Source organism: Streptomyces dysideae (assembly GCF_001514305.1).
Lineage (GTDB): Bacteria > Actinomycetota > Actinomycetes > Streptomycetales > Streptomycetaceae > Streptomyces > Streptomyces dysideae.
In genome coordinates this window covers 1-44,987 of the sequence record NZ_KQ949131.1, presented here as the reverse complement: position 1 = coordinate 44,987, position 44,987 = coordinate 1, and the positions used below count along the sequence as shown (strand labels likewise).

At 70.8% G+C, this 44,987-nt stretch carries 41 protein-coding genes and 6 pseudogenes; 24 read left to right on the top strand and 23 right to left on the bottom strand.

The window, feature by feature from the left end; translation table 11 throughout:
- Positions 1-251 precede the first annotated feature (251 nt).
- From AQJ91_RS45640 to AQJ91_RS45630, 3 genes are all read right to left on the bottom strand, one after another.
- Positions 252-1,943, bottom strand: a complete 1,692-nt coding sequence (locus tag AQJ91_RS45640; RefSeq protein WP_234383425.1) for a dolichyl-phosphate-mannose--protein mannosyltransferase — start codon at positions 1,941-1,943, stop codon at positions 252-254.
- Between the two features lie 456 nt (positions 1,944-2,399).
- A complete protein-coding gene (locus AQJ91_RS45635) occupies positions 2,400-2,906 on the bottom strand; it encodes a SigE family RNA polymerase sigma factor (RefSeq protein WP_067035379.1) in 507 nt (168 codons plus the stop codon).
- Positions 2,907-3,283: 377 nt separating this feature from the next.
- A complete protein-coding gene (locus AQJ91_RS45630) occupies positions 3,284-4,780 on the bottom strand; it encodes a vanadium-dependent haloperoxidase (protein ID WP_067035377.1) in 1,497 nt (498 codons plus the stop codon).
- Between the two features lie 325 nt (positions 4,781-5,105).
- Between AQJ91_RS45630 and AQJ91_RS45625 the strand changes: the two genes are divergently transcribed.
- The 3 genes from AQJ91_RS45625 to AQJ91_RS58625 all read left to right on the top strand — a co-directional run bounded on the left by AQJ91_RS45625 (position 5,106) and on the right by AQJ91_RS58625 (position 6,554).
- Entirely contained in the window at positions 5,106-5,660 is a 555-nt protein-coding gene (locus tag AQJ91_RS45625) for a transglutaminase domain-containing protein (RefSeq protein WP_234383424.1), read from the top strand.
- Positions 5,661-5,791: 131 nt separating this feature from the next.
- Positions 5,792-5,941 (top strand): hypothetical protein, encoded by a 150-nt coding sequence (locus AQJ91_RS56995; protein WP_234383423.1) that lies wholly within the window; start codon positions 5,792-5,794, stop codon positions 5,939-5,941.
- Positions 5,942-6,149: 208 nt separating this feature from the next.
- Positions 6,150-6,554: an alpha/beta hydrolase gene (locus AQJ91_RS58625; RefSeq protein WP_407697053.1), complete on the top strand. Its 405-nt coding sequence runs from the start codon at positions 6,150-6,152 to the stop codon at positions 6,552-6,554.
- On the opposite strand, the pseudogene AQJ91_RS45620 reads toward AQJ91_RS58625, so the two are convergent.
- Positions 6,455-6,877: pseudogene (locus AQJ91_RS45620) on the bottom strand (amidohydrolase family protein); the annotation flags it as partial. The gene AQJ91_RS58625 and the pseudogene AQJ91_RS45620 sit on opposite strands and share 100 nt — an antisense overlap.
- Between AQJ91_RS45620 and AQJ91_RS45615 the strand changes: the two are divergent.
- Positions 6,860-7,188, top strand: a pseudogene (locus AQJ91_RS45615) (TetR/AcrR family transcriptional regulator); the annotation flags it as partial. The pseudogenes AQJ91_RS45620 and AQJ91_RS45615 overlap by 18 nt on opposite strands.
- 37 nt (positions 7,189-7,225) lie before the next feature.
- On the opposite strand, the gene AQJ91_RS45610 reads toward AQJ91_RS45615, so the two are convergent.
- Both AQJ91_RS45610 and AQJ91_RS45605 read right to left on the bottom strand, forming a co-directional pair.
- Positions 7,226-7,888: a response regulator gene (locus AQJ91_RS45610; RefSeq protein ID WP_067035372.1), complete on the bottom strand. Its 663-nt coding sequence runs from the start codon at positions 7,886-7,888 to the stop codon at positions 7,226-7,228.
- A complete protein-coding gene (locus tag AQJ91_RS45605) occupies positions 7,885-9,009 on the bottom strand; it encodes a sensor histidine kinase (RefSeq protein WP_067035369.1) in 1,125 nt (374 codons plus the stop codon). Before AQJ91_RS45605 ends, AQJ91_RS45610 begins: the two co-directional genes overlap by 4 nt.
- Positions 9,010-9,250: 241 nt before the next feature.
- On the opposite strand from AQJ91_RS45605, the gene AQJ91_RS45600 reads away from it, so the two are divergent.
- Together AQJ91_RS45600 and AQJ91_RS45595 are read left to right on the top strand one after the other, a co-directional pair.
- Positions 9,251-9,661, top strand: coding sequence for a DUF6223 family protein (locus AQJ91_RS45600; RefSeq protein ID WP_067035367.1), 411 nt, complete (start codon positions 9,251-9,253; stop codon positions 9,659-9,661).
- Between the two features lie 215 nt (positions 9,662-9,876).
- Positions 9,877-10,212 (top strand): winged helix-turn-helix transcriptional regulator, encoded by a 336-nt coding sequence (locus tag AQJ91_RS45595; RefSeq protein WP_067035364.1) that lies wholly within the window; start codon positions 9,877-9,879, stop codon positions 10,210-10,212.
- Positions 10,213-10,275: 63 nt separating this feature from the next.
- Here AQJ91_RS45595 and AQJ91_RS45590 read toward each other — a convergent pair whose 3' ends face one another.
- Both AQJ91_RS45590 and AQJ91_RS45585 read right to left on the bottom strand, forming a co-directional pair.
- Complete coding sequence (locus tag AQJ91_RS45590) at positions 10,276-11,166, bottom strand: LLM class flavin-dependent oxidoreductase (protein WP_067035361.1); 891 nt, start codon at positions 11,164-11,166, stop codon at positions 10,276-10,278.
- A gap of 107 nt (positions 11,167-11,273) precedes the next feature.
- The gene (locus AQJ91_RS45585; RefSeq protein ID WP_067035359.1) at positions 11,274-12,293 is read right to left on the bottom strand and encodes an aldo/keto reductase; all 1,020 of its coding nucleotides are present in this window, start codon (positions 12,291-12,293) and stop codon (positions 11,274-11,276) included.
- A 153-nt stretch (positions 12,294-12,446) separates the two neighbouring features.
- On the opposite strand from AQJ91_RS45585, the gene AQJ91_RS45580 reads away from it, so the two are divergent.
- Positions 12,447-13,037 carry a TetR/AcrR family transcriptional regulator gene (locus tag AQJ91_RS45580; protein WP_067035355.1) on the top strand — a complete coding sequence of 197 codons (591 nt, stop codon included), beginning with the start codon at positions 12,447-12,449 and terminating at the stop codon, positions 13,035-13,037.
- A 41-nt stretch (positions 13,038-13,078) separates the two neighbouring features.
- On the opposite strand, the gene AQJ91_RS45575 is transcribed toward AQJ91_RS45580, so the two are convergent.
- The 5 genes from AQJ91_RS45575 to AQJ91_RS45555 all read right to left on the bottom strand — a co-directional run bounded on the left by AQJ91_RS45575 (position 13,079) and on the right by AQJ91_RS45555 (position 16,316).
- On the bottom strand, positions 13,079-13,297 hold the full coding sequence (locus AQJ91_RS45575; protein ID WP_067035352.1) for a hypothetical protein: 219 nt from the start codon (positions 13,295-13,297) through the stop codon (positions 13,079-13,081).
- A gap of 132 nt (positions 13,298-13,429) precedes the next feature.
- Positions 13,430-14,287: a peptidoglycan-binding domain-containing protein gene (locus AQJ91_RS45570; RefSeq protein ID WP_324618059.1), complete on the bottom strand. Its 858-nt coding sequence runs from the start codon at positions 14,285-14,287 to the stop codon at positions 13,430-13,432.
- 516 nt (positions 14,288-14,803) lie between these two features.
- Positions 14,804-15,478, bottom strand: coding sequence for an expansin EXLX1 family cellulose-binding protein (locus AQJ91_RS45565; RefSeq protein ID WP_079085695.1), 675 nt, complete (start codon positions 15,476-15,478; stop codon positions 14,804-14,806).
- 158 nt (positions 15,479-15,636) lie between these two features.
- Positions 15,637-15,849, bottom strand: a complete 213-nt coding sequence (locus AQJ91_RS45560) for a hypothetical protein (RefSeq protein WP_067035343.1) — start codon at positions 15,847-15,849, stop codon at positions 15,637-15,639.
- Between the two features lie 8 nt (positions 15,850-15,857).
- Positions 15,858-16,316: a hypothetical protein gene (locus tag AQJ91_RS45555; protein ID WP_067035340.1), complete on the bottom strand. Its 459-nt coding sequence runs from the start codon at positions 16,314-16,316 to the stop codon at positions 15,858-15,860.
- Positions 16,317-16,428: 112 nt separating this feature from the next.
- On the opposite strand from AQJ91_RS45555, the gene AQJ91_RS45550 reads away from it, so the two are divergent.
- Complete coding sequence (locus AQJ91_RS45550; RefSeq protein WP_067035336.1) at positions 16,429-17,091, top strand: lipoprotein; 663 nt, start codon at positions 16,429-16,431, stop codon at positions 17,089-17,091.
- A gap of 944 nt (positions 17,092-18,035) precedes the next feature.
- On the opposite strand, the gene AQJ91_RS45545 is transcribed toward AQJ91_RS45550, so the two are convergent.
- Both AQJ91_RS45545 and AQJ91_RS45540 read right to left on the bottom strand, forming a co-directional pair.
- Positions 18,036-18,818 (bottom strand): alpha/beta fold hydrolase, encoded by a 783-nt coding sequence (locus AQJ91_RS45545; RefSeq protein ID WP_067035333.1) that lies wholly within the window; start codon positions 18,816-18,818, stop codon positions 18,036-18,038.
- A 108-nt stretch (positions 18,819-18,926) separates the two neighbouring features.
- Complete coding sequence (locus AQJ91_RS45540; protein ID WP_067035330.1) at positions 18,927-20,312, bottom strand: cytochrome P450; 1,386 nt, start codon at positions 20,310-20,312, stop codon at positions 18,927-18,929.
- Positions 20,313-20,624: 312 nt separating this feature from the next.
- Between AQJ91_RS45540 and AQJ91_RS45535 the strand changes: the two genes are divergently transcribed.
- The 8 genes from AQJ91_RS45535 (at position 20,625) to tgmB (ending at position 31,329) form a co-directional block, all read left to right on the top strand.
- Positions 20,625-23,090, top strand: a complete 2,466-nt coding sequence (locus tag AQJ91_RS45535; RefSeq protein ID WP_067035327.1) for a SpoIIE family protein phosphatase — start codon at positions 20,625-20,627, stop codon at positions 23,088-23,090.
- 101 nt (positions 23,091-23,191) lie between these two features.
- Positions 23,192-25,897 (top strand): SpoIIE family protein phosphatase, encoded by a 2,706-nt coding sequence (locus tag AQJ91_RS45530; protein WP_079085693.1) that lies wholly within the window; start codon positions 23,192-23,194, stop codon positions 25,895-25,897.
- A gap of 157 nt (positions 25,898-26,054) precedes the next feature.
- Entirely contained in the window at positions 26,055-27,419 is a 1,365-nt protein-coding gene (locus AQJ91_RS45525; protein WP_067035324.1) for an FAD-dependent oxidoreductase, read from the top strand.
- Positions 27,420-27,763: 344 nt separating this feature from the next.
- Positions 27,764-28,258 (top strand): lamin tail domain-containing protein, encoded by a 495-nt coding sequence (locus AQJ91_RS45520; protein ID WP_067035321.1) that lies wholly within the window; start codon positions 27,764-27,766, stop codon positions 28,256-28,258.
- 210 nt (positions 28,259-28,468) lie between these two features.
- Positions 28,469-29,626: a hypothetical protein gene (locus tag AQJ91_RS45515; RefSeq protein WP_067035318.1), complete on the top strand. Its 1,158-nt coding sequence runs from the start codon at positions 28,469-28,471 to the stop codon at positions 29,624-29,626.
- 103 nt (positions 29,627-29,729) lie between these two features.
- Complete coding sequence (locus AQJ91_RS45510; RefSeq protein WP_067035315.1) at positions 29,730-30,014, top strand: YkvA family protein; 285 nt, start codon at positions 29,730-29,732, stop codon at positions 30,012-30,014.
- Positions 30,015-30,146: 132 nt separating this feature from the next.
- Positions 30,147-30,338 carry a putative ATP-grasp-modified RiPP gene (gene tgmA / locus AQJ91_RS45505; RefSeq protein ID WP_067035312.1) on the top strand — a complete coding sequence of 64 codons (192 nt, stop codon included), beginning with the start codon at positions 30,147-30,149 and terminating at the stop codon, positions 30,336-30,338.
- Between the two features lie 16 nt (positions 30,339-30,354).
- Entirely contained in the window at positions 30,355-31,329 is a 975-nt protein-coding gene (tgmB, locus tag AQJ91_RS45500; protein ID WP_067035310.1) for an ATP-grasp ribosomal peptide maturase, read from the top strand.
- 10 nt (positions 31,330-31,339) lie between these two features.
- Here tgmB and AQJ91_RS56990 read toward each other — a convergent pair whose 3' ends face one another.
- Both AQJ91_RS56990 and AQJ91_RS56985 read right to left on the bottom strand, forming a co-directional pair.
- On the bottom strand, positions 31,340-31,567 hold the full coding sequence (locus tag AQJ91_RS56990) for a hypothetical protein (RefSeq protein WP_079085691.1): 228 nt from the start codon (positions 31,565-31,567) through the stop codon (positions 31,340-31,342).
- A gap of 153 nt (positions 31,568-31,720) precedes the next feature.
- Positions 31,721-31,950: pseudogene (locus AQJ91_RS56985) on the bottom strand (hypothetical protein); the annotation flags it as partial.
- A gap of 118 nt (positions 31,951-32,068) precedes the next feature.
- On the opposite strand from AQJ91_RS56985, the pseudogene AQJ91_RS51375 reads away from it, so the two are divergent.
- Positions 32,069-32,765 (top strand): annotated as a pseudogene (locus AQJ91_RS51375) (GlxA family transcriptional regulator); the annotation flags it as partial.
- Positions 32,766-32,770: 5 nt separating this feature from the next.
- Here AQJ91_RS51375 and AQJ91_RS45485 read toward each other — a convergent pair.
- Positions 32,771-34,537 carry an ABC transporter ATP-binding protein gene (locus tag AQJ91_RS45485; RefSeq protein ID WP_067035305.1) on the bottom strand — a complete coding sequence of 589 codons (1,767 nt, stop codon included), beginning with the start codon at positions 34,535-34,537 and terminating at the stop codon, positions 32,771-32,773.
- An 86-nt stretch (positions 34,538-34,623) separates the two neighbouring features.
- Positions 34,624-35,481: an aldo/keto reductase gene (locus AQJ91_RS45480; RefSeq protein WP_067035302.1), complete on the bottom strand. Its 858-nt coding sequence runs from the start codon at positions 35,479-35,481 to the stop codon at positions 34,624-34,626.
- 249 nt (positions 35,482-35,730) lie between these two features.
- On the opposite strand from AQJ91_RS45480, the gene AQJ91_RS45475 reads away from it, so the two are divergent.
- Positions 35,731-36,618, top strand: coding sequence for a Gfo/Idh/MocA family protein (locus AQJ91_RS45475; RefSeq protein ID WP_067035299.1), 888 nt, complete (start codon positions 35,731-35,733; stop codon positions 36,616-36,618).
- Between the two features lie 49 nt (positions 36,619-36,667).
- The gene (locus AQJ91_RS45470) at positions 36,668-37,030 is read left to right on the top strand and encodes a hypothetical protein (RefSeq protein WP_199848199.1); all 363 of its coding nucleotides are present in this window, start codon (positions 36,668-36,670) and stop codon (positions 37,028-37,030) included.
- Positions 37,031-37,053: 23 nt separating this feature from the next.
- Here AQJ91_RS45470 and AQJ91_RS56980 read toward each other — a convergent pair.
- A pseudogene (locus tag AQJ91_RS56980) lies at positions 37,054-37,299 on the bottom strand (hypothetical protein); the annotation flags it as partial.
- On the opposite strand from AQJ91_RS56980, the gene AQJ91_RS54185 reads away from it, so the two are divergent.
- Entirely contained in the window at positions 37,183-37,464 is a 282-nt protein-coding gene (locus AQJ91_RS54185; RefSeq protein ID WP_159054809.1) for a hypothetical protein, read from the top strand. The pseudogene AQJ91_RS56980 and the gene AQJ91_RS54185 overlap by 117 nt on opposite strands.
- On the opposite strand, the gene AQJ91_RS45460 is transcribed toward AQJ91_RS54185, so the two are convergent.
- On the bottom strand, positions 37,461-38,366 hold the full coding sequence (locus AQJ91_RS45460) for a GNAT family N-acetyltransferase (protein WP_067035293.1): 906 nt from the start codon (positions 38,364-38,366) through the stop codon (positions 37,461-37,463). The genes AQJ91_RS54185 and AQJ91_RS45460 overlap by 4 nt on opposite strands.
- Before the next feature lie 473 nt (positions 38,367-38,839).
- On the opposite strand from AQJ91_RS45460, the gene AQJ91_RS45455 reads away from it, so the two are divergent.
- A complete protein-coding gene (locus tag AQJ91_RS45455) occupies positions 38,840-40,033 on the top strand; it encodes a glycoside hydrolase family 64 protein (protein ID WP_067035290.1) in 1,194 nt (397 codons plus the stop codon).
- A gap of 78 nt (positions 40,034-40,111) precedes the next feature.
- On the opposite strand, the pseudogene AQJ91_RS45450 reads toward AQJ91_RS45455, so the two are convergent.
- Positions 40,112-42,301, bottom strand: a pseudogene (locus AQJ91_RS45450) (MMPL family transporter).
- Positions 42,302-42,597: 296 nt separating this feature from the next.
- Between AQJ91_RS45450 and AQJ91_RS45445 the strand changes: the two are divergent.
- A complete protein-coding gene (locus AQJ91_RS45445; protein ID WP_067035287.1) occupies positions 42,598-42,804 on the top strand; it encodes a hypothetical protein in 207 nt (68 codons plus the stop codon).
- A gap of 162 nt (positions 42,805-42,966) precedes the next feature.
- Here AQJ91_RS45445 and AQJ91_RS45440 read toward each other — a convergent pair whose 3' ends face one another.
- Positions 42,967-44,097 carry a sulfite oxidase gene (locus AQJ91_RS45440; protein ID WP_067035284.1) on the bottom strand — a complete coding sequence of 377 codons (1,131 nt, stop codon included), beginning with the start codon at positions 44,095-44,097 and terminating at the stop codon, positions 42,967-42,969.
- 45 nt (positions 44,098-44,142) lie between these two features.
- On the opposite strand from AQJ91_RS45440, the gene AQJ91_RS45435 reads away from it, so the two are divergent.
- Together AQJ91_RS45435 and AQJ91_RS45430 are read left to right on the top strand one after the other, a co-directional pair.
- Positions 44,143-44,466, top strand: coding sequence for an ArsR/SmtB family transcription factor (locus tag AQJ91_RS45435; protein ID WP_067035281.1), 324 nt, complete (start codon positions 44,143-44,145; stop codon positions 44,464-44,466).
- A gap of 13 nt (positions 44,467-44,479) precedes the next feature.
- Positions 44,480-44,974: a hypothetical protein gene (locus AQJ91_RS45430; protein WP_067035279.1), complete on the top strand. Its 495-nt coding sequence runs from the start codon at positions 44,480-44,482 to the stop codon at positions 44,972-44,974.
- Positions 44,975-44,987 lie beyond the last annotated feature (13 nt).

Here is a 44,987-nt window from a genome sequence, read left to right as displayed (position 1 = left end):
CTAAGGGGCTTTTCAGAAGTTCTTCGGGAACCGGTCGGGAACCCTGGGCTGGTCCAGGGCGCGTCGGTGGTTGGCTCGACGAGCCCTGGACACACAGATCGACGGAGCCGACCTGCCGTGTCACGGCTGGAGTCCCGAGGAACTCAAGGCGGCTTGGCTCAGACGATGCGGGAAGGGCGGCCACGGCCCTGGCCCGTCGCATCCGGGTGAGCCACGGTGCGGCACGACGTCGGAGACCGTGAGGACGCAGTTCAGATCCAGGTGTCGAGCCACATGCGCGTGTGCCAGCTGGGATAAGGAATCGTCAGGCCCGTGTAGATCGGGAAGAAGTAGATGAAGTTCCAGGCGATGAGCAGCACCAGCGCGCCCGCAGCCACCGCACCGCGTTTGCGGCGCTTGTCATTCATGCCCGGCGGACCCAGCAGCGCGCCCAGCATCATCGTCACGGCCAGGCACAGGTACGGCACGAAGACGACGGCGTAGAAGGAGAAGATCGTTCGGTCCTGGTACAGGAACCACGGAAGGTAGCCGGCACCGACCGCGCACAGGACGGCGCCCGCGCGCCAGTCGCGGCGCAGCGCCCAGCGATAGAGCAGATACACCAGTGCGCAGCATGCCGACCACCACAGCAACGGCGTGCCCAGGGCGAGGATCGCCTGCGAGCAGTCGGAGGTCGTCTGGCAGCCGTCCTTGCCGGGTTTCGGCGACTGGTAGTGGAACAGCACAGGGCGGCCGAGGGCCGGCCAGCTCCACGGGTTCGACTCGTACTTGTGCGGAGTGTGCAGTCCCACATTGAACCGGTAGACCCCGTACTCGTAGTGCCACAGGCTGCGGAGCGGGGCCGGGATCCACGACCAGGTGCCGCCGCGGCCGTCCGCCCAGTGCCGCCCGTGACCGTCGTCGGACAGGAACCAGCCGGTCCACGTCGCCAGATACGTCACCACGGCAACCGGAAGGAGGGAGAACACCGACCGGCCGAGGTCCCTGCGCAGCACCGCCCGGTACGGGTGGCGGGCTCCCGCGACGCGGCGGGAGCCGACGTCCCACAGCACGGTCAGGATCATGAAAAAGACCAGGAAATACAGGCCGTTCCATTTGGTCGAGGCCGCCAGTCCCAGGAAGAAGCCGGCTGCGAGCCGCCATGGACGCGCTCCGGTCCCGGCGCGGTCGCCGGTGTCCTGGTCCGGGCGTGCGCGGCCGTCCTCAGCCACTGGTAAGGCTGCCGCGAGCCGGGCCCGCGCGCTGTCCCGGTCGATGAGCAGGCATCCGAACGCCGCCAGGACGAAGAACATGACGACGAGGTCGAGCAGAGCGGTGCGGCTCATCACGTAGTGCAGACCGTCCACCGCCAGCAGTGCGCCGGCCAGGCAGCCCAGCACCGTCGACCGGAACAGGCGGCGGCCTATGCGGCACAGCATCAGCACCGACAGCGTGCCCAGGACCGCCGTCATGAAGCGCCAGCCGAACGGGTTGAGGCCGAACATCCACTCGCCGAGGGCAATCACCCACTTCCCGGCCGGCGGGTGCGCGACAAAGGTTCCGGTGTCGGAGAGCGTGATCACCTGGGGGTCGGCCAGGATCTGCGGGTCGGAGACCTTTCGGTCCGGCCAGGTGCCCTCGTAGCCGAGCCGCAGCAAGGACCAGGCGTCCTTGGCGTAGTACGTCTCGTCGAACACGACCGCTCGCGGACTGCCCAGACGCCAAAAGCGCGGCAGCCCGGCAAGCAGCGCCACCAGCAGCGGCCCGCCCCGCCCCGACCAGCGCGCCAGCCGGTCCGCCGCCACCGGGGACAGCCCGAGCGTGCGCCACAGCCGTGACGGAGGCTCGGGAAACGGCACCACCAGGCGGTCGCGCACGGACGTACGCGGCCGCTCTGCATACCCGAAGAGGCGCAGCCGCCGTTCCCAGGAGGTCGACCGGCGATTCGCCGCCTTCCGCGGCACGTCGACGGACGCGGTCGCGTTCTCACGGATCACGTGGTCAGCTTTCCCCTCGGGACCGCTTGAACCTGGCCAAGGCGCTACCTCGCAGTTGAGGTCCGCGTCGGCATCGGCACCGGCCTGGTAGGTGACGTGTCGGTCGGCATCGGCGCCCCCTTGGCAGTGGAGGCGGGGCGGGCCGTCGACGGCTTCGGGACCGACTCGGCAGAGGTGACGGGGCCAGGCTGAGGGCCAGTAGGCCCCCCCTGAGCGAAAGAGCTCGGCAGGACCATCAGTCCGACTCCAAGTCCGGCAATGGTCAGCACGGATCCGGTGGCCAACCAAGCCCTCCGGGCGCGCCGTCGGGCGCGAACGCCGGCTTGCAGTCGATATCGGTGCCGGTCCTCGTAGGGCGTGTCCTCCTGGCTGTCACGCATCATCCGTGCCAGCTCCTGCTCGAAGTGATCCATGGCTCCTTCTTCACTCCACCGGCTTGACGGTGTCAGCCAGAAGCTGCCGCAACCGTCCGACGCCGCGTGCCGTGAGCGAACGGGCGGTACCCACCGGACACCCCAGCACTTCCGCGACGTGTCGCTCGGGCAGGTCCTGGTAGTAGCGCAGCACCACCGCAGCCCGCTGCCGCGCCGGCAGCAACGCCAGCATGGCTTCCAACCGGGTCCGTTCGTCCACGGCGGCGGTCTCGTCTCCCAGCTCGGGCGGGTCGGGCAGCTGGTCCACGGGGTGCTCGCCCCACCAGCGACGCCGTGCCGAGCGCGCTGCGGCACGGGCCAGGACCCTGCGCACGTATGCCTCGGGCGCCTGCTCGGCCACCTTCGGCCAGGCAAACCACAGCTTGACGAGCGCTTCCTGCAGCAGATCCTCGGCCCGGTGCCGGTCTCCGCCGGTGAGCAGCCGCGCCAGGTGAAGCAACGCCGACCACCGAGCCGCCACGAACCGGTCGAACTCATCGGCCCGCAACTGCCCCATCAGCGTCGTCCCTTACCTCAACTCACCCCTACACCTTCCATAAAGACACTGGCCCCTCCCCCGCTATGCACCCCCGACATGTGGTGTGGCTCACACAGGTCCAACCCGACGGTGCCCTCGACGCGACGTGCCTGCCCGCTCTCCCCCTGTGCCGCAACCCATCTGACGTTCTTCCAGGCCGACCCATCACTCCAACGGCACTCATCCGCCTCCGACATGCCCGCGGAACCCGCCTGTCCCCCGGCACGGACACCGATGCCCGGACGACGCCCCGCCACACGCCCTGAGACGCTCGGCGACAGGCACGCCCGGGCGGCAATCGATGCTCCGCGGACCGGGTGGTGGGCGCGTGCACGATCGACAGGTCGGCCGTGAGGTCAGACGGCGAGGGTGGTGCCGTCGAAGCGAGTGAGGGTGAAGACCGCGTCCTCCAGAGTCGACTCCTTGACCTCGCGCAGCACGCCGATGGCGACCTCCTCACCCAGCCGCACAGCCTCGGTGTAGTCGGTACGCCAGTGCACGCCCGCCATGTTGCGCCCGGTGGCGACGTTGGCGGCGACCTTGTTGAGCTCACCGCCGACGGTCAGCCGGTCGGCGTCCGCACCGGCGTACGGCTCCAAGGCCGTACCGTCGGTGGTGGGCACGACCGGGTCGGGCAGGATGTGCGACTCGTTGAACCACGCCTTGAGGATGGTCACGCACGCCCCCGCCACGGTGGCGTGTCCGGAGCCGTAGGAGGGGTGGGTCGGGCTCCCCTCGGGGAACGCCTGGGGCAGCAGGTAGCTGCCGTACTTCTCGAAGACCCGCTTGACGGCGACGGAGTCCAGCACCCCGGAGTCGATGGGATACTCTCGCTGTCCGCGCAGCTGCTGGTGGACCCGGCCGCCGAACTCCTCCGGCCGCAGTCGCCGGTGGACGTACCACTTCTGGAACCACACCGCCTTCAGGGCACGGGTGGCCACCTCGGTGACGAGCGAGAGGATGTGGGGGCCGCCGTACGTCCCGAATCCGATCTGATTGCGGGAGAAGTTGTACGGATTGCCCGGATCCACCGGCGCTTCCATGCCCAGCAGGATGAGGGCGGCGTTCAGGTACGCCTCGTACAGCGCGTCGAAGTGCACGTAGTGCGCCAGGTCCCGCGGCGTCTGGATGTACCGCCGCCGCGCGAAGTCCCGCTCGTCCGGCTCGGGTTCGGAACCGTTCTGCACCTCCAGCCAGTCGCCCCAGGTGGTCAGGTGGTCGACCGGGCGGACCAGGGTGTCCTGCCGCTGCGGGATCAGCAGCGTGCCGTACGGGATGTCCTTGAGCAGGAACTGCGAGAGATACGGCCCGGCCAGGTCGCCCCGGGTGTCCCCGCGGAAGATGGTCTGCGGAGTGACCAGGCCGTTCTGCTTGGGCGCCCGGAAGTCCTCCAGCCCGCTCAGTTCGGTGGCCGCCTCGGCGACCAGCTCGCTGTCGCCGAACCGCGTGAACAACACGTCACGGCACAGCGCCATCCAGTACAGCTCGACCGCCTCGGCCGAGTTCTGCGCGCTGTCGATGCGCGGCGCAGGCGGCATGGACAGCGCCTGAGGGTCCGGGCCCTGTCCGTCGAAGGCCAGCCCGGCCTGCGGGTTGACCAGTTTGCGGGTGTCTGCGAGCGGGATCCGCTCGAAGTCCTCGTAGCTGCCGGTGGCCAGCGCCCGCAGCAGCAGGTGGTAGGCGGCCGGGTCGACCTCTCCGTACTTGTTGTGCGGCAGCGCCTTGGAGTAGGTGCAGACGAACGGGTGGTCCGTCTCCTCCCCGTTGCCGGCGTGGACCGGTACGTGGCGCTGGAACTCGGCCTCGGCGGCCCGAATACGCGCGTCGCGCGCAGCAAAACGACGATCACTCATACCAATTCCCCGTATCCCCCGTGAGCAGTACTGAGCTGTACTGAAGTGGCGCGTGGAGTCGCACCCCTTACCCATGAGACTCCCGGCCGCGTACGACCGTTGCATGGAAAACGGGCCATCGCGCATATCTGCACAAATGCAGTACAGGACTCCGAATGAGACCGGACGCAGGCGATGACACCCGAACAGGCGCCCAGGGTTCAGCCGCGCGCGGCGCTGCTACGACCGTGCAGGTCGCGCGCGCGTCGATGTCTCGCAGAGGCGTCAGAGGTCGGCGGCGCTGAGCCGGCCCGGATGTCAGACCGGGCCCTTACCATGCCCGGTTATGACCGATGACGTGCTCAACTACTCACAGCCTGGCCCCTTCACGACGTTGGACGCGACGCAACTCCCGCTCATCGAGGGGCTGCCAGACGACCCCGTCGGCATCTGCGCCGCCGTTCAGAGCCTCGTCATCCAGCCCACGGACGCCTCCGCGTCAGGGATTCCTGAGGAGCGGATCGCGGAGAAGAACATTCGGCCCGCCAACGAACTCATTGCCGTGCTGACCGCCCTGGATCCGGCTCCACTGCACCAGCCTCGAACGCCCGAAACGCGGGTGATCGGAACCTGCCGTCACTTCGCCACGATCGCCTGCGCGATCCTGCGGGCGCGCGGCGTCGCCTCCCGCGCCCGGTGTGGTTTCGGCACCTACTTCCAGGAGGGGTTCGGCTTCGACCACTGGATCACCGAGTACTGGGAAGACTCCCAGCACCGATGGGTGCGCGTCGACACCGAACATCTCGGCAGGAACTTCGTCGCCCGCCCGGACGACCTCGCTCCTGGCGAGTTCCTCACGGGCGGCGAGGCGAGGCATGGGGCCAATACCGACGCGGCCTGATCGATCCACACACGTTCGGCACGGCCGGCACCGACCATGCCTGGGGACCACATGAGATCAGCGGCAACGTCGTCCGCGATCTCGCCGCGCTCTGCAAGCAGGAGACACTGAACTGGGACGAGTGGGGCCTCATGACCGCGGCTTACGAGGGCAGGACCGGACCCGACTACGACCAGCTGATCGACGCGGTCGCCGATGCCTGCTCCAAGGACGATCTGCCGGCCTTGACCCGCCTGTTCGCCAACCCGGATCTGGCAGTCCCCAAGCACGTCTTCGGTTGAGTCGGGTCGGCGATGCCGGACGCCCGATCTCAAGAACCGGGGCACACCCGAGTAGGTCTGAGGGGCAGCCGTGCAGCTCGGCAGGCGTCCTGAACCCCCTGTACATCAGGGGTGCCCGCCGGTGAGACCATCGAGTTCGCCTGGGACGACAGCGCGATCTACCCCGGCACGTCACCGAAATTCTGGGTGCATGTGCCCGCGCGCACGCATGGTGGTACCTGGATCCCGAGGGGGAGTCCGCGGCGCGATCGTCCTGGACAACCTCGTCCACAGCGGTGACATCCCGGTCACCATCGGCGTGTTCGTCGACCCCGGTGTCTTCCCCGACGCCGAGGATCCGAAGAACCGCAACACCGAGTACGACGCATTCGACGACCGGTGGGGCATCTGCGGTGGCAGCAGCGCCGGCAACTGCGCCTTCACCGCAGCGTGGCTGCGCCCGGACAGGTTCCGCCGAGTCATCGGGTGCCTGTCCGGCTTCACCCAGATGCCAGACGGCAGCCCCTACCCGGTGGCGCCCGCGTCGCGCAGATGCCGTAGCCGCCAGGCGTGGGCGGCTCGGTCGGCGCCCAGGCGGCGGGACCATCCGTCGGTGCCGTCGGCGCGGGTGTAGGCGGTGTGCGGGGGTTGCATGGACGCCGTTACGCCGAGTTGCTCGAACCTGGGCAGCAGGTCGTCCGGCGCGGTCTCGATGTGTTCGATGCGGTGTGCCCCGTGGCCGGACGGTCCCAGTGCGGCCACCACGTCCAGGACGTGCCGGACCGCCGCGTCGCCGATGGCGTGGGTGGCCGTGCGAACCCCGGCCGTGTGCAGGTGCCGTACGGCGGCGGCGTACGCCTCGGGGTCGGGCCAGAAGGCGTGCGTGCCCTGCCCGTGGCAGTCGGGGTGGTCGAACCAGGCCGTGCCGCCCTCGACGGTGCCGTCCATGACTCCGCCGCAGCACTCCTGACCGTCCGGGCTCCCCGGTGCTGGAACAGTACGAGCGGGCGGTGACGCTGCTGCTGAACGCCGGATTCGCCGCCGGTGAGGTCATGCCGCTGCTCATCGCCCTGGAGAACCTGGTGCTGGGCTCGGCGCTCGACCTCGCGGCACCGGAGAAGATGTGGGAGCTGACGGACGGCACCCCCACGCCTCGGCTGGCCGAGGCGCCGGCGGCGGTGGGCGAGGGGCGAGCGGACCGGGCGTTCGAAGTGGGGCTGACCGGTTTCCTGTCCCTCGCGCGGGCCACGCGGGTCGCCCGGACCTGACGCGCGGCCTCCTGCCCGAGCGGCGGGCCCGTCGAGGTCAGCGGTTGCGCGGGGCGACCAGGCCGGATTCGTAGGCGAACACCACGAGTTGGGCACGGTCGCGGGCGTGCAGCTTGGTCATGGCCCGGTTGATGTGGGTCTTCGCGGTCATCGGGCTGATCACCATGCGGTCGGCGATCTGGTCGTTGGACAGGCCCTGCGCGACCAGGGCGACGGCCTCGCGTTCGCGGTTGGTCAGCTCCTTCAGCTCCGGGCCCACATGGGTGGGCAACGGCTGGGTGACGTACCGGTTGATCAGCCTGCGGGTGATCGACGGTGCGAGCAGGGCGTCACCGCGCGCGGCGACCCGTACGGCATGAAGGAGATCCTCCGGCACGATGTCCTTGACGAGGAATCCTGCCGCACCGGCACGCAGCGCTTCGAAGACGTACTCGTCGAAGCCGTAGTTGGTGAGGATGACGACGTGCACCCCCGCCAGGGCCGGGTCCGCGGCGATCTGCCGGGTCGCCTCGATGCCGTCGACGACGGGCATCCGGATGTCGATGAGCACGATGTCGGGCAGCAGTTCCCTGGCGAGGGCCAGGCCCTCCCTCCCGTCGCCGGCCTCGGCCACCACCTCGATGTCGTCCTCGAGGTCGAGGAGCGCACGGAATCCGCTGCGCAGAAGCGGCTGGTCGTCGACCAGCAGGACACGGATCACGACGCCCGGTCCACGGGGAGTTCGGCCTGGACGGTGAAGCCGCCCTCGCCGCGCGGCTCCGCCCGCAGCCGACCGCCGAGTGCGGTGACTCGTTCGCCCATACCGAGCAGGCCGACGCCGGGCACCGGGGCGGTGTCCGGTGTGGCCTTGCCGTCGTCGTCGACGCGTATCGCGAGGGCGTCCGGACGGCAGTCGATCCGGACCGACGCCGTGACGGCGCCCGCGTGCCGGACGATGTTGGTGAGCGATTCCTGAACGATCCGGTAAGCGGTACGTTCCACCGCGGCCGGCACGTCGTGTCGTTGCCCTTCGATCGTCAGCGTCGCGTCCAGGCCGATGGTGCGGGCCCGTTCCACCAGTTCCGGGACGTGGTCGAGCCCTCGCGGCGGGGCCGTGTCGTCGTCGCGCAGCGCCTCCAGGGTGGCGCGCAGCTCCCGGGTCGCCTCACGTCCGGCCTCCTGGATCGCCAGGAGGGCCGCCGGTACCTGTTCGCCGCGCTTGCGGGCCACATGGACGGCGACTTCGGCCTGCACCTTGATGATCGAGATCTGGTGGGTGAGCGAATCGTGCAGTTCCCGCGCGATGTGCAGCCGCTCCTCGTCAGCGCGGCGCCGTGCGGTCTCCTCCCGGGTGCGCTCGGCCTCGTCCGCCCGCCGCTCGGCCTGCCGCAGCGCCTCCCCCGCGGCGCCGGCCGCGATCAGCCAGGCAATCTCGAGAGCGCCTCGGGCCTGCGTGAACGCCTCGCCCGCGTCGTGCAGGGAGGCCAGGGCCGCCAGAGGGAGGACGGCCAGCATGGTCACGCTCGCCGCGATCGTGAGGGTGCGGTGTCCCTCCCGTACAGCCGCGTACACCGCGAACAGGTACGCAACGGCAGGCACGTCGAAGCCGACAGCCTGGTAACTCACCGCGCACAGCCCGGTGACGGCCAGGACGGGAACCGGCGCTCGGCGGCGCGCGACCAGCGCCAGCCCGCCGACCGCCAGGAGCACGTAGCCGAGCAGGTCGAGGTTCGTGGCGGAGTGCTGCCCGGACAGCCCGGTGACCAGCAGCGTCACCGCCACACCGACGGCGATCGCCCAGTCTCTTACACCGTCCGGGATTCCGGGCCCTCCTGTGGTCATGCGCGCACCCTAGCCGGATGCCGCCACGGGCGAGTCCGGCTCGGGGACGAGCGGCCGGCTACCGCGCACGCAGTACCTTCGCGGCGTCTGCGGCATCCGCGGCATCCGGGTGCGCCATCGGCGGCAGCGCGAAGTGCATGCGTCCGCGGGACGACCGGCGGTGCGCCCGACGACATGATCGGACGGCATCCACACCTCGGAAACGACACCACGACAGACACGCACGAAAGAGGAGAGGGACATGAGCTCATCGGGAGCCTTGATGTCGGTCCACCTTGCGTTTGCCGCGCCGGCGGCCGCGCACGCCTCGCTCCAGCCGGCCGCCGCGAGTGTGTTCTCCCTGAGCGCCGGCCGGCTCGGGGCCAGCTTGGCCGCCGTGCTGGGGCTGATCGGCGTGGTCGTCGGTGTGCTGGCTCTGGTGCGGCCCGCCGGTCGTTTCGGCACCGGCTCCGGCTCCGGGCGACTCGGCACCATCGTGCCCTTGGCGGCGGGGCCGATCGCCATGGGCCTCGGAGGGCTGGTCGTCGCCACCTCCGACGGTGGTATCGGCACCGGCAACGGGCTGGGCGGGGCCATCGTGGCCCTGGTGGTGGGGCTGATCGCCCTGGCCCTCGGGGGGCTGGCCCTGGCCCGCTCCCGTCGCGCCGGGTGACCTGCGGCGCCGGTCGTGGACGGTGGGCCTGCCGTCGGCGGGAGGCGTCACGGAACAGCGTCGCTGAAACGCCGTAGCGCAACGCCTCGCGCATCCCGGCGACGACGGGGCCACCCTGGGCGCCGGTGGCGCCGTGAATCACATAGGTTAGGGAAGCCATTAGTGCACACGATGCATCAGTTACATCAACTGCACTAATGGACTACGCTCAAAAAATGACCAACCCCTGCCTTCCTGAGTGCGGTGTCGCCCGCTTCCTCACCCTGCTCAACGGCCCCTGGGCCACCCTCATCGTGCGCGAACTCCTGCACGGCCCCCACCGCTTCACCGAGCTCCGCGCCGCCCTGCCCGGCATCAGCCCGCACACCCTGACCAGCCGGCTGCGCCAGTTCGAAGCTCACGGCATCGTCACCCGCACCACCTACGCCGAGATCCCCCCACGCGTCGAATACCGTCTCACCCCCCTCGGCCAGGGACTGCGCGACGTCCTCGACGCCATGGGTACCTGGGCCATGTCGGTCCCCGATCCCCAGCCGGACAGCGCCTCGTGAGGCAGAGTTGGAAGCGGCCTTCGGGTCAAGGCGGCGCACAGGGCGCACGCTGCTGACCCGGGCTCAGAAACCGGCACTTCGGGCCGACGCGCTGATCAGCTCGTCGGTGACCCACCGGGCGACGTCGGCGGGGTAGGGCGCCGGCAGTCCGAGGACGATGTGCCGGAAGCCGGCGTCGAGCGCTTCGCCGATCGCGTGCCGGGTGGCGCTGGGCCGGTCGTAGACGACGGGCAGATGGATCGAGCGGGTGACCGAGGCGGGGTCCCGGCCGATCTCGGCGCAGTAGCGGTCCAGGAGTGCGCTGCGGCGGACGGCGTCGTCGATGGCGCCGCCCGGGATGTTCCACAGGTCGGCGTGCTCGGCGGCCACGCGCAGCGTCGCGGACGAGCGTCCGCCGATGAGGATCGGCGGGTGGGGGCGCTGGACGGGTTTGGGATTGCCGAACGCGCCGGTGAGGTGGTGGTGGATGCCGTGATGGTCGAACGGTTTCTCCTCGGTCCACAACCGCCGGATCACCGTGCAGGCTTCGGCGAGGCTCCCCACGGCGTGCGCGGTGTCGTGGAAGGGCAGGCCGTGTGCTGCGTACTCACGCCTGGCAAGGGGAGGGCTGGGGCGTGAGCCGACGCCGATGCCGAAGTCGAGCCGTCCGCCGGAGACGATGTCGACGGTCGTGGCGATCTTGGCCAGCATCGCGGGCGGCCGGAACCTGTTACTGGTCACCAGCACGCCGAGTCGCAGTCGTCGGGTGTGGGCGGCGAGGGCCGAGAGCAGCGTCCAGCCCTCGAAGGTCGGCCCGTCCGGGTCGCCACCGATCGGCATGAGGTGATCGAACAACCATGCGTGCTCGATCTCCGGGATCGCGTCCGCCTCGCGCCAGACCCGCAGGACGTCGTGGTAGTCGACCTGCATGGGGGCGGTCATGATTCCGAAACGGGGCCGGGGTGTGTGGGGCATGGAGCTGTTGGTCCTTTCCAGGAGGAGCACCTTCTCGCCGGACGCCTGCGCGGTTCCCTCGGACTCGGGAACCGCGGGACAGGATGTGGACGCCGCGCCTCGGGCGATCAGCGGCGCCGCAGTGACGGGTCGAGCAGCGCGGGCGGAGTGTCGTACTTCTCGTGCGCGGCGAGGTCGGTGCCGGGGGCGACGATCGCGTCGATCGCGTCAAGTACGTCGTCGGAGAGCACGGTGTCGGCGGCGGCGAGTTGCGCGTGCAGGTGGTCCGGCGTGCGGGGTCCCATGAGCGCGCTGGTGACGGCGGGGTGCGCGGTCACGAAGCCGAGCGCGAGCTGGATCATGGTCAGGCCCGACTGGTCGGCGACCTCGGCCAGCTGCTCGACGGCGTCGAGCCTGGCCCGGTTGGAGGGGATGGTGGTGTCGAAGCGTTCCGGCATGAACGTCGAGCGGCTGGTGGTGATGTCCCGGCCCTCGCGGATCGCGCCCGACAGCCAGCCCGAGGCCAGCGGGCTCCACACCAGCACACCGAGCCCGTGCTGCTCGGTCACGGGCAGTACGTGGGCCTCGATCCCGCGCTGCAGGATCGAGTAGCTGGGCTGTTCGGTGACGTAACGGCTCAGGTGATACTCGCGGGCGGCCCACTGGGCGTGCACGATGCGGTAGGCCGGGAAGGTCGAGGAGCCGAAGTAGCGGATCTTTCCCGCGCGCTGCAGGTCGGTCAACGCCGACAGGGTCTCCTCGTCGCTGGTGCTCGGGTCCCACCGGTGGATCTGGTAGAGATCGACGTGGTCGACACCAAGGCGGCGCAGACTGTTGTCCAGCGCGGTGGCCAACCAGCGGCGGGAACTGCCCTGATGGTTGCGCTCGTCGCCCATGGGCATGGTCGCCTTTGTGGCCAGCACGATGTCGTCGCGACGGCCGGCGATGGCCTTGCCGACCATTTCTTCCGACTCGCCGTCGCTGTACATGTCGGCGGTGTCGATGAGGTTGATCCCGGCCTCGAGGGCGGCGTCGACGATGGCGGTGGCCTCGTCCTGGGTGGTGCGTCCGATCGCACCGAAGTTCATCGCGCCGAGCGCGAGGGAGCTGACCTGCACACCGGTGCGGCCCAAGGTGCGGTACTGCATGACCGTGTTCCTCCATTGCGGATGAAGCGTGGTGGCAATGTGTGGCTTGGTTGTCGGCCCTCTGCTCTGACATCATGAGCAAACGGAACCTCGTTCCGGAACGATACGGAACACCGTTCCGTTTAGCAAGGTCGGTAGCGGAGGAGCGGCGCGGTGAACGACGGCGACGAGGGCGCAGGGCGTGCAGTCCGGTCCAAACGGGCGGACGCCCGGCGCAACAAGGAGACTCTGCTCGACGCGGCCGCCGCGGTCTTCGTCAGGTCAGGCGTGGAAGCGCCGGTACGCGACATCGCAGCCGAGGCCGGCGTCGGACTGGGCACGATCTACCGCCACTTCCCGACGCGAGCGGACCTCATCATCGCCGTCTACCGGCACCAGGTCGACGCCTGCGCCGAGGCCGGGCCGACCCTGCTGGCGACCAACGCGACTCCGCACGCCGCACTCGGGCAGTGGATCAACCTCTTCGTCGATTTCCTGGTCACCAAACACGGACTCGCCGCCGTGCTGCACTCCGACGACGCCGGCTTCGACACGCTGCACGCCTACTTCCTCGACCGGCTCGTGCCCGTGTGCGACCAACTGCTCGACGCCGCAGCCGATTCTGGCGAGATTCGATCCGATCTGGAGGCCTACGAGCTCATGCGCGGCGTCGGGAACCTCTGCATCGGCGCGGACAGCGACCCCCGCTACGACGCACGTCGACTGGTCGAACTCCTCATCGCAGGACTACGCCGGCCGCACTGACCTTCGCCGGCCCAGCCCGGTTCAGGGGTAAGGAACCGCAGTCAGGCACCCAGGCCAAGAAGAGCCACTTCAAGCGGCATGGCGGGCTGAGCGGGGAGAGCCGGAGGTTCCTCGCCGCGGCCCGTGTGCGTGGGCGCGACCGTACGCAGGCCCTTGATGCCGTCAGCCGCCCACGCCGCGTCCGTCGCCGGGAGGGACAGTGTCATGCGTCGGCCGTCGGGCAGGGTGGTCTCCAGTTTGGTCGGGTCACTCGCCTGCATGGCAGCCCTCTTCCCGCGTGAACAGGACACGCACACTATGAACATCCGTCCTCACCGTGGAGGACGATCAGGCGAGCAAAGAGGTTCCAGCCGAAAAGGCCGGGGCCCGCCCGGCCAAGGCCTCGAACGACGTCATGGCTCCGAGGTTTCGGACTCGAGGGAGGTCCGGGTCTCTTTGCCGTAGACACCCGACTCGTCCCGCAGGATGACGCGGGTGAGCTGGTATCCGCTTACCGCGTTCTCGACCTGACGGTCGTAGTTGCCGTTGATGTCACCGTTGTAGAAGCCGATCTGCCGTAGGCGGAGCTGGAGTTCGGTGACCTCAGGTCCCGAGTCGCCGAAGCGGAGGACGGGGGCCACTCCGTCCGACGTACTCGGTGCTGGTGCGGCCGTGGCGGTGACGTCGGCGCTCGGTTTCGACTCGGTCGGCGTGGTGGAGCCGGTTGGAGTGGCCGGGCTCGCGGCCGGGGAGGACGGTGAGGTCTCGGACGGTTCCGGCGCGGACACCGTCGAGGACGGAGACACGGACGACGTATCGCTCCCGGACGATTTCTCCGGCACGCTCGCCCGCATGCCGTCGGGCTGTGAGCCGTCGCGCACGGGGCCCGTGTACGAGAAGAGTCCGCCGACGAATCCCCCCGTCACCAGGACGGCCGCGGCGGCTCCCGCGCCGGTTGCCAGCACGGCTCGGCGCCGCCGTCGTCGACGGTCCTGGGTGCTGTCGGCCGAGGGGTGCTCGTCGCGCGGCGCGGGGGTGTGGTTCGGCCCGTCTTCAAGCGGGCTCGTGGGTGCGCTGCCCAAGTCCTGCAAGAGAGTTGGCTGTTGCGTGGCTCCGGACTTCCTGGCGGCGTCCACCTGTTCGTCCGTGCCGGTGCTTTCGGCTTCGGACGAGGTCGTAGAAGCGTCCGGGGGCGCGGAGTTGTCTCCGACTTCCACGAACGGGCGTATACGCAGCGGATCGAAGTCCTCCGCGGCGGCCGCCTCCGCCATACGCGTCTCGCGGTGAGCGTCGGACGCGCGGCGACCGCAGGTGCAGGCCGGTGTGCCATCCGCTGCCCGGGACGTGCCGCATTCCGGGCAGACGGGGCCTGTCGGTTCGCTCACCCATGACCTCTCTTCGAACAGGCTTCAGATTTTAAGCACATCTTCTCCACACGCTCCCCAGAGGTCACTCAGAACCGGAGTTCAGGCGTCTGGAGGGTCGAAAAGAAGCCAACACGCGGAGGACACGCCGACCTGCACCACGGCCGGAAATCGCCGGGTGACCGGAAATGTCCCGAACCGACTCCTCCACCACGACGCCCGGCGGCTTCACCGGCTGCAGCCTCGCCACGGCCACTGGGCAGCGGCCGGTGCGGCGGCATCCTCGACGAGGACACCGCCGAAGGCGTCGAAGCGATCGAGGAGCCGTGCACCGGCGCGGGCCGATCAGCGATTCGTCGTACGGGCGGGCTGACCACGACCGCGGTCCTGCGGGACTGGGCCTGCCCGCAGGACCACGCGAGGTCATCGTTTGTCGAACTGGGCCCGGCCGGGCTGGTCGACGTTCGGGGTGATGGTGATGCCGGTGTCGGTGAGGGTCTGGCCGTGGATGTCCGTGATCCGGATGTCGGAGCCGCAGCCGGTGCCGTTCTCCGAGACGAAGTAGTTGTATTCGTAGCGCGGCAACTGTCGCCACGTGGAGCCGGTGCGGACTTCCAGAGTGGCGACGGGATTGCGGTGGTTGCGTACCTGGATGCCGCACCACCACTGCGAGGAGCCCTCCTTGTAGCGGTAGGCGACGGGGCCGCCGATGTCCGGGCTGACCAGCTGCCAGGTGATCGGTACCCGGCCTGCCACGGGGTCGGCGATGCGGGCGAAGGCGCGTTCGCCGAGATCGATGTCTCCGGGGGCGCACTCCGGACAGCGGTCGACGATCTTCACCGTGATCTCGCCTCGTGGGCCCTTGACCTTGAGATAGGCCCCGCACATGCGGGAGTTGTCGTAGTCGGTGTGATTGAGGGCCGCGATGCCGATGTCGCTGGTGGCGTCGTAGAGACAGTTTCCGACACCGGTCGCGCCGTAGAACGTACCCTCACCCGAGTAGGTGAGGCCGGGCTGGACGCGGGCGTGTGCCGGTGACGCCGTCGTGCACAGGAGCGCTGTGACGCCGGCGAGGAGAACAAGGGGTCTGCTGCGCATGCGGGTGCCTTTCGAGGACGGTGCGGCGTGCTCGGGCAACGCGATCCTGGCGGCATCCCCAGATCACTTGAAAGTGCAATTACGGTCGTGTGTCGGGGCGTTCTGCGCGCAGCCTGCCAGGCAGGCGCCGGTCGGCAGGCTGCGCAACAGAGCACGGGTCACGCGCCGCTGCCCGCAGTGAACGGCCCGAACTCCCAGGTGCGGTTCGCGAAGACCGGCGAGTCCGCGATGCTGATCCGTACGTCGTCGACCTTGAGGTCGTCCTGCGTCGGGGTCATGCCCTCGGCGCATTCGACCTGCACCGGCGCGAAGTTGACGAAGAAGCCCGGTCCGAAGTCGTTCGTCTCGGTGGTGCGGTACTGGTACAGCACGTACGACGTTATGGGGTGCAGTAGTAGGAGGACATGCGCCGCTGTTCCTCCACTTCGAAGGCGGTGCTCCGGTCGAAGACGCCGTTCTCGTCCATGCAGCCGAAAGTGCGGGACGTTTCGACGGTCGCCTGGAAGTGGGAGTTGTCCTCCACTCCCTCGGTGTAGCCGGGCTGTTCGCGCACATGGCTCAGCTTGGTGTAGATGGAGAAGCCGCCGCAGCCGGCGGTGGGCCAGCAGTCCCGGATGTACAACTGGCACTTGTACGGCCCGAAGTAGGCGTTGGGGTCGGGTGTGTAGGGCTGCGGGACGATCGCGTTGAACTCCCTCACTTCCATCTCGACGCGTGGCACGTCCTCCGCGGCGTCGCTGCCCTGGCCCACGGCCTGCGCCACGGCCGGCCCCGCGAACACCAGTGCCGTCCCCGCGAATAACGTGACCAGCAGTCTGGCCACCCTCGCCTTTCGCATCGCTGTCTCCCCTTGTGTCGTTGTACGACACGACATACGACCGACCGTGCCGTCGGATGGTTGTCCCGCGCGCGTTACTGTGTGCGGCCGGAGAGGGAGTAGGGAGACAGACGTGCAGGTCGGGGTGGGGGTGCCGGGGCGGCGGGTCGTATGTGCGGCCTTGCTGGCGGTGGTGTTGGCGGGTTGTTCGGAGGACGGGGAAGCGGTGGACGCCAAGGCGTCCGGGACTGCGTCGGCGGGCGCGGCTGTCGGCAAGGGCGGCACACTCGGCGGGGACGGGTCCGCGTGTGAGCTTCCCGTCGCCTTCGACACCGCGGAGGGCTGGACGGCGGAGGCCGTTGACGCACAGGCCGGGCAGGACGCCGCGGACGAGCTGGCCCGCGAGGTCGCCGATGCGCTCCTGCGGCAGGGGCCCGTCACCGCCGCCTGCGAGATCGACGCCAAGCCCGCCGGGCACATCGGCTTCCTCCGGGTCTGGACCGGCGAGCCCGGAGACGACGACGCCCGTGCCGTTCTGAAGGCGTTCGTCGGCGCGGAGAGCAACGTGAGCGGGGAGACGTACCGGACCTTCACGGCCGGTGAACTCGCGGGCGTCGAGGTGGAGTACCTCACCACCAGCAAGATCCTGGAGGAGACGAAGACGGAGCGGGCCCTCGCCGTCACCACCGCGCGGGGCCCCGTTGTGCTGCACCTGGGCGGCTTGGACAGCGAGGAGCACGAGGCGATGCTCCCGGCGTACGAACTCGCCAAGCGCACCCTCCGTACCACGGCCTGAGGGCCGGGACCCGGTCCTTCCCGCGGGCCCCGGCGGCCCGCGATCGCCACGATCGGCTCCGTGCGCAGGACCTCCGTGGTGAAGCCGCCTGCCTCGAAGGTCGTGGTGACCTTCGAGACCAGTTCGGTACGCCGCCCGACCGGCGGCTCGTAGAACGCGTACAGGGTCCCGGCGGGTGCCAGGAGCCTTGTCGCGAGCGCCAGTTCGGTGCGGGCGGGGCCGGTCCAGAACAGGTTGACGTTGATCGCGAAGATCCTGTCGAAGCGACAGTCGGTCAGGCCGCCGAGGCCAGGGCGGGCTCGGTGAAGGCCGCCGTGGCGATCGTGGCCTGCCGTCCCGCAGCGCGGCGGCATTGCGGCGTTCGGCTCGGGACGTCGCCGTCGTGGAACGGTCGATGGCCGCAAGGTGCGCAGCGCCGGGTCGGGGTCCTTCAGGTGCAGGGCGGGCGGGATGGGTGGTGCGCCGTCGAGCTTCAGGGTGTACGTCCCGTCCGGCCCGGGCTTCTCCTCGGTCACCGTGGCGGGGAGGGTGCGCAGGCAGTCCTCGGTGGGCGTGGTGCGAGGCTTGGGGCACGGGTGTGCCGCGTGGAACGCCCGTGCCGTGTCGCGGGCCTCGTCGATCGCGAGCAGTTCGAGGGCACCCGTGGGTGCCAGTAGCAGGCCCAGGAGGACGGCGCCGGTCCCCCAGGCTCGGCGGCGCCGGGTGTGGGCGCTGCGGCGGGTTTCCGCCGTCGTCGCCGATGCGCGCCGGCGTTCGGCCCGTTCGCGGGCCCGGCAGGCCGCTCGGGCCCTCCGGTGGCGGAGTTCGCTCCTGCGGTGCCTTTCCGTCTGTTCCTGTCGTGGTCCGGGCATGTGTGGTGTCCCCCGTCGTCGTCCGCTGTTCCGACAGGGAGAGCCACCATGCCCGGCCTGTGATGCAGGGCCGTGTGGCGGGAGTGGGGGTGGTCAGTAGGCGGGGCCGGTGAGGAAGTGGGCGATGGCCCCGGTCAGTTCCTCCGGCTTCTCCACCGGCAGTTCGTGGCCGGCGTCGATGATGCGGACCACCGCGTCCGGGTAGGCCTTCGCCATCCGCAGCATCTGCCCCACCGGCAGTTGGATGTCGTGGTAGCCGTGCACCATGAGGGTGGGGACGCGGATCTCGCCGACGCGGTCGAGGACGTCGAAGGCCCGCATGGCGCCGTAGAGCGTCATCACGACCTCCCGGGGCGTGTCCGCGGACGCGCGGATGTACTCCCGGACCACCTCGCGCGGAGAGCCGGGAGCGAACGCCCGCTGGATGTTCGCGGCGACGAACAGCTTGAACGGGGCGAGCGTCGACACGGCCATCAGCAGGCCGCGGCCCCGGCTGTAGGCCATCTTGCCGATGGAGTTGACCAGGACCAGCCGGTCCACGCGGTCGGGGTGGGTGAGGGCGATGGTCTGCGCGATCATGCCGCCCATCGAGTGGCCGATCAGAACGCATCGTTCGATCTTCAGGTGGTCGAGGAGGGCGAGGACGTCCGTCGCCAGTTCCTCGATCGTCCGTACACCCGCCCCGCCGCTCTCACCGTGCCCGCGCAGGTCGAGGCGGATCACCCGGCGGTTCCCGGCAAAGTGGGCGACCTGGTGGTCCCAGCGGTGCCGGTCGGCCGTCCAGCCGTGGACGAACACCAGGGGTGTGCCGTCGCCGTCGCGGGGGCGCTCGTCGTCATACGTCAGTGCTGCGCCGTCGACTTCGAGCTGCGGCATGGGGCGCCTCCTGCGGTGCGGTCCGGTTACTGACCGGTACGGTAACCGGCCGCCGAGGGTGCCGTCACTGCCGTGGCCGCCCTGAGCGGTGGTTTCCCGGCGCCGGGCTCACGTCTTTCGGTGGTAGGCCATGGCCATCGTGTCGGGTTTGACGGTGACGACAGCCTGGGGGCGGGGCGGGCGGGAGGTGAGCTCGAAGGCCGGCCAGATCTGCAGGACGGTCGCCAGGATGATCTGGAGTTCCGCCCAGGCGAAGTTCTCGCCGATGCATTTGCGGCGTCCGTCGCCGAACGCGAGGAAGGAGCCCCGGGCGGCCGCCGCGCGGCCGGCTTCCCAGCGGTCCGGGTCGAAGGTGTCGGGGTTCGGGAAGTAGGCGGGGTCGTGCTGGTGCAGGTAGGGGCTCCAGACGACGTCCGCCCCTTCGGGGATGTGGTGACCGCCGAGGTCCAGGTCGCGCTCGGCGGTACGGGTGACCATCCAGGCCGGGCCGTACTTGCGGATGGCCTCCTGCAGCACCTGACGCGCGTAGGGAAGCCGGTCCACGTCGGCGTAACGCAAAGGGCTGTCCCCGCACACCTCGCGCAGTTCCTCGCGCAGCCGCTGTTCGATGTGGGGGTGTCGGGTGATCTCGTACAGGGTCCAGGCGAGGGTGGTGCCGGTGGTCTCGATTGCGCCGGTGAGAAGTGTGATGGCCTCGTCCTGGAGCTGTTGCCGGGAGAGCTGGTCCCCGGCCGAGACGAGCGTCCGGAACAGGCCGGTCGGCTCCTGCGTCCGCGCGGCCGCGTGGGGGCACTGGGTGGTCTGCGTCTCTTGGCTCCCGGGGTTGCTCGCGTGATCGATCGCGCTGTCGATGAGGGCGCGCAGGCGGGCCACGCGGTCCGCATGGGCGCGGTTGGCGGGCAGCGGGAGGCGGGTGATCCAGCCCGGGAGGATCGTCTGGCGAATCGTTCCTGCCATGATGGCGGGCATGAGCGCGGTGAACTCGCCCTCGATGTGTTCCGGCAGGTCCGTGCCGAACAGGGCGACCAGGAACGCGGCGAGGGTGATGTCGTTCATGTCCGCGTACACGTCGCGCGAGTGGCCCTCGGGCCAGGCGGCGACCATGGACCGCACCTGGTCGATCATGGCGTCGCCACGGCCGGCGATGTGCGCCTTGTTGAACATGGGCTGCATCAGGCGGCGGTTGCGCAGGTGGGTGTCGCCGTCGGCAACCGTGGCGAGTCCGTCACCGAAGAAGACCCGCAGCGCGTCGATGATCTTCCCGCCCTTGGTGAACCGGGCGGCGTCGGTCACCAGGACGCGGCGGGTCAGCGCGGGGTCGGTGACCACGTAGGCGGGGGTGGGGCCGATGCCTATGCGCACGACGCTGCCGTACGCGCGCAGCGAGGTGAAGAAGGGCAGCGGGTCACGGGCGAGCCGATGGGCATGTCCGATCAGCGGCCATCCGCCGGGAGCGGTCGGTGCCGGGGTGGGCGACGGTACGGGGGCGCTCATCGGGCGCATCACTCCTTGTCAGGTAGCGGTCAAACGCGCCGATCCATGCCCAAGAGCGTGACGGGGGATGCCTCCGGAGTGTTATCACCGCCTCACATTCGCAATCGAGGAGGTTCGGTGGAGGGGATGGTCACATATCCCTCGGCAACTCCCCTGCCGTAACGGCATGGTGGCCGGCCGGTGGCCGTGCGGCGCCGCAGTCCTGTGGACGGCGGTGCGGCCGTTCCCGCGCCTCCCAGGTGCGGGCCGGACGCGTTCGGGCGCATTCTTGCTGTGTCGCCCGCGTGACGGCGTACGGACGAGGTAGGGCCGATGACTGGGAGCGCAGAGCGCACGCCCGGACGGCTGGCGGCGTTGCTGATCGATGCCTCGGTGGAGGCGGTCGGCACGGCCGACGGCCATGCGGGAGGGGTCTATCTGCGGTCCCGCACGCCCGCACTGCTGCGGCTGAGTGTGCTCGCGGGGCTGCCGGGGCCGCTGTTCCGTCCGTGGTGGCGGCTGCACGTGGACAGTCCGTTCCCGGTCGCCGACGCCCATCGGCTCGGCGTGGAGGTGGTGCTGCCGAACGCGCTGGAGACGATGCGCCGTTATCCGCAGTTCGCGGCCGGTCTGCCGTTCTCGTTCGGGTCCCTGTACGTCCCGGTCGTGGGGGCGTCGACGGCGTTCGGTGTGCTGACCGTGCTGCGGCCCCCCGCCGAGGACGCCACCGAGCTGCTGCCGGTGCGGGAGCGCCTGGGGCGATTGGCGAAGGAGCTGGGGGCGGCGCTGCGGGAGCTGGAGGGCGATGATCCGTCGTTCGTCGCCTGGGACGGTGAGCCGGTGTGCGTCCGACCGCCGGCCGGGCGTCCGCCGCCGGGGCCCGTCGGGCGGTTCGCCTGGGATCCGGCGACGGATGCCGTGACCGTGGATGGGCGGCTGGGAGTGGAACCGGACGCGACCGTGCACGCGCTGACCGATGCCGTCGCTTCTGGTGCGGCGGACGCGTTTCTGGCCGCGCTGCGGCAGACGGCCGCCGGACGGCCGCCCGGACTGCCGCTGTACCTGCGCGGCGCGGACGGTGCGCTACGGCGGGTGGAGCTGCGCGGGGCCGACGACGGCGTGCCGGTGCTGGGCACCGTCCACGATCCGGGGGCGGCCTCGGTGGCGGACGAGGCGGCCGATCTGCTTCCGGACGGGGTGTTCTGTCTGGACCGACTGGGCGTGGTCGTCTACGCGAATCCACGGGCCGCGCGGCTGCTCGGCCGGCCGCGGGGCGAGCTGCTGGGCCGGGCCCTGTGGGAGGGCGTACCGTGGCTGAACCAGCCCGCGTGCGAGGACCATCTGCGCGGTGCGCTGCTGTCGCCGGATCCGGTGCACTTCGATGTCCGGCGGCCGCCGCCGGACGGCGCGGAGCGCGGCGCACGCGCGTACGAGGGTGGCTGGCTCACCCTGTCCGTGCATCCGGGACGGTCTCTGCTGACCTGCACGGTCCGCCCGGGGCACCGGGTGGTGGACGCCTCGTCCAGTCCGGCTCCGGAGACGGGTGGCGCGGCGTCCGCCATGGCCCCCTTGTACCGGCCCATCGTGCTGGCGATCGCGCTGACGGAGGCGGTCACCGCCCGTCAGGTGTCCGCCGTGGTCATGCGGGAACTGCTGCCCGCGTTCGGGGGCAACCGGCTGGCCATCTATCTGCTCCAGGAACGGCATCTGTACCTGGCCTGGGAGACCGGTTTCCCGCAGGGGTTCCTGGCGCCGTTCGAGGGGGTGGGGCTGGATGCGCGGCTGCCCGGGGTGGAGACGCTGACCGGCGGCCGTCCACTGTTCTTCGACTCGATGCAGCAGCTGGCCGACGCCTATCCGGACATCGCGCTGGACGCGACGGAGGGGGCGCGGGCGTTCCTGCCGCTGATCGCCTCGGGGCGGCCGGTCGGCTCCTGCATCCTGGGCTTCGACCGGCCCCGCAGCTTCAGCACCGAGGAACGTACGGTGCTCACCGCGCTGGCCGGGCTGATCGCGCACGCCATGGAGAAAGCACAGCGCTACGAGAGCGAGGCGGCGCTGGCGCGCGGGCTGCAACAGGCCCTGCTCCCCCGGCGGCTGTCCGAGCATCCGCTGGTGGAGACCGCCGGGCGGTATCTGCCCGGCACTCAGGGCATGGAGGTCGGCGGGGACTGGTACGACGTGGTCACCGCCGGGGACGGGCTGGCCCTGGTCATCGGGGACGTACAGGGGCACGGCGTGCAGGCCGCGGCCACCATGGGACAACTGCGCAGTGCGGTGCGGGCGTTCGCGCTCGGGGACCGGCCGCCGGACGAGGTGATGAGCGGGACGAACCATCTGCTCATCGACCTCGACGCCGGTCTGTTCGCGAGCTGCTGCTACCTGCGGCTCGACCCGGCGACCGGGCTGGTCCAGGCCGCCCGCGCCGGGCATCCGCCGCCGCTGCTGCGCCGGCCGGACGGCCGGACACACGTGGTGGAGCTGCCCGGCGGGGTCGTGCTCGGCGTGGACCCGCACGCCCACTATCCGGTGGCCGAGCTGCGGATCGACCCCGGGTCGGTGCTGGCGCTGTACACGGACGGGCTGGTCGAGCGGCCCGGGGTGGACATCGACGACGGCATCGGCGCGCTGCGGGTCGCGCTGGCCAAGGCGGGCGCGCCCGCCGCACGCCAGGGCGGCCGTTCGCTGGCCGGGATGGCCGACCGGCTCACCGCCACGGCCCGGCGCACGGCGGACCGGCCCGACGACATCGCGCTGCTGCTGGCCACGCTGCGCACCGCGCGTCCGCGGGGGCGGTGAGCCGTGATCGTCCACCAGCCGGTCCCTGCGACAGAGACCACACCTGTCACGGTGGGTGGCCTCTCTCGCCTCCGGGGGCCCGGCAGTGTAGACATGGGCACATGGTCCGACTAGCGGGTCGATCCGAGGCCCGGCCACCCCGAACTCCCGGCGGTCTACGCGCCCTTCATGCGCCCGGCCGCGCCAGGGGGGCGGCGCTGCGTGGACGCAGCGTCGCCGGGCAGGTGTTCGTCCTGCAGGTGGTGATCGTGCTGCTGCTGGTCGTGGCCGCGGTGGTGGCGCTGGTGCTGCAGGTGCGGCACGACACCACGAAGGAGGCCACCAACCGTTCGGTCGCGGTCGCCGAGGCGTTCGCCAACGCGCCCGGCACCCGTGAGGCGCTGACGAGCCCGGATCCCACGGCCGTGCTGCAGCCGCGGGCCGAGGCCGCCCGCGAGGCGACGGGCGTGGACTTCATCGTCGTCATGAACACCGACGGCATCCGCTACACCCACCCCAAGCCGGACCGCATCGGGAAGAAGTTCGTCGGAACCCTCGGCCCCGCGCTGGCCGGGGAGGTCCTGACCGAACAGATCACGGGGACCATCGGGCCGTTGGTGCAGGCGGTGGTGCCCATCAAGGACCCCGACGGACAGGTCGTGGGCCTCGTCTCGGCCGGGATGACGACGGCCAACGTGGGCGGCGCCGCGGACCGGCAGCTGCCGCTCGTGCTGATCGCCGCGGCCGTGGCACTGGCCCTGGCCACCGCGGGTACGGCGCTGGTCAGCAAGCGCCTGCTGCGGCAGACGCACGGGCTCGGACCGCATGAGATGACGCGGATGTACGAGCATCACGACGCGGTCCTGCATGCCGTACGAGAAGGCGTGATCATCGTCGGCGGCGAGGGGCAGTTGCTGCTCGCCAACGACGAGGCGCACCGTCTGCTCGACCTGCCCGCCGACGCCGAGGGGCGCCCGGTCCTCGACCTCGGTCTGGCTCCCGACACCGCCGGGCTGCTGGCGTCCGGACGGGTGGCCACGGACGAGGTGCACCGGGTCCAGGACCGACTGCTGGCCGTCAACCAGCGGCCCACCGACCTCAAGGGCGGGCCCTCCGGCAGTGTGGCCACGCTCCGCGACTCGACGGAGCTGCGGGCGCTGTCCGGGCGTGCGGAGGCAGCGCGGGAACGGCTGAACATGCTGTACGACGCCGGGGCGGCCATCGGGACGAGCCTGGACGTGACCCGGACCGCGGAGGAACTCGCGGAGCTGGCGGTCCCGCGGTTCGCGGACTTCGCCACCGTGGACCTGTTCGACCCCGTGCTGGGCGGCGGCCAGCCGGAGGCGGTGACCCCGCTGCGCCGTACGGCCTTCAGCGGGATCCGCAAGGACGCGCCGCTGTATCCGGTGGGCGAGCGGATCAAGTTCGTCGACTCCTCACCGCAGGCGCGCAGTCTGAGTGGCGGTCAGGGCGTCGTCGAGCCGCGGCTGAGCGAGGCGCCGGGCTGGCGCGCCCAGGATGTGGAGCGGTCCGCACAGGTCGTGGAGTACGGCATCCACTCGCTGATCGCCGTGCCGCTGCGGGCCGGGAGCCTGGTGCTGGGCGTGGTCAGCTTCTGGCGTTCGGAGAAGGCCGAGCCGTTCGACGCGGAAGAACTGGCCCTCGGCGAGGAGCTGGCCGCCCGGGCCGCGGTGTCCATCGACAACGCCCGCCGCTACACCCGCGAGCACAGCATGGCGGTGACCCTGCAGCGCAGTCTGCTGCCCCGCACGCTGCCCGAGCAGAGCGCGCTGGAGATGGCCTACCGGTATCTGCCCGCTCAGGCGGGAGTGGGCGGGGACTGGTTCGACGTACTGCCACTGTCCGGTGCCCGGGTCGCGCTGGTGGTGGGGGACGTCGTGGGACACGGGCTGCACGCGGCGGCCACCATGGGGCGGCTGCGGACAGCCGTGCACAACTTCTCCGCCCTGGACCTGCCGCCCGACGAGCTGCTCGCGCTGCTGGACGAGCTGGTCGCCCGCATCGACCAGGACGAGGCGCAGGAAGGCGGCAGCGCGCCGGTCACCGGCGCGACCTGTCTGTACGCGATCTACGACCCGGTCTCCCGGCGGTGCACCATCGCCCGCGCCGGCCATCCGCCGCCCGCGCTGATCCGGCCCGACGGCGGCGTCGACTTCCCCGACGTGCCCGCCGGTCCCCCGCTGGGGCTCGGCGGACTGCCGTTCGAGACGGCCGAGCTGGAGCTGGCCGAGGGCAGCCGGCTGGTGCTGTACACGGACGGGCTGGTCGAGGACCGGGAGCGGGACATCGACGTGGGCCTCGAACTGCTGCGCACCGCGCTGGCGCGGGCCGGCGAGTCGCCCGAGGACACCTGCCGGGCCGTGCTCGACGCGCGGCTCCAGGACCGGCCGAGCGACGACATCGCCCTGCTCGTCGCCCGGACCAGGGCACTGGCCGCCGACCGGATCGCCGAGTGGCAGGTACCCTCCGAGCCGTCGGCCGTCGCGGGCGTACGCGCCTCGGTGACCCGGCAGCTGGCCCGGTGGGACCTGGACGAACTGTCCTTCACCACCGAGCTGATCCTGAGCGAACTGGTCACCAACGCGATCCGCTACGGCGGTGCTCCCGTCCGGGTGCGCATGCTGTACGACCGCAGCCTGATCTGCGAGGTCTACGACAGCAGCAGCACCTCGCCGCATCTGCGCTACGCGGCGATGACGGACGAGGGCGGGCGCGGACTGTTCCTGGTCGCGCAGGTCGCCGACCGCTGGGGCACCCGCTACACGTCGGCCGGTAAGGTCATCTGGGCCGAACAGCAGCTGCCCTGAGGCGAGTTGACCACCCGGGCCGCCGGACGCACGGGCCACTCCCGACTCATAAATCACGCTTATGAGCTCATAGACCGGACCCGCGTACCGACTTAGGCTTGCCTTAGCTTAGGCTTCCCGTCGAGTCGATCTATCACCGCTCGAAGGGAACCTGATCATGCCCCGCCCCCTGCGGGTAGCCATTGTCGGAGCCGGCCCTGCCGGGATCTACGCCGCCGATGCACTGCTCAAGTCCGATGTGGCCGCCGACCCGGGTGTGTCCATCGACATCTTCGAGCGGATGCCGGCACCGTTCGGACTGATCCGTTACGGCGTCGCCCCCGACCACCCCCGCATCAAGGGCATCATCACCGCCCTCCACCAGGTCCTCGACAAGCCGCAGATCCGGCTCTTCGGCAACGTCGACTACCCGACCGACCTCAGCCTGGACGACCTGCGCGCGTTCTACGACGGCGTGATCTTCTCCACAGGCGCCACGGCCGACCGGGCGCTGCCGATCCCCGGCATCGAGCTCGACGGCTCGTACGGCGCGGCGGACTTCGTCTCCTGGTACGACGGTCACCCGGACGTGCCGCGCACCTGGCCGCTGGAGGCGGAGAAGGTCGCCGTCCTCGGTGTCGGCAACGTCGCGCTGGACGTGGCCCGCATCCTGGCCAAGACGGCGGACGAGCTGCTGCCGACGGAGATCCCGCCGAACGTCCACGACGGCCTGAAGGCCAACAAGGCCGTGGAGATCCACGTGTTCGGCCGGCGCGGCCCGGCGCAGGCGAAGTTCAGCCCGATGGAGCTGCGCGAGCTGGATCACTCCCCCAACATCGAGGTCATCGTCGACCCCGAGGACATCGACTACGACGAGGGCTCGATCGAGACCCGGCGCGGCAACAAGCAGGCCGACATGGTCGCCAAGACCCTGGAGAACTGGGCGATCCGCGACGTCGGCGACCGACAGCACAAGCTGTTCCTGCACTTCTTCGAGTCGCCGACCGAGATCCTCGGCGAGGACGGCAAGGTCGTCGGCCTGCGCACCGAGCGCACCACCCTCGACGGCACCGGCAACGTCAAGGGCACCGGCGAGTTCAAGGACTGGGACGTCACCGCGATCTACCGCGCCGTCGGCTATCTCTCCGACAAACTCCCCAAGCTGCCCTGGGACATCGAGTCGGGCACCGTCCCGGACGAGGGCGGCCGGGTCGTCCAGGAGTCCGGCGAGCACCTCCAGTCGACGTACGTCACCGGCTGGATCCGGCGCGGCCCGGTGGGCCTGATCGGCCACACCAAGGGCGACGCCAACGAGACGGTGTCCAACCTGCTGGCCGACTTCGCCAACGGCCGTCTGCAGACGCCGGCTTCGCCCGAACCGGAGGCCGTGCAGGCGTTCCTCGAGGAGCGCGACATCCGGTTCACCACCTGGGACGGCTGGTACAAGCTGGACGCCGCCGAGAAGGCGCTCGGCGAGCCGGAGGGCCGTGAGCGTGTGAAGATCGTCGAGCGTGAGGACATGCTCAAGGCGAGCGGCGCGTAAGGCGCAAGGGCCCGAACGGGGCCTTGCTCTGCGGGGGCCGGGGATTCCCCGGCCCCCGCAGAGTGCTGCGAGGGGCGCCAACCTGCCGTACCGGAGCGCTACTTGCCGATACCCCGGCAACCTCTACCTCGACCGGCTCGAGAACACCTCGCTGACCCGGCAGATCAGCTCCGTCATCGCGGAGTTCCGCGACGACCTGACACGCCAGCGGCCTCCGCGGGCGTATCCGCACTGACCGGGACACACCTCCCCCGCCGTGATTTCGGTGAAGCGGCCCCAGCGGCCGAATGTGTTGTATACGCTCCAGATCCTTCACAGAACATCCACATTGGGGGGACGTTTCCATGCGTATACGCCTTGTCACCACATCGGCCGCCGCGGCGGGGGCGCTGGCCGTGCTGACCGCGATACCGGCCCAGGCCACCGAGTACTCGTCCGCGCTGAAGATCCGCGGGATCCAGTACGACGCGCCCGGCCGTGACTCCAACAACTGCACCACCGGCAACACCTACAAGGAGTTCCTGACGATCAAGAACTACTCGTCCCGCTACACGGTCAACCTCAAGGGCTATGTCGTGAAGGACGCCGCGGGCAACCGGTTCACCTTCACGGCGAACCACTACCTGCAGCCCGGCGACTATGTGAAGCTCCGGGGCGGCAACGGCAGCGACTCCGACAGATACAACGTCGTGTACCGCGACAACTGCAACTTCCTCTGGAACAACGACAAGGACTCGATCTACCTGTACAAGCCCTCCGGGGCCGGGGCCGACTCGCACGCGTACACCAAGAGCCGCAACGACGCGGACGGGAACGGCTACATCACCTACCACGGGTGAGTGACGTGAGCAGGACCCGCCCCAATGCGGATGGCGGGCGGGTCCTGCTCACCGAGTCATTCTCTTGACCGGGCGCGGTGCGGGCCACGGGTGAAGGGGCGTGGGCCGACGCGGACGGATCACACCCCGTGTGCGGACCCCGCCCGATCCCCGGCGAACCGGGGCGGCGATACTGGTACGAGCACACATCCCCGCCCTTCAGATGGACTCATGCTCAGCTCCCGCACCGTCTGCGCCACCACCACTCCCCCCACCGTGTGGCTCGCCCGCGGCCGTCATGCCGGGCCCGCCGCGGAAGTCGACGTCCGGCTCAGTCTGCGTCGGCTCAAGGACCGTCACGCCATCGACGACTGGCAGGAAGCGCCCGGGACCGAAGGCGTCGCGGAACAGATCTTCGAGGCCCGCTGGCGGGTCGACCAGACGGTGACCGTGCGTGCCCGGCTGACCGTCGCGCACCATGCGGGCGACGGTCAGGACTGGGTCCTGGCGGCGGAGGCGGAGGCTCCGTGGGACGTGCGGTGGCCGTCGCCCGCCGCGATGTTCTGGCCGCAGGAGCCGGACGCAGGCTGGGACCACGCGGCCGTCACCGGGCTGAGGCTCCGGGAGCTCAACAGCCTGCCCGTGGACGACAAGGCCGTACGGCGGGTGCTCAAGGACTCCGCACAGGACGGCTGGAGCATCCATGTCGTCGTCCACGAGGCGATGACCACCGACGAACGCGGCCGGGTGCCGCTGGCGGACCTGCTGCCGCCGGGGCTGCGGCACCGAGTGGTCGAGCACCGTGCCGTGCCCAGCCAACTGCGCGTCGTGAACTGGGCCCTGCGGGACTTCGACGTACAGGTGCCGCGCGGCGGGGCCGCCGTACTGCCCGGGACGCCGGTCCCCGACGGCTATGACGCGCAGGGCTTCGCCGTACGCAGCGTCTTCCTTGACGGTTCGGAGCCGGCCGAACTCATCGACGCCGTGACCCGGTTCGCCGCGCTGCCGCGGCCGCTGCCGGACGGCGCGGAGGGCGCCGTCACAGCGCTGCGCGAGCGGTGGGGGCTGCTGACGCTCCAGGAGGAGCTCGACCGCGAGCGCAAGCTGGTGGCCATGTACTCCGAGGCGCTCGATGCGATGACGAAGTCCCGGGACCTGTACCGGGAGGCCGCCGAGCAGGCCCACGAGGCGCTGGCCGCCTACCGCGAGTCCGCCGGCACGGTCCCCGAGAAGCAGCAGCCGTCCGGCGCCCAGCCGTCGTCGCCGCTCCAGCAGCTGACCCGGACCCTGGAACGCCTCAAGGGCTCCGCCAAGTCCCGCCGGACCGCCTCCGCCACGGGTGACACGGAGAAGGCAACCGACGGGCGGCCGGAGACGTCCGAAGGCTAGGACTGCCGGCTACGCCTGTTGCCTCCGTCACGCCATGCGGGCGGCTCGGCCGGGAATCTCTTAGGAGACGGGGTCGCCCGACGCAGGGAAGGAGGCGAGGGCCTTGGACTCGACCACCGTGGTCGTCGTCGGCGCCGCGGTCATCGCGGCCGGTGTGCTCGCCATGGCCGTGGGCGTGTTCGTGCGGCTGGTCCGGACGCGGCGCGAGCTGCGGCGGGCCGGGCTGCCGACGGGGCCGCGCTGGGTCTTCTGGGGCGCCCTGCTGTATTTCGTGCTGCCGACCGACCTGGTGCCCGATCCCGTGTACCTCGACGACATCGGTGTCCTCCTGCTCGCGCTGCGTACTCTGCGCCGCACACCGGACGGCGGGCAGCAAAAGCTCCCTTGACTACGGAGCGTGAGGCAACCATTCACCCGTTCGATTCGTATAAGTCAGTGGAAGCCGAGCGATGTCGGCGGACCAAGCGACGCCGTCAGGTGACCATCGCTTGATCGGAGCAGCACAGGCGAGGGAGAGACGATGCAACCGTTCGCGCTCAACTACGCACGTCCGGCAGCGGAGTCGGAGGCCACCGCTGCGTACGTCTACGATTCCGGGCTGCAGTTGAACGTGCTCCTCGACGGGCGGATCGCCGCCTGCGACCACTCCCTGATACGGGAGCTGGGGACCACGACGTCGACGGCGGGCTCGAAGACCCACTTCGACGACTGAACGCGGACCGCCGACGATGACGGTGTTGATTCTGACCGGCGAAGAGGACGTGACGGCGGACATGGTGGTCGTGCATCTCAACGCCTCCGGCGTGCCGGTGGTGCGCCTGGATCCCGCCGATCTGCCCGGTGGGGTCGCCCTGTCCGGCGAGTACGTGCACGGCTCCTTCCGCGGGCACCTGTCGTCGGGGGGCCGACTGGTGAGCATCGAGGGGCTGCGGTCCGTGTGGGTGCGCAGGCCGGGCACGCCGGCCGCGCGGGCGGCCATGCCGTCCGCCTGGCTGACCGAGGAGTCCGCGCAGGCGCTCTACGGCATGCTGCGCGGCTGCGGCGCCCGCTGGATGAACCATCCCGACGCGGCCCGCCGGGCCCGCCACAAGCCGTGGCAGCTGCGGCTCGCCCAGCGCTGCGGACTGCCCGTGCCGGCCACGCTGATCACGACGTTCCCGCAGGCCGCCCAGGAGTTCGCGGAGCGCTACCCGGACCTGGTGGTCAAGCCGGTGTCCGGCGCGCACCCGCAGGATCCGCCGCGAGCGGTGCCGACCAGCCGGGTGGCGCCGGACGCGGACTTCTCCGCCGTCGCGTTCGGCCCCACGCTGCTGCAACGGCGCATAGCCAAGCGAGCCGACATCCGCCTCACCGTCGTGGGCGACCGGATGCTCGCCGCCCGCAAGGAGTGCGACCCCGAGAGCGAGGTGGACGTCCGCTTCGCGGTGTCCGACGCGCCGTGGCGTCCCGTCGACATGCCGCCGCGCACCGCCGAGAGGGTCCGCTCGTACGTCCGAACGGCCGACCTCGCCTACGGTGCTTTCGACTTCGCGGAGGACGCCGACGGGACGTGGTGGTTCCTGGAGTGCAACCAGTCGGGACAGTTCGGCTTCGTGGAGGTGGAGACCGGTCAGCCGATCGCCCGCGGCATCGCCGAGTGGCTCGCCCAGCCCGCCGCGCGGCGGCAGGCGCGTGTCAACGGCGCGAACACGGCGGTTCCCTGACCGGCCGGGGTCAGTGTGGCGGTGGGCCGGGCAGTAGAGCATTGCGCTGCTGCCAGGTGGGCGGGGCCGGGGGCGGCGGCCCCGGTCGCCCGGGAGGCTGGGCGTGGCCCATGCCCTGCAGGGGCTGCATGACGAATTCCAGTTCCCTCCTGATGCGTTCGGCCTCCCTGCGCGCCTGGGTGGGGATGTCGCCGCGTTCCGCGATGAGTCGGTCGTAAATGGGGGAATCCTGGAACACCCGTCAACGCGCCTTTCCTGTAGTGGCCCATACGCATGGGCCCAGCTGTCGAGTCTAGGCGCCCGCACACACTGGGGTGCGAATTACCCCGGAGGGCTTGACGGGGGCGGAGTGAAGGGTTCGGCCCCGGCGAGGCGTCGTATGCCGCGCTCGGGCGCCTGTGATCGAGCCGGGCCGGACGATCATCAGGACGGTGACGGTCGCCCACAGGAGGTTGAAGGTGACGGTGAACATGGCGAGTTGAGCCGTGGCGGAGCGCTCCACGGGCCGCTGGGCGGTCAGGTCCCCGAGGGGTTCGTCCTGGCGGGGCAGGACGAAGGCGACCTGGATGCCGGCTCCGCGGCGGTCAGGGCGATGGACGTGATGAGCCCGCCGCTGCCGACGGCAGATGCGGTGCAGGAGCTGGACCGTGCTCACCGGGGTGGGGCGCGCAGCTCACGTCAGGGATCTTTCAGGTGAGCGCACCGGGGCTGAAACGACAGGTTCCAACGGGTTCTCGCCATCCGGATGTGCGCCGAGTCGCCGGAGGTACGGGCGGGCGGCTTCGGCCTGCGGATCGACCGGGGGCTCGACGCCGTGGCGGACGCCGACACGCACTGGATGGCCACCGATGAGCTCGCGAGCGGTTTCCGCGGGTCCGGGTGGAGCCGGACGTGCTGTACGTCGACAGTAAGCAGATCCTCACCTCGGCCGGGGCCGCCGCCGGGCTGGACATGTGCTGCACATGATCCTGCGGGACCTGGGCTCGGCGGTCGCCGCGCACTCCGCCCGCATGGCCGTCGTACCGCTGGAACGGTAGGGCGGGCAGGCCCAGTTCATCGTGCACGAGCATCCGCCGGTGCTGCGGGGCTCGGCACTGGGGCCGCTGCCGGAGTGGGTCGAGGCCAATCTGGCCGGTGAGATCACCCTGGGGGCGAAGGCGGCGCGGGCGGGGATGAGCGAGCGGACCCTCACCCGCCGGTTCCGTGAGCAGACGGGCAGCACGCCGTTGCGGTGGCTGCTGCGGGCGCGGGCGCGGCGGACCCAGTATCTGCTGGAGCACAGCGACCACACGGTCGAACGGATCGCCCGGCAGGCGGGGTTCGGCTCGCCGACCGCCTTCCGGAAACGGTTCCGCCGGGTGCTGGGCACCACGCCGTATGCCCACCGGTCCACGTTCCGGGGAAGGCGGCGGTCCCGGCGGTCCGTTCCTGACTGACTTCGTCAGGCGGCCTGGCCGCTGTTCAGAGCCGTGTATGCCCCGCCGCGGCGCAGCAGTTCCTCGTGGGTGCCGATCTCCTGGATACGGCCGTCGCCCATCACCACGATCCGGTCCGCGCCCCGCACGGTGGACAGCCGGTGGGCCACCACGAACGTGGTGCGGCCGTGCAGCAGCCGGGAGAGGGCCTGCTGGACGAGGGCCTCCGACTGGGTGTCCAGCGCCGACGTCGCCTCGTCCAGGACCAGCACCCTCGGGTCGCGGATCAGGGCGCGGGCGATGGCGAGGCGCTGGCGCTGGCCGCCGGACAGTCGGGCGCCGCGTTCGCCGACGACGGTGTCGAGGCCCTGCGGCAGCCGGTCGACGAACTCCAGCGCGTTGGCGTCGCGCAGTGCGGCGCGCACGGTCTCCTCGTCGGCGTCGTCCATGCCGTAGGCGACGTTCTCGCGGATGGTGCCGTCGAAGAGGATCGACTCCTGCGGCACGACCGAGAGGAACCGCCGGTAGGTGCGCAGATCGAGGCTGTTCATGTCGGTGCCGTCGAGCAGCAGCCGACCCGAGGTGGGGCGGATGAAGCCGATGACGAGGTTGAGGACGGTGGACTTGCCGGCGCCGGACGCACCGACCAGGGCGATGGTCTCGCCGGGTGCGACGGACAGGCTGAAGTCGCGTACGGCGGGGCGCCCGCTGTCGTAGGCGTGGCCGACGTTCTGGAAGGTGACCGCGCCGCGCAGCGAGGTGAGTTCGGTCTTGCCCTCGTTGTCCTCCAGTTCGGGGGCCTGGAGGACCTCGCCCACGGAGCGGACGGACTCGAGGCCCTTGGTGATGACGGGGGCCAGTCCCGCCAGTGTGGTCGTGGAGTTGGTGAGCGTGGTCAGGAACGCGCTGAGCATCACGACGTCGCCGGCGGTGACGCCCCAGACGCCGTAGTACGAGATCAGGGCCGCGCCGGCCAGGACCAGTACGCCGACCACGTTGAGGACGACCCAGGCCAGCGAGCCGAAGCGGCCGTTGACCAGGTCGAGGCGCATACCGGAGGTGAGCAGGCGGTGCAGGGTGCCGTCCATGCGGCGCAGCGCCTTGCCCTCCAGGCCGTGGGCGCGGGTGACCGGGATGAGGCGGGTCATCTCCGTCACCCGGGAGGACAGGGTCTCGACCTCGTGGCGGAAGTGTTCGTTGTGGGTGCGCAGCCGGGCCCTGAGTCGGGCGACGACGAGCGCGGCGGCGGGCACGACGATCAGGAAGACGGGCAGGAACTCCGGTGTGCGGATGCCGATGATGACGAGGCCGCCGACCAGGACGGTGCCCGCGCCGAGCCCGGTCTCCGCGGTCTGCTGCACCATCTGCTCGACGGTCTCCACGTCCCGTACGACCTTGGCCTGCAGGACGCCCGCGCTGACGCGGGAGTGGTAGCCGATGGAGAGCTGCTGCATGCGGGTGCACAGCGCGGAGCGCAGGGTGGTGCCCATGCGGCGCACGCTGCCGTACAGGAGGCGTACGTAGAGCAGGTGCAGGGGGTAGTTGACCAGCAGGATCAGCATGATCACGCCGGTGCTCAGCCAGAGTCTGGAGATCGGCTGGTGCTGGACGACGGTGTCGATGATGGCCGCGGTGATCAGCGGCAGCAGCCAGACGGGGCTGTGCTTGACGGTGAAGACGCCGACCGCCACGGCCAGGCGGCGGCGGTCGGCGCGGAGCAGGTAGGCGAGGGTGCGGACGGGGTGTTCGCCCCGGTAGCGGTGGTCGAGCGGTCTTTCCAACGAGGACGCCATCGGCGTGGTCCCTTTTCAGTCTCTGGGTGACTAGCAAGCGCTTTCTCCCCAGGCCGGCGGGGACTACACCTGCGGCGTGCGTCGGGTCAGACCGCGTCCAGTTCCGCGAGTTCGCCGGCCGTGAGGCCGAGGCCGGCCGCGGCGACCGAGTCGCGGATCGTCTCGGGGCGGCTGGCGCCGGGGATCGGCACGACGACCGGTGACTTGGCGAGCATCCAGGCCAGGCACACGCGCTGCGGGCTCACGCCGTGGGCCTCGGCGACGCGCGCGAACGGGGCGTAGGCGGAGCCGAGTTCACGGGCCCGGGAGATCCCGCCGAGCGGGCTCCACGGCAGGAACGCGATGCCGAGCTCGTCGCACAGGCGCAGTTCCGGCTCGCTGGAGCGGAAGGCCGGGGAGAACTGGTTCTGCACGGAGACCAGTCGCCCGCCGAGGATCTCGCCGGCCTGCCGGATCTGGTCGCGGTTCGCGTTGGAGATGCCCGCCATGCGGATCTTGCCCTCGTCGAGCAGGTCCCGTACGGCGCCGACGGACTCGGCGTACGGCACCCTCGGGTCGGGGCGGTGGAACTGGTAGAGCCCGATGGCCTCCACGCCGAGCCGGCGCAGGGACGCCTCGCAGGCCGCCTTGAGGTGGGCGGGGCTGCCGTCGAGGGTCCAGCTGCCGTCACCGGGGCGCAGGTGGCCGCCCTTGGTGGCGACCAGGACGTCGGCGCCCCGCTCGTGGGAGGCGAGGGCCTTGGCGATCAGGGTCTCGTTGTGGCCGACCTCGTCGGCGTCCCGGTGGTAGGCATCCGCGGTGTCGATGAGGGTGACGCCGGCGTCGAGCGCGGCGTAGATGGTGGCTAGGGAACGCGCCTCGTCCGGGCGTCCCTCGATGGACATGGGCATCGCGCCCAGGCCGATCGCGCTGACCTCGATGTCACCGATGCGGCGGGTGTGCATGGTCTGTGACCTCTTTCGGCTGGCCTGGGGGGGGATGGATCGTGGAGGGCCGGACCCGTTCCAGCGTGGTTGTGCGGTGGCCAAAGGTCCAATAGAAGAAAGAGAACGCATTCAGCAGCCCGGCAACTGAATCCCGGCGGTCCGGCCGGGCCGGCAACCGGGCTGTTCGCCTGCACAGTCGGTGTGACACGCTCTGCTGCGGCCGGGCCACGTGGAACCGGCCGTTCTGCGGCGTGGAGAGGCGGCGGCATGCGCATCGGACTGCTCGGCACCGGACCCTGGGCACAGATGGCGCATGCCCCTGCCCTGAGCCGGCACGGCGAGCTGGACTTCGCCGGGGTGTGGGGCCGTCGCCCGGAGGCCGCCAAGGAGCTGGCGGATCGGTTCGGCACGCAGGTCTACGACGACGCCGACGCGCTGTTCGCCGACGTGGACGCGGTCGCCGTGGCGCTGCCGCCGGACGTGCAGGCGGAGCTGGCGGTACGGGCCGCGCGGGCGGGTTGTCATCTGCTGCTGGACAAGCCGCTCGCACCGACGGTCGGGCAGGGGCGGGCGGTGGTCGAGGCGGTCGCGGCGGCCGGGGTCGCCTCGGTCGTGTTCTTCACGACGCGTTTCCAGCCCGAGACGGAGGCGTGGATCGCCGAACAGGCGGGCGTGGCGGGCTGGTTCACGGGGCGGGCGCAGTGGCTCGGGTCGGTGTTCCGGAGCGACAGTCCGTTCGCGGCCTCGCCGTGGCGGCGGGAGAAGGGCGCGCTGTGGGACATGGGCCCGCACGCCCTGTCCATACTGCTGCCCGTGCTGGGGGACGCCGGGCGGGTGACGGCGGCCGTGCGCGGTCCCGGGGACACCGTCCATCTGGTCCTCGATCACGCCGGGGGCGCGTCGAGCACCCTGGCGTTGAGCCTCACCGCGCCGCCCGCGGCGGCGGGCGCGGCGGTCGAACTGCGCGGCGAGGCCGGGGTGACGCTCCTGCCCGAGAGCTCCGCCGGCGCGGTGCCCGCCCTCGTACGGGCCGCGGACGCCCTGCTGGCCGCCGCGCGCACCGGACGCCCGCATCCGTGCGACGCGTCGTTCGCGCTGCGGGTCACCGAGATCCTCGCCGATGCCGAAGCCCTGTTGGACGAGGGGTCCGGCTGAGCCGGGCGCGACATGCCGACCGCCATGGCAACGCCAGACGCCGAGGTCCGTGGACCGGTCCTGCCCTGCGCGGCTGACCGCGCTGCTCGACGCGGGCCAGTGGCGCCATCCCGGTGATGCGGAACTGGCCAGGCTGATCCCGTGGTTCGAAGACCCGCTCGACTTCCTGACCCATACGGAGGGGATGCGGCGAGGGTCCCGGGCGCTGGACATGTTCGCCGACGATCCGCGCTCCTCCGAGCTGTTCCGCACCGTGCGGGGCAGCGGCCGGCGGGCTCCCGTCGAACTGCCCTGGCTGGACGTCGAGCAGGCGGTGCTCGTCGCGGTGAACCGCATGCCCGGTGACGACGTGGCCCTCGCCCTCCCCCGCTCACCGGCGTCGATGAGGAGCCGCCGATTCCCTGCGACCTGATCCGCCGGACAGGCCTGGACACGCCATCGGAACCACGCCCGGTCGCCCTCGATGTGCAGCAGGAAGTCGGGCACCGGGCCGTCCGGCGAGGTCAGCGAGACGCGGCGTCCGATCTCGTCGTAGGCCGCCTCCCATGCCTCCCAGTGCTCCTCGTGATCCAGCTCCAGCAGGGCCAGTTCGCGGGCGAAGAGGTCGCGGACCCCGTCGTATCCGGGGCCGGGAGTGAAGTGGCCCGACAGCCAGGGGAAGTCGGCGTCGTCGATCAGGATCTCCCCGATCCGTACGTCGCCGCTGTCCACGTGCCAGATGCCGCCGTCGAACCCCACGCTCCGCCTCCGTCGCCGCTGTCGATCACCGCGTCGACCAGCTTGCCACCCGGCACTGACAAGCGGCCCGGCCCCGATACCGGGCCGGACCGCCTCTGGGTGTCCTAGCCCTCGCTCTCCTTGCCGGGGGCACGGAAGTTGACGCGTTCGTGGACGACCGGGTAGCCGGCCTTGGCGAAGTTCGCGGCCATGGGGAAGTTGCCCTGGTCCGTGCCCGCCGCGATGAACTCCGCGCCCTGTTCGACCAGGAAGTGGGTGCACTCGGTCAGCAGGTCGTAGGCGTAGCCGTGGCCGCGCTGTTCGGGCAGGACCCCGATGAAGCCGATGCACGGGCCGGACGGATTGTGCGCCGGGATGTGGATGCCCACGGGCTCGCCCTCACGGGTGTGCGCGACCTGCCACCACTCCCGTGGGGAGGGGCACCAGTGGAAGAAGTCGAGTTCTTCCTGGGCGGCCCGGTCGAGGCCGCCCTCCTCGATGTCCCGCAGTGCGTGGGCGTCCAGGGTGACGGAGTGGATGCGGCGCAGCGCGTCGAAGAACACCGCGTCGTCCGGTTCGGGGCTGAACAGCAGGCGGCCGGGGCGCTCCGGCAGTCCGTGCTCCGGCGTCCAGCGGTACAGGAAGCGTTCCACCAGGAGTTCGTAGCCGGCCGCCCGGGCGGCGGCGAAGCGGGTTTCGGCGGCGGTGACCAGGCCGGCGTGGTCGCGCCAGCCACCGGGCAGGTTGATCTCGAGTTCGACCTGCCACAGGGCGGTGCGCAGGAGTTCGGCGCCCGCCTCCTCCTCGCCCTCGGCGACGTCGAACCAGTTGACGTTGACGGGCTCGGTGTCGTCGGGGCCGCCCCACCAGGCGCCGCGCGCGACGACCTCGCCGTCGCGCAGGGCCACCCGCTTCCAGTCGGTGCGGTGGCGGGTACGCCGGTGCGTTTCGCGGGCGCCGAGCGGGTCGGGGTGTGCGTGGAAAAGCTGTGCGTCGCTCGCGTCGAGCGCGCGGATGACCAGATCGGTCATGGAGATTCCTCCGGGATGCATGCTGTGAGAAGCGCTCCCGGTCAGACGTGGCACGCCGGGGCAACGGCGAGGGAGCGCGGGAAAGGTGTGAACTGCACGGCACTCGCCTCCTTCCGTCGGTCTCGGGGCGTGGGGTCACACGCTACGTGGTCTCCGGCGGGAGCGTCCACGGGAATTCCGAGGCTCCGGCCACCGGCTCGTCCGGCCGGCTGGGAGCGCTCTCTTCGAAGGGATGGGGCTTGAGGACGCCTTAGGTGAGGGTTAAGGGGGTGTGCCTATTTGATGGTTGTTCAAGTTACCGCAGTTCAGGGGGACTTGGGGTCAGGTGCAGACCTATTGGAACCTCCGGGGAGCGTGCGTAGCATCGGGGCCCGTCGGTGGCGGCGCCACGCGTCTGAGAGCGCTCTCACAATGTCGCTCGCCTGTCCGACACTGCCCCAGTACCCGCACAAGTACTCCGGGAGGCCCCCCACATGACACCCCGTCACCAGCGCAGCAGCCTCAGCCGTCGCACGCTTCTCATCACCTTGGGCGGGGCGGTGGTGGCCGCGCCCGCCGTCGCCGCCGTCGCTCCGTACGCCCTCGCGGACACCACCGCGGCAGCCGGTCCCCTCCCGTTGACGATCGCCAACGGGAGCGGCTCCTTCGACAACGCGAACGTGCACGTCTACATCGTGGGAAACGTGGACGGCCGCCAGGTGCGTGTCACGCCGGACGGCGCCCTCGCGCCGGTCGCCCTGGCGGACAACGGTGCCGACGGGTTCGCCGACTACGCGATCGGTCTGGCCGGAAGCGGCGAGACGCGGCTTTCGCTCCCCCACATGTCCGGCCGGATCTACGTCTCCCTCGGCCAGAAGCTGAAGTTCAAGGTCGTGACCGACGGCAACGGCAACACCGCGCTGCAGTACCCGGCCGGCTGGGTGACATCCGACCCCAACTACCAAGTGCTGCACGACTGCGCCGAGTTCACGTACAACGCGGCGGGCATGTTCTGCAACACGACCATGGTCGACATGTTCAGCGTGCCGCTGAGCATCCGGCTGACCGGCGCCAAGGACCAGACGACGGGCACGCTGCGGACCGGCGGGCGGGCGGCCGCGTTCGCCGCCGTGCGGCAGGTCGAGGAGTTCGCGCCGCTGGTGGTGGCGGACACGCGCATCATCGCCCCGGGGCACGGCCTGGACGCCGGTCTGTTCGCCAAGGACTACTTCGCGCCGTACATCGACGAGGTGTGGAGCACCTACACCGGGCGCGATCTCACCGTCACGACCAACGCCGGTACGTTCACCGGCCGGGTGCGCGGTGACCGGTTCGCCTTCGACGGGCCCGCGCAGGTCTCCTTCGCCAAGCCGTCGACGCGGGACGTGCTGTTCTGCGACGGCAACCTGGCCGCGCCCAACGACGGGACGACCGGGCCCGTCGCCGCGGTGCTCGGCGCCGGGTTCAACCGCTCGACGCTGCTCAGCCATCCCGCTCAGCCGACGACCGACGCCGGGACCTTCTACCGGACCGGCCTCACCAACCACTACGCCCGGGCGATGCACACGGCCACCGCCGACGGCAGGGCGTACGGCTTCGCCTTCGACGACGTAGCCGACTTCGCCTCGTACATCCAGGACACGGCGCCCACGGGGATCCGGCTGACGCTGACGCCCTTCGCGGGCTGACGCCGACGGGCGCGGCGGCGGCACCCGGCGCAGTGTGCCGTGGTGCCGCCGCCGCGGCACCGGCTGTCGGCGACGGGCTCAGGGGGCTCGTTCCCGCTCCCGCTGCTCCCGACGGCCGGTGGGCTTCTGCTCCTCCCCCTCGGCGTCGATGTGCGGGAGGATCCGGTCGAGCAGACGGGGTGTCCACCAGGCGTGCCGGCCCAGCAGGGTCATCACCGCGGGCACCATGAGCAGGCGTACGACGGTGGCGTCGATGAGCACGCTGACGGCCGGGCCCAGCCCGAGCATCTTGACCACGATGTTGTCGCTGACGATGAAGGCGGCGAAGACGCTCACCATGATCAGTGCCGCGCAGGTGATGACGCGCGCCGTGATCTCCAGGGCGTGGGCGACGGAGGCCTTGGCGTCTCCGGTGCGCAGCCAGGCCTCGTGTACACGGGAGAGCAGGAAGATCTCGTAGTCCATGCTCAGCCCGAAGATGATCGCGAACATCATCATCGGGACGTAGCTCTCGATGGGCACCGTGCCGGAGACGCCCAGCGCGGGTCCGCCCCAGCCCCATTGGAAGACGGCGACGACGCCGTAGGAGGCCACGATCGTCAGCACGTTGAGGACCGCCGCCTTGACGGCGACGAGCAAACCCCGGAAGACGGCCAGGATGATCAGGAAGGCCAGGGCGACCACGACGCCGATGATGAGCGGCAGCCGGCTCGCGACGATGTCGCGGAAGTCGACCTGGGCTGCCGTCGTCCCGGTGACGTAGGTCTTCGCGTCCGTGCCGGAGACCGCGTCGGGCAGCGTGTCGTCGACCAGACGGTTCGTCAGGTCCGTGGTGGCGGCGCTCTGCGGGGACTCCTTCGAGTAGACCGTGGCGAGCAGGACGTCGCCGTCCTTCGTGGGCGTCAGCGGGGTGACGGTGGACGCGCCGGGCACGGCGTCGAGGGTCTTCTGCGTCTGTGCGGCGAGGGAGGAGCGTGCGGAGTCCGGTACGGCGGTCTGGTCGATGACGACGGTGAGGGGCCGTTGGAGCCAGGACCGAAGGCGTCGGTCATCAGGTCGTAGGCCCGCCGGTCGGTGAACGACGTGGGATCGGCGCCGTCGCCGATGTGGCCGAGTTGCAGGGAGACGACCGGGATGGCGAGGACGACGACGGTCGTGACGCCTGCGGCCAGGTAGCGCCACGGCCGCCGCGCCACCCGCTGTGCGTAGCGGTGCCAGGTTCCCTGGATCTCGGCGCCCGGGGCGGCGTCGGTCTCGGCGACGGGGTGGCGCAGCCGGTAGCGGTCGATCCTGGTGCCGATCAGGCCCAACAGGGCCGGGACCAGGGTCAGCGCTCCCGCGACGGCGGAGACGACCGTCACGGCGGCGGCGATCCCGAGTTTGCCGATGAAGCTCACTCCGGACGCGTACAGACCCAGGAGAGCGATGATCACCGTGCAGCCGGAGACGAGCACCGCGCGGCCGCTGGTGGCGGCGGCCTGGCCCGCGGAGCGCACCGGATCCAGGCCGTCCATGAGCTTCTGCCGGTGACGGGTGATCAGGAACAGGGCGTAGTCGATGCCGACGCCGAGGCCGATCATCGTGGCCAGGGTCGGTGAGACCGTGGCGAAGGGTGAACGCGGCGGCGAGCAGACCGAGGCAGGCGAGTCCGCCGATCACGCCGATCACGCCGATCAGGGCGGTCAGCAGGGGGATGCCGGCGGCGATCACGCTGCCGAAGCCGATGAGCAGGACGACGATCGCGACCCCGAAGCCGATCATTTCGCTCACCCGGTCGTCGGCGGCCGGGCGGGCCAGTTCGCCGAGCCGTCCGCCGTACTCGACGTCGGCGCCGGCGGCCCGCAACGGCTGTACGGCGTCGTCGACTCCGTCGAGGTAGGCGTCTCCGAGAGTCGACGGCTGTTCGTCGAAGCGGACGGTGACGTAGCCCGTCTTTCCGTCGGAGGACAACGGGCCGACGCTCGGGGAGGCCGACGAGCCGGTGCCGGCCAACGGGTTCTGGACGGACAGGACATGGGGCAGCTTCTGCAGGTCGCCGACCATGGTGGACATCTGCGAGCTCAGCGACGTCAGCGATTTCTGCCCGTCGTGCAGGACGATCTGGCTGCTGTAACCGCCCGCGGCGGGATCGTGCCGCTCCAGGACGTCCAGGCCCTGCTGTGACTGTGCGTCGGGCAGGGTGAAGTTGTCCGAGTAGTCGCCGCCGGAGGAGCGGTTGAGGGCCTGCAGGGCGACCAGGGCGACGAGCCAGGCCACAATGACGATCACGAAGTGCCGGGTGCACCATTCCCCGAGGTGCCGCAGTCCCCCTGGGGCGACAGTCCCCGTCCCCCGGCGCTGCTTCGTTTGGGTGGCATAGGCCTGGTCTCTCCTGTCGGCCGAGACGTGCGATATGCCCCAATTAGACGCCCGGACGATCATCGCGTCATCTCGGGCCCGGAGCCGCGGAGGACCGGCGGTCGGCGCTTCCGGATGCAGGGTGGGCTCCCGCGTTGAATGGTGATAACAGACCCGATGACCGCACCGGGTCCGTAGAAGCGATCCGGATCCGAGGAGCAGAGATCATGCCGACGTCACAGCCCGACGTGTCCGGGCCGTCCGAGGAGCGCACCACCCCGGACGCCCTGCTCCACGCCCGCACCGGCACCGATGTGTCACCGGAGGATGTGGTGCTTGCCTCAGGCAAGGACATCACGCCGCGCAACCTCGAATGGGCCAGGCGCAAGCTGGAGGCGGAGGGGCCCGCCGCCCTGGACAAGCTGCTGCCCTAGGTGTTCTGTCCAGCCTCACCGGCAGCCCGCCGGCCGGGGGGCCTGGCACGCCCTCCCCCATCGCCCCCGGCTCACCCGCGTCGATGGGGGACCGCCGATTCCCCGCGGCCTGATCCGCCGGACAGGCCCAAGTCGTTCCGGGTCCGGTGCCGGCCGGGCCCCTCACTCCGCCGCGTCGCCGTCCAGGCACAGCACCGGCACCCGCTGCACGAGGTTGTTGGCGAAGCCGCCGCGGTTCCAGGGCTGCTCCAGTGGCTGGGTGTGCCCCTCGGCGTCGGTGGCCCGGGCGCTCAGCACGTACTCGCCCGGCGTCGCGGTCCAGGTGCAGCGCCAGCGGCGCCATGCCCACCGGTGTCCGTCGTCCGGCGCCAGCTCGGCCTCCTGCCAGGTGTCCCCCGCGTCCGTGCTGACCTCGGCCCGCGTCACCGGCGCCCGGCCCGACCAGGCGCGTCCTTCCAGAGTCACCGGTCCGGGCCGGACCACCCGGGCGCGGGACATGAAGTCCGGGAATCCGGGCGGGACCAGCAGGGCACGCGGCGCGATCCGGGTGACCGGCTCGCCCTCGTCCTCGGGGTGCCGGCGGAGCCGGTAGGCCACGGCCTGCTGGAAGCCGGTGAACGGTACGTCGGTGACGGTGATGTCGCGCAGCCACTTCACGTGCGCCATGCCGTACCAGCCGGGCACGACGAGCCGCAGCGGGTGACCGTGCTGCGGGGGCAGCGGGGCGCCGTTCATCGCGTACGCCACCAGCACCTCGGGCTCGCTGCCCGTGGCGACGGCGGCGGGCAGGGCGCGCTGGTAGTCCTGTTCGACGCCGCGCTCCACCCCGTGGTCGGCGCCGGTGAAGACCACGTCTACGGCGTCCGCCTCGACGCCGGCCTCGGCGAGCAGCAGCCGTAGCGGTACGCCGGTCCACTCGGCGGTGCCGACGGCCTCGACCAGCCACGGCTGGCTGACCGGCCTTGGGGTGAGCAGGGCCCGGCCGTTGCCCGCGCACTCCAGCGTGACCCGGGTGGTGACCTGCGGGAACGTGCGCAGGTCGGCCAGGTCCAGGCGCAGCGGGTGGCGAACCCGGCCCACGATGGACAGGCGCCAGGGCTCGTCCTCGGGGACGTACGGGATGTCGTAGTGCGTCAGGACGTAGTGCAGGCCGGGCGGGGTGAGGTCGTAGCGCAGGGCCTCGAGGGGCAGGCCGTGGTTGCGGGTGGCGAGCGCCAGTTCGTCCCGGCCGATGCCCTCGTCGGGGGCGGCGAGCCGGGCCGGTGTGCTCGCGTCGGCGAGTCGGTGACCCATGCCCGCATTATCCCGCCGTTCGGCGCATTGTCCTGAGGTGACGCGCTGGCCGACCCGACGCGACGCCGGCTGCTCGATCTGCTCGCCGCGCAGGGTGAGGCCACCGCCACGACGCTCGCCGAACGGCTTCCCGTCTCGCGGCAGGCGGTCGTCAAGCACCTCGCCGTCCTGGACGCCGCCGGGCTGGTGTCCGGCGGCCGGGTCGGACGCGAGGTGCGGTACGCGGTGCGGCCCGCCGCGCTGGACACGACGGCACGGTGGATGGCCTCGCTCGCGGCCGACTGGGACCGGCGGCTGGCGCACATCAAACGCGTCGCCGAGGCGGCGGAGGCAGCGGAGCGGGACGCGCATCCGGCACCCCCCGACTGAAGGGAAGCACGCGATGGACACGACCGAACTGCACAGCGCCTACGACAGGTTGCTCGATGCGGCGGCCGTCCCCGGCCTCGGCGACGCGGCGGACGGAGGATGGAACGCCGACCAGATCCTGGCGCACATCCTCAGCGTCGACGCCTCGGTCGCAGCGGTCGCTCTGGGGGTCGTCGCCGGCTCGCGGCCCACCTTCGACAACCGGATCTGCCTCGACACCTGGAACCTCGGCCGGATCATCGCCGAGCACTCGGACCGGGCGGAGCTGATCGACCATGTCCGGGGCCAGGCCACCATCCTGTGCGACATCGCCGACCAGCTCAGCGAGCAGGCCGCCGCGGTTCTGGTGCCGTCGCTCCTCCTGTCCCACGACGCGCTCGTACTGGACCAGCCGGTTCCGCTGGCCGGCCTCGTCGACGGCCTCGCCGAGGACCACGTACCCGCGCACACGCGACAGCTCCTCGAGCTTCGTGTCGCCGTACCCGGACACGCCGCCGCTCGCCGCTGATAGGCAGTGGAGA

Coding starts and splice junctions, on each gene's coding strand:
- AQJ91_RS45480 (WP_067035302.1), bottom strand. CDS start 35,481: ATGCACACCCGCCGCATCGGTGACATCGAGGTCAGCGCGATCGGCCTG.
- AQJ91_RS45430 (WP_067035279.1), top strand. CDS start 44,480: ATGGACACGACCGAACTGCACAGCGCCTACGACAGGTTGCTCGATGCG.
- AQJ91_RS58625 (WP_407697053.1), top strand. CDS start 6,150: ATGGTGGTACCTGGATCCCGAGGGGGAGTCCGCGGCGCGATCGTCCTG.
- AQJ91_RS45570 (WP_324618059.1), bottom strand. CDS start 14,287: ATGGCGGAGGCGGCCGCCGCGGAGGACTTCGATCCGCTGCGTATACGC.
- AQJ91_RS45525 (WP_067035324.1), top strand. CDS start 26,055: ATGCCCCGCCCCCTGCGGGTAGCCATTGTCGGAGCCGGCCCTGCCGGG.
- AQJ91_RS45535 (WP_067035327.1), top strand. CDS start 20,625: ATGACTGGGAGCGCAGAGCGCACGCCCGGACGGCTGGCGGCGTTGCTG.
- AQJ91_RS45575 (WP_067035352.1), bottom strand. CDS start 13,297: ATGCAGGCGAGTGACCCGACCAAACTGGAGACCACCCTGCCCGACGGC.
- AQJ91_RS45530 (WP_079085693.1), top strand. CDS start 23,192: ATGGTCCGACTAGCGGGTCGATCCGAGGCCCGGCCACCCCGAACTCCC.
- AQJ91_RS45595 (WP_067035364.1), top strand. CDS start 9,877: ATGACCAACCCCTGCCTTCCTGAGTGCGGTGTCGCCCGCTTCCTCACC.
- AQJ91_RS45600 (WP_067035367.1), top strand. CDS start 9,251: ATGAGCTCATCGGGAGCCTTGATGTCGGTCCACCTTGCGTTTGCCGCG.
- AQJ91_RS45590 (WP_067035361.1), bottom strand. CDS start 11,166: ATGCCCCACACACCCCGGCCCCGTTTCGGAATCATGACCGCCCCCATG.
- AQJ91_RS45460 (WP_067035293.1), bottom strand. CDS start 38,366: ATGACCGATCTGGTCATCCGCGCGCTCGACGCGAGCGACGCACAGCTT.
- AQJ91_RS45540 (WP_067035330.1), bottom strand. CDS start 20,312: ATGAGCGCCCCCGTACCGTCGCCCACCCCGGCACCGACCGCTCCCGGC.
- AQJ91_RS45520 (WP_067035321.1), top strand. CDS start 27,764: ATGCGTATACGCCTTGTCACCACATCGGCCGCCGCGGCGGGGGCGCTG.
- AQJ91_RS56995 (WP_234383423.1), top strand. CDS start 5,792: ATGACCGCGGCTTACGAGGGCAGGACCGGACCCGACTACGACCAGCTG.
- tgmB (WP_067035310.1), top strand. CDS start 30,355: ATGACGGTGTTGATTCTGACCGGCGAAGAGGACGTGACGGCGGACATG.
- AQJ91_RS45445 (WP_067035287.1), top strand. CDS start 42,598: ATGCCGACGTCACAGCCCGACGTGTCCGGGCCGTCCGAGGAGCGCACC.
- AQJ91_RS45485 (WP_067035305.1), bottom strand. CDS start 34,537: ATGGCGTCCTCGTTGGAAAGACCGCTCGACCACCGCTACCGGGGCGAA.
- AQJ91_RS45475 (WP_067035299.1), top strand. CDS start 35,731: ATGCGCATCGGACTGCTCGGCACCGGACCCTGGGCACAGATGGCGCAT.
- AQJ91_RS45555 (WP_067035340.1), bottom strand. CDS start 16,316: ATGCGAAAGGCGAGGGTGGCCAGACTGCTGGTCACGTTATTCGCGGGG.
- tgmA (WP_067035312.1), top strand. CDS start 30,147: ATGCAACCGTTCGCGCTCAACTACGCACGTCCGGCAGCGGAGTCGGAG.
- AQJ91_RS45625 (WP_234383424.1), top strand. CDS start 5,106: ATGACCGATGACGTGCTCAACTACTCACAGCCTGGCCCCTTCACGACG.
- AQJ91_RS45515 (WP_067035318.1), top strand. CDS start 28,469: ATGCTCAGCTCCCGCACCGTCTGCGCCACCACCACTCCCCCCACCGTG.
- AQJ91_RS45630 (WP_067035377.1), bottom strand. CDS start 4,780: ATGAGTGATCGTCGTTTTGCTGCGCGCGACGCGCGTATTCGGGCCGCC.
- AQJ91_RS45455 (WP_067035290.1), top strand. CDS start 38,840: ATGACACCCCGTCACCAGCGCAGCAGCCTCAGCCGTCGCACGCTTCTC.
- AQJ91_RS45565 (WP_079085695.1), bottom strand. CDS start 15,478: ATGCGCAGCAGACCCCTTGTTCTCCTCGCCGGCGTCACAGCGCTCCTG.
- AQJ91_RS45440 (WP_067035284.1), bottom strand. CDS start 44,097: ATGGGTCACCGACTCGCCGACGCGAGCACACCGGCCCGGCTCGCCGCC.
- AQJ91_RS45585 (WP_067035359.1), bottom strand. CDS start 12,293: ATGCAGTACCGCACCTTGGGCCGCACCGGTGTGCAGGTCAGCTCCCTC.
- AQJ91_RS45635 (WP_067035379.1), bottom strand. CDS start 2,906: ATGGGGCAGTTGCGGGCCGATGAGTTCGACCGGTTCGTGGCGGCTCGG.
- AQJ91_RS45545 (WP_067035333.1), bottom strand. CDS start 18,818: ATGCCGCAGCTCGAAGTCGACGGCGCAGCACTGACGTATGACGACGAG.
- AQJ91_RS45605 (WP_067035369.1), bottom strand. CDS start 9,009: ATGACCACAGGAGGGCCCGGAATCCCGGACGGTGTAAGAGACTGGGCG.